The sequence below is a fragment of the Nostoc sp. PCC 7524 genome, from assembly GCF_000316645.1.
Classification (GTDB): domain Bacteria; phylum Cyanobacteriota; class Cyanobacteriia; order Cyanobacteriales; family Nostocaceae; genus Trichormus.
Map to the genome: position 1 here is coordinate 1960829 of NC_019684.1, position 57671 is coordinate 2018499.

Here is a 57671-nt window from a genome sequence, read left to right on the forward strand (position 1 = left end):
TTATTAATAGGGAATTGACAAAACCAAATCCACCTAACAAAGCACTACCAACAAAAAAACCAACTCCCTTGAGGGCATTTTTAGAACCAGTCAGCACCGCCACCCATTTAAACAAAGCAGACTGAGCATCTTGGGGAACTACCAACCGAATTGCACTTTTAGAACTCATCTTAGTTAAGTCTTTGGCAATTCCAGAAAATGCCTGAGCCGTCATCACAAACAAGACTGCAAACCACTGCGCCCAACTGGGATTCAGGTATGCCAGCATCACCAAAGAGAAAATCTGTAGCCCAATGCCAGTATAAAGAGTAACTTTTAATCCTAATTGCGAGCCAATCCAACCGCCTAAAAAGTTAGTGACAATGCCAAATATTTCGTAAAACAGGAATAGAGAAGCGATTTGTAATGGCGTATAGCCAATTTTATTGAAGTAGAGCAACACTAGCATTCTCAGCGCACCATCAGTAATGGTGAAACCCCAATAAGCCAATGTTACGAGAATATAGTTTTTGAAATTTGCTTTAGATGCTGTAGTAGTCATGGTAGTTGGGGAATAGGGAATGGGGAATAGGGAATGGGGAATAGAAGAACAAGCAATGCCCCATGCCCCATGCCCAAATCTATTTGAGATTCAATGCAACTTTACGAGCGAGTTCAACCATGCGGTTGACATAACCCCATTCGTTGTCATACCAAGCCAGAATTTTTACTTGTGTCTCGTCAACAACCATTGTGGAAAGGGCATCAATAATGGAAGAACGAGGATCATCTTTATAGTCAATAGACACTAAAGGACGCTCCTCATAGCCGAGGATGTCTTTGAGGGGTGCTTGTTCAGAAGCAGCTTTTAATAAGCTGTTAATTTCTTCTACTGTGGTAGGTCTTACCACCTCAAACACGCAGTCTGTCAATGAAGCGTTGAGTAGTGGGACTCTGACTGCAACACCGTTGAGTTTACCGTTGAGTTCGGGATAAATTAACCCAATGGCTGTCGCTGATCCAGTAGTGGTAGGAATTAAAGAAAGACTGCTAGCACGCGCCCGACGCAAATCTTTGTGAGGTGCATCGACTAGGGTTTGAGTATTGGTGTTGTCATGGATTGTGGTAATAATGCCATGTTTAATACCCAACCCTTCGTGAATGACTTTTACTACTGGTGCTAAACAGTTGGTTGTACAAGAAGCCGCAGTTAACAGATGATGCTTATCCGGCTCATAGAGGTAATCATTCACCCCCATGACTATATTTAAGGCTTCTTCCTTCACTGGAGCAGCCACAATTACTTTCTGCACCCCACGCTTAAAATAGGGTTCAAGAGTAGCAGGTGTGCGAAACTTACCGGAACATTCCAGCACTATATCCACACCAAAATCTTCCCAAGGTACATCGCCCGGTTTGGCATACTCACTAAAGCTGAGGGGTGTACCATCAATGAGAACACGTTCACCTTCTGCTTCTACTTCAGGTGTCCAGCGTCCATGTACAGAATCAAACTTGAGTAAATGAGCTGCTGTTACAGCCCCACCTTTGATTTCATTAATATGAACAAATTCTAGTTCTGGCCAACCCCAGGCGGCTCGCAGTGCTAGCCGTCCCATCCTACCAAAGCCGTTAATGCCAACACGAATTTTCATCAGCTTAGATCAATAAATTTCTCAAACTAAAATTGCTTTTGTTTGCGTAACAATTCGCTAATTGTTAGGTCTAATTGCGCTTTGCCACCAAAAACTGTGCCGGCTTTACCTTGATTTAAATGTACATAATTGATGTGATAAGTTTCATTTGGTAAAGGTACATAACCCACAGCAGCAGCAGTTTTCGGTGCTTGTTTCACGTAGAAATCTACAAATTGGTAAACTGCACTTTTATGTTGGGATGACCAAGGATTGACGTAGATAAATAACGGTCGAGAAAGTGGTTGATACTTGGATTTTTCAACAGTTTCTCGTGATGGTAGAATTGCACCTTTACCACTATCCACTGGTAGCACTTTTAGCTTATTCTTATGCTCTTCATAGTAGGCATAGCCAAAGTAACCCAAAGCATTTGGATCTTTGATAATTCCATCTACTAAAACTTCATCGTCTTCACTGGCTGTATAGTCATTGCGACTGGCTTTGGCTTTACCTGTGACGGCTTCTGTAAAATAGTCAAATGTACCAGAATCTTTACCGGGTCCATGTAAATTTAATGGCCGATCTGGCCAAGTTGCACGGACTTGATTCCAACGGGTGATTTTTCCCTCAGCCCCAGGTTCCCAAATCTTTTTCAATTCGTCAATTGTAATATCTTTCGCCCAATCGTTCTGAGGATTGACAATAATAGTTAAGGCATCAAAAGCAATAGGTAATTCTATATACCTCACACCGTTTTGATTACAAAGTTCCATCTCTGACTTAGAAATGGGTCTAGAGGCATTATTGATATCTGTTTTCCCTGTACAGAATTTCTCAAATCCTCCACCTGTACCGGAAAAACTCACTTTAATTTGAACATTTTTAGAGTTGGCTTGAAATTCTTTAGCGATCGCTTGGGTAATCGGATACACCGTACTCGAACCATCAACGATAACTTTCGCTACCTGTTCAGAATTAGTAACTTCGGTGACTGCTGATGACTGTTGCGTTTGAGTCGATGAGTTGGGTGTTGCTGTACAACTGGTTGATACAGCTAATATTCCAAATGCGAGAGCCAATTTTGTTGCTACTGCGTTCATTGACCTCACCTGTATGGGTGATATGAAATGTATACCTATATCATTTCAAAAAAAATTGATATGTCAATTAGGCAGGAGGCTATATACACAAAAATTCATCAAAAAAAGTTGATGTATCAGGAGATGTTATCACAGCAACGTGCAGGTAATATTTGCCCCAAGCGGTGTAAATCTGCTAAATACTGCTCTAAGACGGCAAATTGAGGTAAATTTAGGCTATAATAAATCCAACGTCCTTGCTGGCGAGAGTTAACTAAACCAGCTTCTTTCAAAGTCTTCAAATGAAAAGATAATTTCGACTGACTCACCCCCAAGGTTTCACACAAGTCACAGACGCAAAGTTCACGCTGACGTAGCAATTCTAGGACATTAATCCTAATGGGGTCAGAAAGTGCGTGAAAACCAGTAACAATCAAGTGAGGGGTGGAAGCAGTAGGGGTTTGCATTAAATTAACCTGCGTTCAGCAATGGTGTAAATCTTGCTATATTCAAGCATTTCTAGTCTTGCTCATTTCTCCGCCTCAAATAGCGGACTTCTTCCAGTAATATATTAAATCTTAAATTTTCTGCCTTTGCCTGGATGTTTATTAGTAGGTTGAAGAATTTATATCGTAGTAATTAATTCTTCCGTACCTACTTCTTTAACTTGTAAATATCCCTCTTTAATAGTGAGAGGTATTAGCACTCTGACTTTGATGGGTTTAGGTGTTGGTGCGGCAACAGCTACACTTGTATTGTTGGCATCATTGATGTCTTGGTAAGTTTTCACCATTACATCAGGAACACCAACAATTACGGAACTATCATCTGTAGTTTCGTACATCCGCACTTCAACGGCGACACGATATTTAGGACGCAGTTGAGGAGATAAAAACTAATTAACAGGTGATGTAATCCAGGAAACAAATCCGGGTGTTCTAAATAGGGGTTCATTCCTGGAAATACCGAAGGCATGATTTATACTCCTAGTTCTGAGCCAGCCACAACAGCTTCGGGTTGATAGCGAATTCCAGCTTTTTCAATGCGGCGTAGGGCTTCACCCAGGCGATCGCAATCTGCAATCAAGCTAATACGCACATAGCCTTCACCAGCCACCCCAAAAGCATTACCAGGGGTGACAACAACGCCTGTCTGCTGCAACAAGTTCAAAGCAAAATCCGTTGAACCTATACCCACAGGACATTTCACCCACAAGTACATTGTAGCTTTGGTTTTGGGGATATCCCAACCCAGCTTTCCGAAGCCTTCAATCAAGAAATCCCGGCGGGTGCGGTAGCGTTGCTGTACTTCGTGTAGGTAAATATCAGGCAATTGTAAGGCGGTTTCGGCGGCTGTTTGCAAGGCGGCAAAAATCCCATAATCCAGATTGGTTTTTAATGTCCGCAAACCTTGAATTACATGGCGATTCCCTACCACAAAACCCACACGCCAACCAGCCATATTATAGGTTTTAGATAACGTGTGAAATTCTACGCCAATATCTTTTGCCCCAGGAATTTCTAATAAGCTAGTGGGTTGATAACCATCAAAAGCTAACTCGGCATAACACAAATCATGGACTAAGAGAATTTCGTATTTTCTGGCAAACGCCACGATTTCCTCGAAAAATTCGCGGGGTGCGGTGGCGGCTGTGGGGTTGCTGGGATAGTTAAAATAAAGTATTTTGGCTTGTCTTGCCACTTCGTCGGGAATGGCAGTTAAATCAATTAACCAATCATTCTCAGGCTTTAAAATCAAGCTGTGGACTTTCCCACCGGCAATCACAGGCCCCCTAAAATGGGCGGGATAGGCGGGGGAGGGAACTAACACCACATCCCCAGGATTAATATAGGCGATCGCTAAATGAGATAATCCTTCCTTAGAACCCAACAATGGCAAAGCTTCACTATCAGGATCTAGCATCACCCCATAGCGACGCTTATACCAAGTCGTAATGGCACGGCGAAAGTTAGCAGTCCCTTCAAAGGGAGGATAACCGTGATTGGCGGGATCTTGTAAAGCCTTCATCGCTGCTTCTACCACTGGCTGTGGTGTCGCGCCATCGGGATTTCCCATCCCCAAATCAATTAAATCAATGCCTTGTTCTCTAGCCTTAGCTTTTAACTCATCAAGACGGGCAAATACATAAGGTGGTAGTTGCTTTATCCGATCTGCTGGCGTAATCCAATCGAAACTCATTCCTCAACCTCGTCAACCCCTGCGGGTAATTCAAAATTCAAAATAGCCTGCGGCAAGGCTTGCGCCTACAAAATTCAAAATTATTTGCACTAGCTTTCAGCAGTCAAAGTAATTTGTTGTTCTGCTTGTTACTTAGCAGAAGAGAGTATTACGAATTAGTCATTATTTCATCACTGGTTTCCCTGGTGGAGACACGATTAACTAAGTCTCTACTATCTGTTGGTGCAGTGGTAGAAACCATCGCCGCCATTAACTGTTCCAATGCAACCTTAAATGGGAGTCGATGAATATCAGATTCAGGTGCTAACGCAACTTCGGCGGCGGTTTGCAATTCACCGAGGGTAATATTTCCTAAACCTAAATCTGCTAATTTTTGTGGCAGTCCAATCTCTGCGTAAAACTTCAATAGTTGTTGTCTGGATGAGGCTGCTAGTTGATTGCCTTGTACCATTTCTTCTAAACGCAGCTGCACTAAAATTCCGAAGGCGACTTTTTCACCGTGGATGCTGCTGTGTCCGGCAATGTGCGTTAAACCATTATGCACAGCATGGGCGGCGACGGTGCGACATTGCGCCCCACCCAAGCCACCAATTACCCCAGCTAGTAAGACGGTAGCGTCAACCACTTCTTGCCATACCTGACTCCCTGGATTTTCCAAGGCGGCGGCTGACTTTTGAAATAAAATGTCTCGTAAGACTCGCGCCTGTTGGACTGCGGCAATAATTAAAGTCTGTTCTAAATGCCCACTGCTAACGGATGCTTCATACCATTTAGCGATCGCATCCCCAATTCCTGCGACTAAAGTATGTGCTGGGGCAGTTTTCACTAAATCGTAATCAAGGATAACTAAATCAGGACAGCGAGACAAGGCTACATCATACAAAAATGCCCCCGACTCAGAATAGACATTTGATAAAGCTGTCCAAGCTGCACAGGTAGCCGCCGAGGTGGGGATAGTGGCGATAGGTAACTGTAATTGATGGGCAACTAATTTGGCTGTATCTAAAGCTTTACCGCCACCAACACCGATAATCACATCAGCTTTATGTTCTTTGGCTGTTTTTATCAGTGATTTTAAGCCAGTTTCGGCACAATCTGCACCATAGGCAGCAGAGGTGACATAGAGATTGTGCTGTTCTAAAATTGGCAGTAAATTGGCGTTAGCGATCTCGATCGTGCTATTGCCTGCCACAATCAACGGACGACTACCTAACTTGGCAATTTCTAAGGCGGCGGTTGACAATATATTTGACCCACGCATTACTTTGGCTGGGGCTACTGCTAGCGTGAGTAGAGAAGTAGAACTGGAAGTAGACAAGGCTGGAGTAGATAGATTAGACATATACTCTAGTTTGCCAAAATCTTGATGTTTATTCATAAAATTTCCTGTATAGCCATTGCTCATAGCCCTAGGAGTCATTTGAGGCTACTACCCATTGACCATAAATCCCGAACTATCAAAGTTTTGAATAACTATATAGTTCATTAAACATACCACTGTCAGAATACTCAGCGAAAGTCAATATGAGACTACCTAACGGAAGTGATACAGTGTTACCCGTATTTATCGCTCGTAGATGAAGTTATTCAATTTAGGTAGATCATATCTTAATCTAAAATTAACAAATATTGTATAGCTAAATACAAAAAATATAATATGTTCCTTCGTTAGTAGGGTGCGTCAGTATGAATATTTTCTCGGTATATTTCGGGTTTATAGCACTGACGCACCCTACTGGCTTCTGAAATAAGTGCGATCGCTTCTGTTGTATTGTATAGATGTTCAGTAGCTATATGAGACGAAAAAGAAAGTTAATGATTTTTCCTAAAAAGGAATCCAATCTAACTTATCAATCCATTCTTCGCTGTCGCTAGTCTCCCAAAGCAGAAAAAGAGATTCTGCCCAACTTCCTAAAGTTGTACCTGGACGTAACCAAAGAACTCCCCAAATATGTCCTCCTGCTGTCCAGTGAGCTTCTAAATGCCCAGGCATACTTTTACGGTTATCTGTCACTAATAACCGTTGAGATAATTCTAGATAACACAACAATTCTGGATCAAGCGTTCCCAATACAGGCGCGTCTGCATCTCCTACACGCACAATATCAATTGCTGGATTAAGACGCAAAACAGCAACTTTGAGCTTGGGTGACAAATTTTCATCGAGCAAGAAACGGATCTTCATACACGATTAAGCTTTTCTTGCTCTCTTTGCAGTTTGATTGCTCTTAAACGCTGTGTCATCAAAGATGGATTAGTAGCAGCTTCTTGATAACGTTGTTCCCGCCACTTAGCCAAGCGCAACATATAAGCATCTACCTCAGCACGATTATGAAGATAGTAAGTAATAGTAGCGTGAATCTTTTCTAAATTCAGGGATGGTAACTCCTCTAGAATTTGCTCTGGTGTAAAACCTTGTAGGTAATAATCAATTACATCGTCGATACCAATACGATGTCCTTTAATCCGAATATCATCTGGATCTAAAAATTCAAAATAATCTTCTAATTGCATACATCTCCCTCTATACAATTTGAAATTGATTTTTTTAAGTCCAATAAAAGTAGAGCCTAAGCCTAGCATAGATCCTTTTGCTCACCTGGTAGAAGTTTCAATGGAATAATGTAATAGCTACGGCGAGGGAAGCGATAAGCTACACCTCATACCAATTATTAGGTTGATCAAAAATTCCCCAGAAATATGGAAAATCAAACCGACTACATTACCGCCTTGATCAATTTACATCGTGGACTTGAACGCCAAGGGCCGGGTGATGCAGATTTTTCACGTCAAATATTACGTAATCTTCCTGCTTTACCAGCAAAACCACGCATTGCTGATCTTGGGTGCGGAAGCGGTGCAGGTGCATTGCTGCTGGCGCAATACTATCAATGTAACGTCATGGCGGTTGATTTCTCCTCTGATTTTATCGAGGAACTCAAAATCCGCGCCCAACAGGCTGGAATCGAGCATCTCATTACCCCAATTCATGGTGATATGAGTCAACTTGATTGGGCAGATGCTTCAGTGGATTTACTTTGGTCTGAAGGTGCTGCATATAACTTGGGATTTGAACAAGCTTTGAAAATCTGGCGACAATTGCTGGCAAATGACGGTATCGCCGTAGTCTCAGAACTGAGTTGGTTTAGTGATCAAGTACCTGAGAGTGCGATCGCATATTGGCAAAAAGCCTATCCGATGATTGGTAGCGAAGCTGAAAATATTCATCGGGCTACAAGAGCAGGTTTCAGCGTCTTTTCCACTCACAGATTGCCTAGTAGTGCTTGGTGGATTAATTACTACGAACCACTGCGCGAAAACATGAAGCAGAGTGAAACTACCCCAGTTACTCAAGCAGTGATTCGTGAAATTCAAGAGGAGATGGCACTATTCGAGCAATTCAGCGATTTTTATGGCTATACTTTCTATGTAATGCGGCCAATGCCGAACGATCAAAATTAGCTTAAAAAGTACGCGATCGCTCCAGCCAATTTTAATTCAGCATCAGACTGGGGCAATTAGGCAAACTTTTCTGGATATATCTTTAAAAATTACCGAAAAGAAATGATTTATCGTGGTAGATATGAGGTAATAAAAGTATCTACCATCAACCACCCATGAAGCAGATACAGATATGTTGTCTCAATCCAGAGTGTCATAACCCGCCAGTTCCCGAACACATCAAATTCTGTCCCAACTGCAATGTCACTCTAGTCACGTTGAGAAACCGCTATCGTCCCATTCAATCATTAGGTGGTGGAGGATTTGGTAAAACCTACTTAGCAGAAGACATTGACAAACTTAACGCCCAGTGCGTAATTAAACAATTTGCACCGCAGATTACCGGCACAAACGCCTTCCAAAAAGCCAAGGAATTATTTTTACAAGAAGCGCAGCAACTACAAAAACTCGGTGAACATTCACAAATTCCCACCCTGTTAGCTTATTTTGAACAAGATCACCGTTTGTATTTAGTACAACAATTCATTGACGGCGAAAACTTATTGCAAGAATTAGCACAACAGGGAATATTCTCAGAATCAAAAATCTGCGCCTTATTACAAGATTTATTACCCATCTTGAAATTAGTTCACGAGTATGACGTAATTCACCGAGATATTAAACCAGAAAACATTATGCGTCGTCGTAGTGATGGCAAATTAATATTAATTGATTTTGGGGCATCAAAACAACTCCAGGGAACAGTTAAAACAGGAACATCAATTGGTACTTTTGGTTATGCTTCCCTAGAACAAATGCAAGATGGGAAAGTATATCCTGCTAGTGATTTATATAGTTTGGGTGCAAGTTGTTTTCACTTATTAACAGGAGTTCACCCTTGGCAACTGTGGCAAGAAGATGGCTATGGATGGGTAAAAAATTGGCGTAATCATTTACAAAAATCTGTAAACCCTGACTTGGGGAGAATTTTAGATAAATTATTACAAAAAGATTATCAACAGCGTTATCAATCTGCCCAAGAAGTCTTACAAGATTTAAATCGTCCTCAAATACCGCCTACAGTACCTTATCAGCATCCGCAAGTATCACCATCGCAACCGTTAAACATAAAATCTTCCCGACGTGGTTTTTTGCAAGTTGCGGGTTTATTTTTTGGTGGTGTTGCTGTGACAGTGGTTGGACAAAATTTATTTATAAAATATACCAAGAAAACACTACAATTACAGCAAACCATCACTGCTCACTTTCTCTCGGTTAATTCCCTAGCATACAGCCCCGATGGACAAACCCTAGCCAGTGGGGGTCAGGACAGGACTATCAAACTGTGGAACCCGCGTACAGGAAAGCTACTCCAAACCCTCACAGGTCATTCTGACTCGGTTAAGTCCCTAGCATACAGCCCCGATGGTCAAACCCTGGCCAGTGTGAGTAGGGACAGCAGTATCAAACTGTGGAATCCGCGCATAGGAGAGCTACTCCAAACCCTCACAGGTCATTCTGACTCGGTTGATTCCCTAGCATACAGCCCCGATGGTCAAACCCTGGCCAGTGGGAGTGAGGACAAGACTATCAAACTGTGGAATCCGCGCACAGGTCAGTTACTCCAAACCCTCTCTGGTCATTCTGACTCGGTTGGTTCCCTAGCATACAGCCCCGATAGTCAAACCCTGGCTAGTGGGAGTAGCGATGACACTATCAAACTGTGGAATTCGCGCACAGGTCAGCTACTCCAAACCCTCACTGGTCATTCTAACGGGGTTTATTCCCTAGCATACAGCCCCGATGGTCAAACCCTAGCCAGTGGGAGTTGGGACAAGACTATCAAACTGTGGAATCCGCGCACAGGTCAGTTACTCCAAACCCTCAGTAATCATTCTGACTCGGTTTGGTCTTTAGCATACAGCCCCGATGGTCAAACCCTGGCTAGTGGGAGTAATGACAAGACTATCAAACTGTGGAATCCGCGCACAGGAGAGCTGCTCCAAACTCTCTCTGGTCATTCTGACTTGGTTTGGTCCCTAACATACAGCCCCGATGGTCAAACCTTGGCCAGTGGGAGTTGGGACAAGACTATCAAACTGTGGGGTTACGGTGAAGGATGAAATGTATTTAATTTAACTGAATATACCTGATAGTCATCACTTGTATCGGTAATGTACAGACTTTTAATTTTCCTGAAAAAACCGTAAAATTACTGAAATAAAATGATTTGTTGTGGTAATTATTGAAGAATAAAGGTATCTACCACCAACCACCCATGAAGCAGATATGTTGTCTCAACCCGGAATGTGATAATCCTTCAGTTCCCCAACATACAAAATTCTGCCCTAGCTGTGGAGTTGCTTTAGTCATATTGAGAAACCGCTATCAACCATTTAAACCCTTGGGTGGTGGAGGATTTGCTAAAACTTATTTAGCGGTAGATATTGATAAATTAAACGAAAAATGCGTCATTAAACAATTTGCACCCCAAACCCAGGGAACAGCAGGGTTGCAAAAAGCCACAGAATTATTTTTACAAGAAGCGCAGCAATTACAACAACTCGGTGAACATCCACAAATTCCCACCCTGTTAGCTTATTTTGAAGATAATAGCCGTCTGTATTTGGTACAACAATTCATTGACGGCGAAAATTTATTGAAAGAATTAGCACAACAGGGAATATTTAAAGAATCCAAAATTCGCGACTTATTACAGGATTTATTACCAGTTTTGACAGTAATTCACAATCAAGGAATTATACACCGAGATATCAAACCAGAAAATATCATGCGTCGTCGTAGTGATGGCAAATTAATATTAATTGATTTTGGGGCATCTAAGCAATTACAAGGAACAGTGAAAACAGGGACATCTATTGGCACTTTTGGCTATTCTCCCTTAGAACAAATGCAGGATGGAAAAGTATATCCTGCTAGTGATTTATATAGTCTGGGTGCAACTTGTTTTCATTTGCTAACAGGAGTTCACCCTTGGCAACTGTGGCAAGAAGATGGTTATAGATGGGTAAAAGAATGGCGTAACCATTTAAAACAAGCAGTGAATCCAGAATTGGCGGATATTTTGGATAAGCTATTACAAAAAGATTATCAACAACGTTATCAATCAGCCCAAGAAGTTTTGCTAGATTTAAATCCCCCTCAAATACCCCCTACAGTACCTTATCAGCATCCACAAGTATCGTCATCCAAAAAGCAAACACCACCGCTAACATCAACACCAAAATCTTCACGAAGGGGTTTTTTACAAGTTGCAGGCTTATTCGGTGGAGGGTTTGTTTTAGCTGTGGTGGGGCAAAGTATATTTAGGGATAATTCAACCCCAAAACTAGAAACTATCCCAACATCACAACCTACCCCAAGTCAAATCTCAGAATTCACGTCACAACCTACTCCAACGCCAACATCAGAATCTACATCACAACCTACTCCAACAACAGACAGCGAACTAAGATCATCTGTAGGAATGGACTACAGCGAACTACAAAATTTACTGGCTGCGGGAAATTGGAAAGAAGCAGATGAGGAAACGAGGCGATTAATGTTAGCTGTGGCGAACCGGGAATACGAAGGTTGGTTGGATACTGACAGCATTAAAAACTTTCCCTGTACAGACTTCCGTACAATTGATGGGATATGGGTAAAGTATAGCAATGGTCGCTTCGGTGTTTCTGTACAGAAGCGAATTTACCAAAGTTTGGGGGGAACGGATGAGTATAATAGCAAAATATGGGCAGCTTTTGAGGAAAAGGTAGGATGGCTAAAAGGGGGAGATATTACATTTGATAAGTCAGCACCAGAAGGCCATCTTCCTTGGTGGGGAAATAGAGGGAGTTATGATTGGTTGGGTTGGTTATTCTCTTTTGATTTTACTTGTAAACTGTAACGTATAAATACTTAGCTTATAAAAATTATTAAAATTTATAAACAAATGATTTTCCGCGAAGACCTGCGGGTTGTGGTTTTCAATTCTTATACTTAATGAATCGGCATTCTCAATAGAAGCGATCGCCTGTTGAGCAAAAACTTAGCTAGACTAAAGACAACCCCTCATGCCAGCGAGAGCTTATTTAGCTTTGACCCCAATCATGAGGTAATTGTTAGATGGATTCCTTAACTAATCAATATCGTCAAATCATCAACAAAATTTTGCAAGATTACGCTGATTTTCTTGATAATGAACAACAAGTGCAGGTTGAATTAGTGTTAGATGAAAAACGCGATCGCTATTTACTAGTCGAAACAGGCTGGCAAAACGGTTATCGTATCTATGGCACATTATTACACATTGATATAATTGACCATAAACTCTGGATTCAACATGATGGCACGGAAGATGGAATTGCTAATGAATTAGTGGCTGCGGGAATACCAAAATCACAGATTGTTCTAGCATTCAAATCACCAGAAATTAGACAATATACAGAATTCGCAGTTTTTTAATTTTATTTTGTGTTACGGCGATCGCAGTCTCGGTAATGTAGAATGTTTTTTCATAAGGAATTTACAACTTCTGAAGTAAGCGCGATCGCTCTACTCTAATCTATTAACCTGAACTACAAACAAGTATCAAAACTCCATTTGCAGTTCAGTAGATGAAAATAGGCTAATTAAGCGTCAGACTTAGGCAATTGGGCAAACTTGTCTGGATATATTTCCACTGTCAAATTTTGGTCTTCACGACTAGCGAGCGATCGCTTCACTTCACCCAGGTATAGTGGTATGGAAAGTCCTGGTTCTGGATGGATGATGGTACGCGCCCGAACTGTTAGCTGCGTATCTCCATTTCTACCACCACGACCAAAAGAATAGAGATTGCTAGCGGCTTGAAGTAACGTAGCTTCTACTTCATCCGGTGAAATCTGCGGTGATGTGGTAATTACTGCTTGATTTGAACCATTATCGTAAACTAGGGTGTACTTAACTGCACCCGGAATCACGGTACGGCTCAAAGGAACTATTGACAGGGCAAACAAACCACCAGTTAGCACCAACATAAAGCCCGTTGTACCTACTAGCCGAAAGCGGATGCCCCATTTAAACAGAAAAGCCAGTATTGCTAAGGCAGCAAATACCAGTGTGGCAATACCTGACCATTGAGTGTATTGCAGAAAGTCAGCTGTTGTAAGCATACAGATTAGCTACTTAGGTGTCTTTTCATGGATGATTTATGCACCTATTTTACCTAGATATGTTGCATTCAACGTTTCTACTATTTCTGTCGGTGTATAAATTTGATTTCTCAGTGTTACTAATATCGCCGACAAGTAATAGATAAACTCCCATCATTGCCAATAGCAACATTTACCCAAAATTCAGCCGGACATTTTTCGATTGAGTTACCTGTTTTAATCTGTATATCTTCTGATAGTTGGCACTTTTGAAATTGTCCTTTCTCATCAAAGTATATATAATTTTGAAATTTACAAGGAAAAGTAGATATTCCTGAAGCAGCACTGACTTGCAATGTTGTATTCTGTCCAAGAACACAACTTGCTAAAAAACCGTTTGCATAACGATTAATATTACCTGGTTCACAACTAATAGAGGCTTGAGCAGGTAGACAAATAGAAAAATTTAGACTAATTACACCTAGGGAAGTTAATAAAAAAGCAGATTTTAGAGATGAAAATTTCATGGGAATAGATAGAATTAAGCAGCAAAAACAAGACAAAAAAAATGGCATCTTAAAAAAGATGCCCGTTATGCAGGAAAACCCTAAAAGGGTCGTCCCTACACCTTCCCAACAATCAGCAACAGTGGCTAATTAAGGTTAGCCACACTCACAGTCACAAACGTGAATATATTCATACTATTAACTACAATCGATGAATAACCGCAGTGTAACCACTGAAAATTAAATTTTGCCTAATAATTTAGTAAGTAGTTGAATTTACTACTAAACTAATCAGCATTATTTACCAATTTTTTATGTGGATTGTAGTGATATGTACTGCCACAAATAGCTGCAATCATTAACCAAGAGAGTGTATTCAATCTAAAGTCAAATAGGGTGACATCAACTGTGTTAAATAGTAACCATGCCACAAACACCACAAGATAACTGAAAAATATTAACTTATCCTCTGGAACTATATATTTCGATTCTTGTAGAAGTTGGATACCTGCAAACAATATCCAGCCTAGTAAACCGCAAAATAACATAGCACTTGGCAATCCAGTTTCGGCAGATAGCATTAAAAACAAGTTATGAGGATGTCCCAAATCAATATTCATCTGGGCTTTATAGAGGGCTGTAAAATTACGCAAACCCCATCCTGTCCAGGGATGTTTCTGAGTTAAAGACCAAGCAAACTGCCACTGAGTTGTTCGCATTAAAGCAACTGGCCTATCTGGATACAGCTCATCGTTTAACCTAGCCCAAAAGAAAGCCGGAACAATGCGGCGAAAGATTTGGGCAATAGGTGAGGGTGCAAAAGCTGCAAATAATATACTAGCAACGACAGCCGCAACTCCAGCTACCAGCCAACGCCAACCGAGATAAAGGGCAAACGCTAGACAAGTAATAATAGCGATCGCCCATCCATTCCGCGAGTTAGTTAAAATCAGTGCAGCCAAGTCGGCAACTAAAATGATCGGGAGTAGGGAGTAGGGAATAGGGAGTAGGGATTGATTTGTTTTCCCAGTCCCCAGTCCCCGCTCCAACAATAAACCTAATCCTAGAGTGAAAACTATTGCCAGATAAGCAGCAAAAATGTTGGCGTGCATGAAAATGGCGGACATTCGTCCTGGAGGATTGCCGCCGGGTGCGATCGCTACATCTAGCAACACAACCTGTAACTGCAATGTCCAGCCAAAAAACAACTGTCCAAAGCCTAAAATTACTACTGGGATTGAACTAAGCACAAAAATCCCAGCGATGCGCCTTAATTGAGCAGTAGTTTGAATTAAGGCACTTAGTCCAGCAAACACCAAGAAAAACGGCAGTAGATTGAATAAGCCAAGGAAAGCTGCTGCTTTGTCTAGAGCAAAGCCAGCAGAAATCAACAATAAGACACTAAATAGTGCAAATCCCCAGTTAATGGGACGGTGAATAATTGTCCTGAATTGACGCAACCAAGTGAATAATGTCGCAAATCCCAGGCTAACAGCTCCCAACAAGGGACTTAATGGGAATATTAGTAAACCGATTTGCAAACAATTCCAAGGCAATTGCAAATTAGGATTGGGATGGTAAAAAGCTGTCTTCAAGCTAACTCCCAACATTCAGCACGAGTGAGACGAATTTGCGCCAAGGTAAAAACAGTCGGAATGATCCGACCATAATTAGTAGTGATCATTCTCCACCCTAAATCTGCAAAAAACCAAGCCCACATCATCGGCCCGACAAAGGCAAATAGACTGCGAACTGCTGTATATCGAGCAGCACTCAAAGTCATACCTCGACGAGCCATTTGCAATGCTACATAGCCTTGAAATTGTGATGTTGCCGCTTGTGAACCTTTAATAACTGCTTGTGTGGCTACTTGATAAGTAGCAAAGTGGATAGCAAATTGGCGAGCAATTTGTTGCAGCACAAATGGTTGAACTACGGAGGTAACAGCTAAGGCGCTACCACCTTTTAACAATAAGCTCAAGGGATCACTCTGCAATAAAGGCGGTAAAGGTTGTTTAATTTCTGATTTCACCAGTTGATTTTGTAATTGCAAAGCCAATTTTTGCTGTTCGTGTTTTGGTAATTTTTTCCAAACTTGCCCCAGCAGATACAAAAATACTTCTGCTTCTAAATCAATGGTTGTTAAATCTTGAGAATAAGGAATTTTTAAATACTTACAGACTTGCATGAGTGCTTGACGGTAAGTTACTTGTTCTGTGCGTCCCCGTAAGACTGTCATCCCGTCTGCGGCTAAAAACCGAAAGCGATCTTCTAGTGAGTCTAGCCAAGCTTGGCGACTTTGACTTTGGATTTCAATAGGTTCAGGTGTTTGAACATAATCTAGGGGATTAAACTTCCGACTAAACAGAATTGCTGTTAAGTCCTTTAATTCATCTTCGGTAGCCAACTCTAACGCTGCCCTTAGCTCATCCAATTTCCCTTCCTCCCTTCCTGAGAGCGTATCTGTACCCTATTCTACTAGGGGATTGGGGATTAGGGACTGGGGCAAGACTACTTTCATCGCTTGGTAGTGTACGAGGTTCTTACTACAAGCAGACAGACTTTTTAATCTTGTGCATAAATCAAAAATTTCAAACTGATTAATCAATATAGGTCACAGTAGATTCAAAAATAAATTGAAAAACTGTGATGAAACACACTTTTATTCTGATCTAAGTTTAATCTAAATAGAGGTCAATTCATGCTAGTTTCTACTTTTGAGTTGCTCGTTAAACCTCAGTTTCCGAAAGCCGCAAACCTACCAGTACAAATACCACCAGCGTTAAAAGGGAATATTGAAAAACTCAGTCGTAATGTGATTCAGGGTTATTTTTTAACTTTGAGTAATCTCAATGCTTTTGAAGTTACTTTGTCTCTTGTATTTACAGTAGTTTCTAATCCTCCTGTCAATATTAAGGAAATTGTGGCCTTCCTGGATGTAGATGAAACTAATATGCTAGCTGAACTAGAACCTGATTTTGCTCCCAACAAAATCAGATTTACCAGAACTATCAAAGCTGGTGAAACTGGTTTATTTCTGCTACAGCCAAACATTCTGAAAGAAGGATTATTAGCAAAAGCAAATTTTGAAGTGCGGGGATATGTAGAAGTATTTATTTCTTCGCTTTCTACTGGATACAATTCGGCTAAACTGCTCCTAACCCCTGAGCATAGAGGCACTTTCTACAAGAATTTAGACGCAGAAGGTACTAAAGTTCAGTTAGATCAAATAGCATATTCCCTACCTACTGCTCATGGTGGTTCTCTATTTGAGCTTTCTTTTCACTAGAAATGGAATAATTACACCAATTCCACGCAAGCCTACACAGCAACATGAAATACAGCAGATTCGATGTTTATGAGGTACAGCAAATAATTGAAAAGTAATGAGTGATAAGTAGTGAGTAATAAGTAAATTGTTTACTCATTACTCATTACTCATTACTCATTACTCAGCCAAAGATTGAGGGTTATGAGGAATACAAGGTAGATTAACTATCGACTACTAACTATTGACTATTGACTGATGAATGATGTTGTAGTGATTGGTGCGGGTATGGCAGGTTTAATCTGCGCCCAGCAATTAAATCAAGCTGGTTATTCGGTGCTAGTTGTGGATAAATCCCGTGGCTTAGGAGGAAGACTAGCTACACGTCGGTTATATGAAACTAGGGCTGATCATGGTGCTTGTTATCTGAAACCCAAAGGTGAATTATTCACCGATTTGGTAAATTTGTTGTGCGATCGCCAAATTTTAGAAGTCTGGACAGATACTGTTTACGAGTTCACAGCAGATACGGGTTTATCTGCACCGCAAAATCGCACTCCTCGCTATGTTGCACCTGCGGGGATGAGTGCGATCGCTAAATTTCTTGCCCAAGGTTTAAATATATTGCTGAATCAGCGAGTCACAGCGATTAATCTCACCTCTGAAAACAGTTGGCGGCTTACCCTAGAATCTGGTGATGAGGAATTAACTGCAAAAGCTTTAGTGATTGCGATTCCAGCACCGCAAGCTTTGATGCTATTGCAACCATTGGGTGCAGGTGTCTTGGGCAAACAGTTTCTCGAACATTTGCGTTCTGTAGAATTTTATCCATGTATTAGCGTCATGAGTGGCTATCCTGCTACATCATCACCGTTACCAGACTGGAAAGCTATTAGCTTTACCGATGATGCTGTTTTAGGATGGATTGGTTTAGACAGCAGCAAGCGTCATCAATCTCCACAACCTGTATTTGTGGTGCAAAGTAGTGCTAATTTTGCCCAAATCCATCTAGATTCATCGGATTTGCAGCCTCTAGGACAGCAAATTGTCCAATATGCCGCCCAAATTTTAGAATTGCCTTGGTTGGATCAGCCTGAGTGGTTGCAAGTACATCGTTGGCGCTACGCTTTTCCCCGTCATCCTTGGCAACACACTGTACTATCTGCTCCAGCCATACTTCCCCTAGTTTGCTGTGGAGATTGGTGTGGAGGCAATCTTGTAGAAGGGGCGATGCTGTCTGGACTAGCTGCATCTATAGAAATTAACCATCAATTAGACCAGTTACTTCTACCAGATGTGAACTTTTTCAAAGTTTTTACACAATAATTGCATCTATCGTTAGACTGGTTGTTCCATATAGTAAGTCTCACCTTTGTGACTTACTAATTTTTATTACATAATTTAAGTTTCGTCAAAAAAATAAATACCAAATCAAAGATTAATTTAGTCTGTGTTTATCTGCTTTTAAATAAGCAATGTTAACAATTAAAGGAGCTTTACTTTCTTTATTCATTTACATTGATTAATAAGCTTTATCTGATTTTGCATCGATCCCTCACTATATATAATGAGTTTTGTGTAGATTTTACGCAAAAGTCCTGAAATTTGAAAAAATTAAAATATAAATATAAAACATCAGTTATCCACTAGCCTATTCAGCGTTTTTTCAGTACCTATATTGTCAAACAGTCTCAAATACAAGGAAAATCCGTAGAGCCAGATATGTGGTATTCTACCCAAATAAAAAGTTCGTTTACGGTCGGAGCATATAGGTTGAGATAGCTTCTAAGTGGCTACTAATAAAAGTTTGCTGTTTAGCGAGTTTATTCTCTGAATTAATTTAATTAATCAGCAAATAAAACAGGAGTTAAAAATTTATGAAAACCGTAGTTAATTTAACACAGCAATCAGTCCTAGGGGAGATTGAAAACGTTTTAGATACATATCCATATCATCCTTATCAACAGGCTTTTGCTATTTCTGATTTACGCCAAGAGTTAATTGCTTTTGTCCTCAACCGGATTCCCTGCTTTTACAGCGCAGTATCTGAGGAACAATTATTACTACAAAACTGTGATCGAGAAAGCCAATTGAATCAAAAGTTACCTCGTAGTCCATTAGAGCAGCAACTACACTTGCAAAGGTTGATTCATCAAGGTATTGATTCTATCTTTCAAGCCAAGTCAGACTGGATTAGTCATCACCTTTGCGAATCAGTTGAAGCAAGTTGTGAGCCATCACACTGGTTTGGTTAATACACCTAAACAATTTTAGATAGGATGCAAAATTTAACTTTCTGTTGAAGGGAGATAGCATCCACAAGATTTTGAGATAAGCTCTTGCCAAGAATCAGCTAGAAATGCAATTCATGGCAAGGGCTTAAGAAGTAAGTATGAGATGATAGCTGATTTAGGTAGATGCGATCGCTCATTAAATTCCTGATGTACATAATAATTATCGCCAGATTCTGTATGTGATCTATTTGAAGTTACGAAATAGGCGATGTTTGATCACAAGCTACTCTCTACACTCTCCGAAGTGGAAGATGAAACTATTTACCTTAGCTGTTGACGTTCTTCTTCTACCGAGAATGGTTCAAAGTTGTCAGGTTGAGAACGGTTTTGTTCTTCATACTCTGGTTGAACCATCTCAAAAACGTAGACAAGTTCCCCACGAGCTTGATCCGGTGTTCTTCCCCAAGCATGACAACTTGATATCGATGGTAGATGGGTAACAGATGTGCCATAGTCGCCGGGGCGGTTCAAAGTGGTGTAGTCTTGCTGCGGCTTCATAGAGATTGTGTGAGGTTGAAATTACATATTCAGTGTATAAGCAAAATCCCACAAATAGGAAAATTCAGGCGTGATTTATGCTGTGGGAAATCGCCCTGGGGCAATTGATCTTAAGGCCATATCATGACAAAACATATACCCTGCCAAAATTCTGCATTCACAACGATGAAACTGGCTGACGGAGATATCCTAAATTCGTGGGTAATTGCGCGTCTCCTTCCGGATATGCGACGAGTAACTATTGCTAGCTTCCGCCATCGTTCTCATGCAGAAAGGTATTTGCGAAATTTGCGCCAATTAATTCCTGATGCTCGCTTTGTGGTGGTTTTTGATGCTCAACATGACGAAGCTGTAATTTAAGTTATGTGAAGCGATCGCTCTTAAAAATCCAGAAAGCGATCGCTTCGTAGAAAATTATTCCTTAAGATAGATGACAACCATTTTATACAGCAACCCTAGCTACTTTTAGCTATCTGCTACAGATGACAACTTTATCCGCAACTAAGCAAAGATTTTCTACTTTATACTTCTTAAAAACTGAAGTTCGTTCAGCACTACAAGAACTCTTCAGTTCTACAGTTTTTGTTGAATCTTTGACAAGTTTAGCTTGGTACGTAAACAGAGAACCAGAGCTTTTTTCCACAGTTAGTTCTCCTAGAATTGTATTATTGTCTAAACTTTGCTCCAAAATTCTCCCTGCAACTTTGTAGTTAAACCAATCCCATCCGTGACGAAGTATTAAATCTCTTTCTAAAACTTGAATCGCAGATGGCAAAATTCCCCAACCTCGATAAACTTGATTTAGGCAATCAATGTCACCACTGCGTTGCAGAATTGCTCGGAATGAATCTTGATCAAGTAGCCCATAATATCTTGCTTCGGGCAAATCTATAGCTGTGGGTGCAAAGCGATGTCCTCCAAAATGACTAGATTTCCAAATGCGAATATTTTCTAAGTTTAAATTATCTATAGTAGCAGCAGCATTGAAATAGAAAGGATTACCATATCTGGCGCAACACTTGTCATGGCTACCGTGGGTACATACTAAAATATCTCTGCTCACACTGGTTTCTATTTCATAACCAGGCATTTTTCCCCATAACCATTTTTTAACAACCCCTGCTACCTGTTCGATATGGGGTAGCTGAAACTCGTATTTATTATATCCATGACTTAAACCCTCTTGCTTTTGATAAATCAAAAGGGTTGTATGCTCAACTTTATGAGTTAATTCATTAGCAATTAAAAGAAATCTGATTGGTAGTTTTGATTGAGTTACTTCTTCTACCAAAATCTGTAAATTCTTGGGTACCCACTTAGAATCAAAAGCATTAGATACCCAAGGAAGAGGACATTCAACAAGAATATAAGTCTGGTAATCAGTGGCGCTACCAATAACATCTTCACCTAGTTGACGTGTATAGTCAGAACAAAAAAAGTTACTCATTTTTGATGCTAATTGACTGTTCTTATAAACAATATTTTTGAAAACTAAATTGTATTCCGAGTTACAATACCTCCTCATCAAAACGAAAAAAAAGAATAATTTGCATTTACTGGTTAAACCCAAGTAGCCACTTTATAGCATTATTTCCAATAAACGTCTTCCCTATTAAGAAAAATTCCAGAATAGGATGATGAGGGACTTGTTTGAGGCATTGTCGCGGATAGCATGGAATATTTAGCTGAAATGCAGGTTTCAGGCAAAAATACTTAAATAATTGTTTCGTTAAACTCTGACTGCTGATAGTAGTTAATTCAGTATTTATAGCTAATGACTTGGTATGAAAATCTTGTGATTTACAAGATACTTTGCTATTTTTATGTCTTAAGAACTTCCCATCCTTATACTTAAGTAATACTAAAGATAGTTGCAGTAACCTTTTCTTAAGTAAATACCCTTGATTTTGTTCGTAACTCTTGATTAAGAATGCTCTGGTAAACCAACTCATTCCCAACTGTTCTGCCATCCCAGCTATTTGAATTTGCCTTTTAGATAAAAGTTGCCAATTTTTATCAACAAGTTGATTAAAAAACGTCATTGACTCGTATAAAGGTATGTTTTTAAACACCTTATACGCAGTTAATAGATATTTCATCAGCCAAATTTTTGTTCAAACTTTGATTGATTATTCATACTTTCAGTGTCTAAATTACAGGTTCTAGTGAAGTAGACAAACTAAGCAAATTGCATATAGTCTTTGCTAGATCATTTCCACTTGTGCCATTTAGATGATTTTGAGACACCTAGTTTTAAAATAACTGAAGTTGAACATTAATGCAACTATTTTTTAATATATCTACTACTTACAAAAATATCATTCATGTTATAAGCCTTGTAAAATAAGGTTTACAGCCTTTTGTATTGATAAAAGTCTATGATATTTATTATGTATAACATTAAACTAATTAAGAATTATTCTCAAATACTAGATACAGTATTTATTCATTTCTGCTGCTGATGCACAAAAGAATCGAAAATCAATGCCGTAAGCTTTATGGTAATTTTTTAGACTAATTTAATTCAAATTCTTCGGAAAATAAATTTATGACAGCCATCTTAGCCCTAGATTTTGGTGGAACTAAACTAGCAGCAGCAGTAGTAAACCGTGGTTCTAGAGAATGGTTGCGTTATCAGCGTCGTTTTTCCCCAGCCGATGGAGATGTGAACACCGACTTAGAAATCATGCGATCGCTCATTCATTCCCTACTGCAAGATGTCACTCCCTCAGCCATTGGTGTCAGTTTTGGCGGGCCTGTAGATGCTACAACTGGCACAGTACGATTATCTCATCACGTTCCTGGTTGGGAAAATATTCCCCTCAAAGACTTACTAGAACAAGAGTTTGGCATACCTACCAGTCTAGACAACGATGCTAATGTTGCCGCTTTGGGCGAATACAGTTTTGGTGCTGGTCAGGGATACGATAGCCTGTTTTACATTACTATTAGCACTGGCGTAGGTGGTGGTTGGATACTTAATGGTAAACCCTGGCGGGGTGCAGCAGGGATGGCTGGCGAACTTGGACACATGGTTGTAGATCCGAGTAGCCCTGTATGTTTGTGCGGTAAAAGAGGATGTGTGGAACGTTTAGCATCAGGCCCTTACATGGGGCAGAATGCCAAGGAGATTTTAGCAACCCTAGAACCTCAAGGCGGTGAAATATTGAGAAATTTGGTAGATCATAATCTCAATTCATTAACAGGTCAGCTGATTAGTGAAGCTGCCACCAAGGGAGATAATGTAGCTCAAGCAGTTTTGCAAAAGTCTGCTTGGGCATTGGGTACAGGTATTGGTAATGTCGCTAATCTGATGAATCCGCAGCGTTTTATCTTGGGCGGTAGTGTCACCAAAGCAGGTGAAAACTGGTGGAATGTAGTACAGAAAACTGCCAGAGAAACAGCTTTACCAGAAGTGATGTTTGAAATTGTGCCAGCAGCATTAGGGGATGATGCGCCATTATGGGGTGCTGTAGCCTTGGCCGAAGAATAGCCCTCTGGCATTAATTCTTAAAACCCCCGTAAACGAAGCTACGGGGTACACACAAGTTGAGAGAATCTTAACTTGTCTCTTACACCCTCTCAGACTCAGGCGATCGCAGACAGCAGAGTGTAGTTCATCACACGCTTTATTACAACAATAATATTAAGGGTATGTAACTGTGTATTAGCTATGGGTTTATGCCGCATTGCCAAATTTGCTTCCCTAATAATTGCTTCTGTCTTGTTGATTTGGATATTATTTCCCGCAACTATCGTACCTCCTACTGACCCTGGTGAGGCGATCGCAATTTATGTTACAGACTACGGTTGGCATTCCAGACTGGTATTACCCAGTGGTAACGGTGAATTAATTCAATATGCTTACGGTGATTGGAATTATTTTGCCCTCAACCAGCAGGACTGGAGAAATGGAGTAGCAGCACTTTTATTACCAACTCAAGGTACTCTCGGCCGGCGCAAGTTTAGTAATATAGCTGAATTTCAGCAAATCATGCAACAGCAAAATGTCAGCATATTAAGTTTACAAGTCGCACAAACCAATGTCACACGGCTACTGCAATTATTAGATGAACGTTTTAACCACAATATTGCAACGCGCATCAAAAATCTACAAACAGGTTTAAGTTTAGTCCAAGATGACCAAGACTATACCATGTTACATAATAGCAATCATGAAATAGCTGCATGGCTAGAAGATTTAGGCTGCCGTATTCATGGCTTTATCATGTGGGCAAATTTCCGAGTAAAAAGTCAATAACAGGGTGTAGGGGGTAGGGAAGACGGTGATGTCAGGTTCTTGTATCCCCTACCAACACAATTGCCTTTAAGGGCAGGGCTTGTACCCAAGAGGTTGTTGAGGCTTTTTCTTTCCCCACACCCCACACCCGCCCCAACGGGGCTGGTCAATCCCTTCGGGGAATTCAAAACATGGTCAATAGTCATTAGTTAATAGCAATTAGTATTCAGTATTAACAACAAGATTTTTCTCTAACAGAAAATAGGTATTCCCAAAAATAATTAGGTTTGATGATGCGTTATAGTATTATGCTGCAATTAGTCGCCACTATTACATTGATTTTCCTTGGTACTGCTGCTTTATTTGCTTGGTTGCAGTATAGTCCTACTCCACAAGAAATGAATACGCAGGGCAGTATTAAGACTGTTTTCAGAAGAGATTGGGACTAATAGTCCCCAGTCCCCAGTCCCCAGTCCCCAGTCCCCAATCCCCAATCCCCAGTCACCTATCACCTTTCTTCCTAGTCAATTCAATACTAATTTTGCCGCCGAAATCGGGAATAGGCGCAGCTGGTTTAGTCACAATAACTTGAACTTGTGTGATTTGATGGCATTGTTCGAGAATAGAGTCAGCGATCGCACCTGCTAACCTTTCAATTAAAGCAAACTTAGAAGTCTTGACCAAATGTTGAATCAAGCTAATAACACTGCGGTAATCTAGAGTATCGGCGATCGCATCAGTTTTAGCAGCTTGAGCCAGATCTAACCATAACCTCACATCCACCTCAAACCATTGTCCTAGCACCTGTTCCTCTGCCAAATACCCAGTGTAGCCATAGCAGCGAATGCCTGTTAAGTGAATAGAGTCCATAGTCATTAGTCATTAGTCAACAGCAAAGGAATGATACATTGAATTTCGCTAGATAAAATCTCCACTTTGCTGTTATGTCTGATGCGATTCGGCTGGCCTATACAAATATTAATCAACTTTGGGCTTATATCTTCACTGAAACCCTCAAACGTCTAGGATTAAGCTGTGCAGTGATTTGTCCTGGTTCTCGTTCCACACCCCTAGCCGTCGCCTTCGCCCAGCAAGTTCCTGAGATTGAAGCAATCTCCATTCTAGATGAACGTTCCGCCGCCTTTTTTGCTTTAGGAGTTGCCAAAGCCACCGGTCGTCCTGTAGCTATCGTTTGTACTTCCGGTACTGCGGGGGCTAACTTTTATCCGGCAGTCATTGAAGCTAAAGAAAGCCGTGTACCATTATTGATATTAACCACTGATAGACCGCCAGAATTGCGAGATTGTCACTCTGGACAAACCATAGATCAAGTAAAACTCTATGGTAGTTATCCCAACTGGCAAACAGAGTTAGCCATACCTTCCCCAGAAATAGGAATGCTAGCGTATCTGCGGCAAACTCTAATTCATAGCTGGGAGAGAACCCAAACCCCAACACCGGGGCCTGTACATCTAAATATTCCCTTTCGTGATCCCCTTGCGCCCATCCCCCACACAGAGGCGTTGCAGGACAAGCTTCTACAATCATTACTATCAAAATTCGACCCCGAAGAATTCTTTGCCGACATCACCAATCCCCAATCCCCAATCCCCACTCCCTACTCCCCATTCCCCATTCCCCACTCCCACCGAGGAATCATCATTGCCGGAGTTGCCCAACCACAGCAACCACAGGAGTATTGTAGAGCGATCGCTCACCTTTCTCGCACTCTCCAATGGCCTGTACTAGCAGAGGGACTTTCCCCTGTCAGAAATTATGCTCAACTCAACCCCTATCTAGTTTCTACCTATGACCTCATTTTGCGAAACCAGCAACTAGCCAAACAGCTAGCACCGGATATAGTGATTCAGATAGGGGATATGCCAACCAGTAAAGAACTACGCACTTGGCTAAACACTCACCAACCCAGACGTTGGGTAATTGACTCCAGTCACCAAAATCTTGACCCCCTGCATGGGAGGACGACGCATTTGAGAATGAAGGTTGAGCAGTTTTTGGAAGGAGTGGGGGAAGTGGGGGGAGATGGGGGAGTGGGGGAAGCTAAAACTACATCCCCCTCATCCCCCTCATCCCCCTCATCCTCCTCATCCTCCTCATCTTCCTCATCCCCCTCATCCCCCGACTATCTGCAAATGTGGTGTCAAGCTGAAGCCAAAGTTAGGGCAAATGTAGACGCAACTTTGGCGAATATCGAAGAATTAATTGAATGTAAAGCAGCTTGGCTAATTTCTCAGGTACTACCGCCGGGAACGCCATTATTTATCGCTAACAGTATGCCTGTGCGGGATGTGGAATATTTCTGGCAACTGAATAATTTAGGAGTGCGATCGCATTTTAACCGGGGTGCTAATGGTATTGATGGCACATTATCCACTGCTTTAGGAATTGCCCACCGTCAGCAAAGTAGTGTGATGTTAACAGGAGATTTGGCTTTACTACATGACACCAATGGTTTTTTAATCCGCAATAAATTTATTGGACACCTAACAATTGTCTTAATTAATAACAATGGTGGGGGAATTTTTGAAATGTTACCCATCGCCAAATTCGACCCACCATTTGAGGAGTTTTTCGGTACTCCCCAAGATATTGATTTTGCTCAATTATCTACTACGTATGGTGTACAGCATGAATTAATTACTTCTTGGCAGCAATTACAGCAAAAATTGAATCCACTACCAACACAAGGAATTCGAGTTTTAGAGTTGCGGACAAATCGCAAAATTGATGCTCAATGGCGACGGGATAATTTGGGTAAATTTGCAATGGATATTGTAACTTAAAGAAACTCAGCCATTCTTTCTACGGCGGTTTCTAATACAGATGGTTCATGCACCAAAGCAAAGCGGACATATCCTTCCCCAGATTTGCCAAAACCAGCACCGGGAGAAGCCGCTACACCCGTTTGTTTAACTAATTGGGTACAGAAGTCTACAGAATTTTGACTCCAGGGTGAGGGTAATTTTGCCCAGATGTACATGGTGGCTTGAGGAGTGGGAACATACCAGCCGATGTGGTGTAAGGCTGTAATAAACGCATCACGACGCTGACGGAATTTAGCTACAGCCGCTTGTACTCCAATTTGGGAACCAGAAAGAGCTGCGATCGCCCCATTTAAAATTCCCCGATACTGATTAAAATCTACGGCTGCTTTGACTTGCCGTAAAGCCTGAATTAACTCGGCATTCCCGATGGCGTAACCAATGCGGAAACCACCCATATTGTAAGACTTAGACAGCGTGAAAAACTCAATTGACACACTCTTATCTGGATCAGCTTGCAGAATAGAAGGCACAAGGGATTGAGCATGGGATAAATTCTTCTCCCAATCCCCAGTCCCCAATCCCCAGTCCCCAATCCCCAGTCCCCAATCCCCAACCCCATCAAATACCAAATCTACGTAAGGGAAATCATGAACCAGGGCGATATTATGCTGCTGACAGAAAGCTACTGCTTCCTTAAAGAATGATAAAGGCGCGATCGCGGCTGTGGGATTATGAGGATAACTTAAAACCATCATCCGCGATTGGGCTAACACAGAGGCAGGAATGTCACTCAGTACAGGCAAAAAATCATTCTCTGCTTTCAATGGCATGGGGTAGATTTGCCCACTAGCTAGGTAGACTCCGCCCGCATGGGAAGGATAGCCTGGATCGAGCAGTAAAGCAAAATCTCCAGGATTGAGCAAAGCCAAGGGTAAATGGGCTGTACCTTCCTGGGAACCAATTAAAGGCAGTACCTCAGTTTCAGGATCAACTTTTATCCCAAACTTTTGTTCATACCAATTCGCCGCCGCTTGCCGAAATCCTCGCGTACCGTGAAACAGTAAATAACCGTGGGTACTAGGATCATCAAGCGATTGCGCGATCGCCTCAATGACGTGGGGTTCAGCCGGTAAATCAGAAGAACCCAGCGATAAATCAATCAACTCTTTACCTGCTGATAGAGCCAATGCTTTGGCTCTATCCATATCAGCAAAGACGTTAGATTGCAGGGGTTGTAACCGTTGTGCAAATTGCATAGTAGTCAATGATTATTAGTCATGAGTGAGATAGTGCGTTCCTGTCGCCTTGCGTCGGAAAGCAACTATCGAACCCGTAAGGGTCGATAGTCAATAGTCAATGGTCATACTATGGACTATTAACTATTGGCTATTGACTAATTATTATTTAAGTGCGTATCTAGGAGATTGAGTAATTTATCTTTACCGATTACTCCTTCAGTGGATGCTAGGAGTTTGTCTCCTTGAACCAGTCTCAGAGCTGGTACACCTTCTACTTGGTACTGTTTCACCGTCACAGGGTTAGGATCTACTTCTAGTTTGACAACTTTCAGGCGATCGCTGTACGTATTAGCAGCTAGATTAATTAGTGGCGACATCAATTGACACGGCCCACACCAGGAAGCCCAAAAGTAAACTAATACAGGCTGCTCGGCTTGCAACACTTCAGTTTCAAACTCAGCATCAGTGATGGTGATTACACCCTTACTCATTGCAGTCTCCATTAGTTGGCATCGATCAAAGTTGACACACAAAATACTGTATCCCAAAGTTGTCAACAGTCCATAGTCTATAATTCAGAGATATTGTCTTAGGTCACGATACCTTCACCAAAGTCATCACCCCTAATAGGGTGATCTATCGGCATTGATTAAAAAGATAAATATTGCTCAATGGATGGTTGTTGACGACGCAAAGCCGTCATTGCCTGTTGCTGGATTTGACGCACTCGCTCTCGACTGACATTTAACTTCTCCCCAATCTGAGCCAAACTTCGTTCTTGATTATCCAAAAGTCCAAAGCGCAAAATTAATACTTCACGCTGCACGGGTTTGAGTGATGCTAACAAATCACTTAAGTCTTGGCGTAGTAGTTCTTGGGTGATCTGTTCATTTGGTGATATACCTTCATCCGGTAAAAGTTCACTTAGTTCTGTATCTTGGTTATCCCCCACTTTTAAATCTAGAGAAATTGTCCCACTAGCGACACTCAGATATTCTCGAATTTGGCTTGGTTCTAAGTTCAATTTTTGAGCAATTTCTGTGACAGTGGCACGACGATTCAGTGTTTGAAATAATTCTCGCTGTGCCTTCTTAATTTGATTGAGCTTTTCGTTGACGTGAACTGGTAGCCTCACTGTACGGGATTTTTCTGCGATCGCCCTGGTGATAGCCTGACTAATCCACCAGTATGCGTAAGTGGATAACTTATAGCCCCGGTTGGGATCAAACTTTTCTATCCCTCTTTGTAAACCTATTGCCCCTTCTTGAACCAAATCCAGAAACTCCAGATTGCGATGCTGGTATTTTTTAGCAACCGAAACCACTAGCCGCAGATTTGCTGTGATCATCTTTTGCTTGGCTCGTTGCCCTTGCTGAAGTATTTGATTGACTTCAGTTTCGCTTTTGTTTACAAAATCTGCTAATTCTGCTAGCGTTGGTTCCCGATGCAATTGTTGACTAAGCTGTTGTTTATGCTCCTCAATGGCAATCATTTGTTGTACTTGTCTGCCATAAGTTATTTCTTGGTCTGATGTTAATAAAGGGAACTGACCAATTTCTTGCAAATAAACACGCACCATGTCAGAACTCAGGCTGGACATACAACTTTACCACTTCTCCACAATTAGACGAACTTAAAAGTATAAATCAAATAGCCCCATAAGTTTCTCCCCTCCTCGATAGTTAAAAAGGGAGTTTTTGCAGGAGTAGGTAAAACTTACTATCTTACCTATTCTTGCCCACAAATCTCAGACAGGGCAATCCCTTGTAAATTTAGCAGCCCGCACTCACTGCTTGTGGGAATGTGGGTAGTTGACAGTAGTATTAGAGAGCAGATGGAGGAATTAACAGAGGATTCACCTGTAGTTTCAGAACGACATTGGCAAAAAGCAAGAGCCGTACTTTCTGCACATGAAGCTAGTAAAAAGAAATTAGACGGTGCCAGTTAATACCAATGAGAAAGTTTTTAATAATTCGTTGAGCGTATAAGGTTTTGAGAGAAATGCTTTCACCCCAAGGCTAGAAAATTCAGCTATTGTTTCATTTGATGGCAGCCCACTAGAGGCAATAACTTTGAGATGGGGGTTGATTCTATGTAATGTGCGGATGGTTGTGAGTCCATCCATATCTGGCATTGTCATATCTATGAACACCAGACTAATTTCAGCTTTATGTTCGACGTATAGAGCGATCGCTTCAATGCCATTATTAGCTGTTAGCACTTTGTAGTTATAGTTGGACAACAATACTTTTGCCGTTTCTCGAATCGACTTTTCGTCATCTACCAAAAGTATTAATTCTCCCTGCCCTTTGGGTAATTCTATTTCTCTTACGGGTTGCTGTTGTCCGTCTGTGACTGCTGGCAAATACACCTGGAACTGACTGCCTTTTCCTAATGTGCTTTCCACATTCACGAATCCGCCATGATGTTTGATGATACCCATAACAGTTGAAAGTCCCAGCCCTGTACCCTGACCAACTTCTTTAGTGGTGAAAAATGGCTCAAAAATTCTCTCCAAAATTTCGGGAGCTATGCCACTGCCGGTATCTGCAACACTGACCATAACATATTCACCAACTTGGGCATCCAGATACCTACGGGCAGATGTTTCATCAATAAACAAATTGGTTGCATAGATACTTAAAGAACCGCCATGAGGCATAGCATCGCGGGCATTGATACACAGGTTCATCAGCACTTGGTGTAACTGATTACCATCAGCGCAAATATTCCAAAGGTCTGGGGCTAGATTCGTAGAAAGTTTAATTGATTTGGGAAATGTTTCTTGGATAATATATTGAATTTCGCTAACTATATGTTTGATGTTAATAATCGTGTGTTTTCCGGATACGCCTCTGGAAAACGACAGCACTTGTTTGACTAAAGCAGATCCGCGTTTAACGTTACTTTCCAGCATCTTCAGCAATTGCTGACTTTTTTGATCAGGTAATTTCCTTTCTAATAATTCCAACGACAGTAATATAGGTGACAAAATATTATTTAAATTGTGGGCGATACCACTAGCTAATGTCCCAACACTTTCTAGTCGTTGGGCGCGGAGAAATTGAGCTTCAATTTGTTTTTTTTCGGTGATATCTTCAGCTATACCACCATAACGATAGATTTCTCCTTGGGCATTGCGAATAGGAAAGCTGCGATCGCGTAGCCAGCGAATTTCTCCATCAGGACGTACAATGCGATACTCCACATCATAATGAGGATTTGTGACCGGTACTATAGACCTCACTTTTTCTAAATCTTCTGGATAGATGGCATCAAAAAATGAATGAGGATTATCGTATACATCTTGAACATTTCTTCCCCAGATGCGAGTATAGGCATGGCTGACATAGATGATCTGAAAATGTCCTTTGGCGGCAATCCACAAGACGGCATCAATATTTTCTGCTAGCTGGCGGAAGCGTTCTTCACTTTCCTTCAGTGCGATTTCAGCTTGTTTACGCTCAGTAATATCTTGCACTGTCACATTTACCCCAACAACCTGCCCATCACTTCCTTTTAAGGGGTAGTAACTACTGAGCCAATCTTTTTCTACTCCTGGCTGGGCTGGTGTTGTACCGTGAGTTTCAACATCTAAAACAGGTAAGCCAGATTTAATCACTTGGAGATAGATTGGTTCTAGTTCATCAGCCAGTTCTGGTAAAACTTCCCGAATCCTACGCCCAATCTGTGCTTTTACTGGTAAGCCGTTGATTTCAGCCAAGCGTTCGTTTATACGCACATACCGCAGATTTGTATCAACTACACACATTCCAATCGGAGTTGTGGCGTAGATAGCTTCAATCTCTGTGAGTTGTTGTTGAGCAATTTCCTGACTTTGGCGTAGAGCTACTTCCGCTAATTTGCGTTCAGTGACATCTAATCCTGAACCAATGAGTTTAATAACTTGCCCTTGTGAATTGCAAATAGTCTCTCCTCTACCTTCAACAAACCGAATTGTTTGATCAGGGTGGATAATCCGATAATCGAAGTCAACGCTGATTCCTGTTTGAATCATGCGCTCGGTCATATCGATCATTAATGCTCGATCATCAGGATGAACTAACTGGAGCATTTCTTCATAAGTTGGTTCTGGCTGGGTGGGATCTAGCCCAAAAATGCGAAAGAGTTCTTCTGACCAAGTGATTTTGCGACTGAGTACATCAAATTCCCAACTACCTAACCGAGCAACTCGTTGGGCAAATCGTAAACTAGCTTCGCTTCTTTTTAAAGCTACTTCTGCTTGTTTACGTTGCGTAATATCTTGTACAGCACAGAGTGCATATACTATCTGCCCTTGTTCATTATAAATTGGTGTGCTGACAACTTCTAAGGAGATCACGCGATCGCCTTGATACAATTCCATATCATCAATTGTTAATGTTTCGCCTGCCAAAGCACGTACAACTGGCAGTTGGCTAGTGGGATAGGGTGCTTGAGTTCCGGCTCGATAAAGTTTATAAGCTTGGGAAATTTCCTCAGAAGTCGCTTCCCGTACACTTTCATCCCCAGCTATTTGCATTGCTACTGAATTGGCGTAGATCATTTTTCCAGTGGTATCGTGCATGGCTACACCCACAGGGAGTCCATCTAGTAATTGCGCTAGTTGGCTTTCCCGTTCCTTCACTTGGGTGTAGACTTGGGCATTGGTGATGGCGATTGCTGCTTGTCCAGATAAAATTTCGATCAGTGCCAAGTGGTATGCACTAAAGTGTCCACTCTGCTGATTCTCTAGATACACTATGCCTTTTAGTTGCCTGTCATACACAAGTGGTACACATAAAATCGATTGCGACTGATGGGCTTGAATGTAAGGATCAGTGGTAAATTCACCTGTTTGTGTGGCGTGGTTTAAATTTACACTGGTTTGTTTTACACCTACATAGTTAATAATGCTATGGGGTAGGTGATGCACAATGGGGATTGATTGTAATAAGCTTGTGGTGCGAATTTCTGTGGAGTGCAACTCACCAGCCGCTTCTATCACCCATTCACCAGCTTTATCCATCACCAGAAAGCCGATATGCGCTCCTGTGTTCTCCATAAATATCTGGATTAAGGCAGGAAGTAACCGAGAAAGTACAATTTCCGCCGCTATTGCTTGGGATAGTTGTACTAGGGTAGTTAAATCTAATGTCAACTCTTGGTTACTACTGGTTAAATTCATAGCTTTACTTGGGGGCATATCTGCTCTAAGAGTTGCTCTCAACTATTATGAATTGTTTGTTTGTCAGATTTGCATAAGCTAGCCAAATTTTATTAGTGACGGATTTAGCAGGTTGCAAACAATGCTCACATAAAGAATCAGGCAATATCCTCAAATTTCTTGACTATGCTAAATATATAGTGTTAGTCTTAATCAGACCAATTGGTCTTAAATACTTTTAATGTCTAAAGGCGAAGAAACAAAAGCTCGTATTATCCAACAAGCAGCAGAACTGTTTAACCAACAGGGGTATGCTGGTTCGTCTATTTCTGACATCATGCGGGTAACGGGATTAAAGAAAGGAGGAATTTATAATCACTTTCAAAGTAAAGATGAGTTAGCATTACAAGCTTTTGATTATGCGATCGCTTGTGTAAGTAAAAATTACAGATTAGCATTACGTAATGAACGTCATGCAATTGCCAGGTTAAAGGCGATAATTAATGTATTTAGCAGTTCTGTAGACAATCCACCCGTCCCTGGAGGATGTCCGTTACTAAATACGGCTGTAGAAAGTGATGATACTCACCCTGTTTTAAAAGCACGCACACAGCAAGCTATGACTGCTTGGCTCAATCTCATTCGTCGGATTATTGAAAGTGGAATTGCCAAAGGTGAAATCAAGGCTGGAGTCAATGCAGATGAAATCGCTAGTATCATAACTGCAACTTTAGAAGGTGCGATTATGATGACCAAGTTATATGAAGATAAGATTTATATGCAAAGAGCAGTTAATCATCTTTATCAATACATAGACACTCATCTGTAAATTCATGGCACACAGGCTAATACCAATTCAAAATACAAAAGAATAGATATCACAAGGGTTTAATTCCTTGACTCTCTCCTAAACGTGGCTACCACCTTTCCTATACTATTTAGGTGGAATTTTTTTACGTCAAAACAAACCTATCGGTCTTTTTATCTAGGAGTTTTCTATGCTGAAATTTTACTATGCTCCCCTTTCACCTAATGCTCGGCGTGTGTGGATAACTTTATTAGAAAAGGAAATTGATTTTGAACCAATTCTATTCAAATTAAATGGTGATCAATTACAACCAGACTTTTTAGAAATCAACCCATTTCATCACATTCCAGTGATAGTAGATCAAGGTTTTAGAGTCATAGAATCATTGGCGATTTTAGATTATTTAGAAAGTAAATATCCCACACCAACATTGTTACCAAGTGAGCCTCAAACATTGGCAAAAGTCAGAATGGTGCAAACGGTGACAGCTAATGAACTATTCCCAAAAACAATTTCACTCATTTGTGATAGTCCTGATTCACCGCAGTTTCTCCAAGCAGTGCAGCATATAAAGATAGTGCTGCAATTTTTAACAGACATCATAGGCGATCGCACTTTCTTTGCAGGGGAACAATTAACCCTAGCAGATATTGTTGCAGGAACAGTTGTACCTTTTTTACCTAATTTGGGCGTGAGTCTGAATGATTACCCCCAACTACAAAACTGGTGCGAACAAATCAACCAGCGTCCAGCATGGCAGAAAACCAAACTCAGCGAAGCAGACTTTGAGGAATTCAAACGGCGGGTGAGATTTTTGGTGAGACTTCGTAGGCGTGAGATTAATCGAGACAATCAAGCTGATGAAAATAAATAAACTATAGAAACATCTGGTAGGGTGGGTATCTTGCGCGAAAAGACAAGATACAGGATATGTTCTGGATACTACAGTATGAGGCGATCGCACTGACCAACAGTATCATCTATTATTGGTGATATGCACTCCCAGCAAATTTAACCTGGGTCAAATTGAGTATTGATATTTATGGACAAACAACCGATACAAGTAATTGGAGGTGGACTAGCTGGGACAGAGGCAGCATGGCAAATAGCCCAGGCTGGAATACCAGTAATCTTACATGAGATGCGTCCCCAACGCTTCAGCCCCGCCCATCATACAGAACATTTGGCAGAGTTAGTATGTAGTAATTCCTTTGGGGCGATGGCAAGCGATCGCGCGGCGGGTTTGCTGCATGAAGAATTACGCCAACTCGGTTCTATCGTCATATCTAAAGCTGATGAACACGCAGTTCCGGCTGGGGGTGCGCTGGCTGTAGATAGAGGACAATTTGGGCAAGATTTAACCGCAACTTTAGCAAATCATCCTTTAATTGAGTTCCGGCGCGGGGAAGTTCCAGCTATTCCCGACGGAATTGTGGTTTTAGCCAGTGGCCCCTTAACCAGTCCCGATTTAGCGGCAGACTTGCACCGCTTCACCGGGATGGAATATATGAGTTTCTTTGATGCAGCTAGCCCCATCATTGTGGGAGATTCCATTAATCGGGATATTGCCTTTATGGCATCACGCTATGACAAAGGTGAAGCCGCCTATCTCAACTGTCCCATGAATAAGGAGCAATATCTGCGTTTCTGGTCAGCACTTTGTCAAGCTGAACAAACAGAACTCAAGGACTTTGAGAGAGAAACCGCCAAATTTTTTGAAGCCTGTCTCCCCATTGAAGAACTCGCACAACGGGGGGAAGACACCATGCGCTATGGCCCCTTAAAACCAGTAGGGTTGTCTGATAGCCGGACTGGGGAACGTCCCTATGCCGTAGTGCAGTTACGCCAAGAAGATAAAGCCGGTCAGTTGTGGAATATGGTTGGCTTCCAAACAAATCTGCGTTGGGGTGAACAAAAGCGCGTCTTCCAAATGATTCCCGGTTTGGAAAAGGCTGAATTTGTGCGGTTGGGAGTCATGCACCGCAACACCTTTATTAATGCACCTCAATTAATGCTACCGACTCTGCAATTTAAACAGCGTCCTACATTGTTAGCGGCTGGACAGTTGATTGGCACTGAAGGTTACACAGCCGCCGCCGCCGGTGGTTGCTTGGCGGGAATTAATGCGGCGCGGTTGGCTTTAGGAAAAGAACCATTGACGCTACCCAATACAACCATGATGGGGGCATTGTTTGATTTTATCAGTTCCGCCTCACCTAAACACTTTCAACCAATGCCGCCGAATTTTGGGATTTTTCCCGATTTAGGGATGAAAATCAAAAATAAACAGGAACGCTACGGACGTTACCGCGATCGCTCCTTAGCTGATTTGGCTAGTTGGAAAGGAAATCTCTAGGGGTATAGGGGTGTAGGGAGAAGAACAAAATAAATTCTTTCTTCCCTTACACCCTTACACTAATCCAACAAATCAGGTTCTTGACGCACAATCATGTCATATAGAGGTTGAAAACTAAACCAACCCATTTGTGCAGAACCTACTTGGCTGTGTGCCACACTAGCAAATTCTGGTTGGATTAATTTGGGTTTACCAGCAGCTTCCGCTAATAATTGGGCTTGACAAGAACGTTCCATAGCAATGAACCACCAAGCAGCCTCATCAACGGTTTTTCCAACTGTTAACAAACCATGATTTTGTAGAATAATGGCTTTATGATTACCTAAAGTTTGGGCAATGCGTTGACCTTCTTGGGGGTCGAGAACTACGCCGGTATAATCTGCAAAAATACTATGGTCTTGATAAAAAGAACAAGCATCTTGGGTGAGGGGATCAAGCAGACGACCAAGACTAGACCAGCTTTTACCGTAAAGTGAATGAGCATGAGCCGCCGCTACTACATCGGGACGGGCTGCATGGATTTGGGAATGAATAGCAAAAGCAGCTTGATTGACAGGGCGATTGCCAAAAATTACGTCCCCTTCATGATTAACTAAAATTAAATCACTAACTTTAATTAAGCCAAAGTGCATTCCGAAAGGATTTACCCAAAAATGATTGGGGTTTTCTGGGTCACGGGCGGTAATATGGCCTGCGACACCTTCATCAAACCCAAACCGAGAAAATAGGCGAAAAGCTGCTGCTAGTCGTTGTTGGCGATGTAACCTAGCTTCAGCAATAGAATTAAAAGTTGGTGGTTGAGGCGCATTTGGTTTTTCCCTAGTTGTAACTTGCATTTTGCCCCCAATTTATGTCAACGTAAATTGATACTTTAATCAAAAATAACGTTAATGTGCAATTCACAGCAGTTATTGACGATTATTTAGTAAATTAATTGAAATTAATTCCAAACTGGTCTAAGTAAGTCGGTGGGAAAAAACAAAACTGAGTTAAGAAAGGTAAACAAAGCTATAACCCTCTTCCCTTCTGCCTTCTGCCTCCTGCCTCCTGCCTTGCCATAGCGATAATTTTTAACACTGAACTACTTATGAAACGTCGAGATATTTTAAATACTACTGCGATCGCTACAGCCACTACCGCTTTAGTTTCCTGCACCCGCACAGCCACATCTCCTAGTAGCTAAAAGCTGTAGAACCAGAGAGAATAAAGCACACGCAGCTCATCGCCCCGCTACCGCCAACACAACTCAGCACTCAACTGTTAGATATGCTCGTGTTTTGGGAACAATGCTATTTATGCTGGCAATCCCTTGGCTGAATATAACAGCATGAAAGCGCGATTTCTTCAACACGTAAAATTTTGGTGGTGTTTGCTGATACTTTGCTGGCTTCTGGTTTGGCTACCGGTATCTGCAACACCTGCACCCACAGTTAACAACCTCCGACAACAACAGCAACAAATTAATCAAGAACGCCAGAACGTGATTCAGGAACGCGATCGCCTGACTAATTTACAACAGGCGGCGCAAAATCGCTTAACTGGGATAGCTAATAACCTACAAACTACCAACAGCCAGATTCAAGACAGTGAAGCGCGATTACAAGCTGCTACCCAACGCCTCCAGCAATTAGAAGCTGATTTAGCCTTAGCAGAACAAGCCTATCAACAACGACAATTAGCCACAATGGCTAGATTAAGGTATCTCCAGCGATCGCCAATCAGCCAAGGATGGGCAGTGTTATTACAAAGCCGAAATATCAGTGACTTTATCAGTCGGCGCTATCAATTAAAGTTAGTGTATCAAGCAGACCAGAAAATGTTGGCAAAACTTGCAACTCAAGCCAACCTGATTAATCAGCAGAAAACACAAGTAGAAGAACAAAAGAATGAAGTTGCTTTGATTAGGGAGCAATTATTAGCGCAAAAAGCCGATTATCAAGCTCAAGCGCAGTCTCAATCAGAATTAATTCAACGGCTAAATAGCGATCGCCTAGCCTTAGAAGCCGCACAAAACCAACTAGAGAGAGATTCCCAAAATTTAGAAGTCTTGATTCAACAAAAGATAGCCGAAGCTAGAGCCAGAGAAGCAGCCCAAGCAAAAGCCAATAACCGTAAAAACGACTTTATTGGCGGTACTGGATTATTTGCCATTCCTAGTAATGCACCTACCAGTAGTCCCTTTGGCTGGCGTGTACATCCCATTTTAGGTTATCGTCGCTTTCATGCTGGCTTAGATTTTGCCGCTAGCTACGGGAGTACAATCCGCGCCGCCGATTCCGGGACAGTGATTTTTGCTGGTTGGTATGGCGGTTATGGCAAAGCTGTAATTATTGATCATGGTAGAGGGATAACTACACTCTATGCACACAGCAGCGAATTATATGTAACAGAAGGGCAAACAGTACAAAGAGGACAGGCGATCGCGGCTGTTGGTTCTACAGGTTTATCTACCGGGCCACACCTGCATTTTGAAGTCCGCCGTAACGGTACACCAGTCAACCCAGCCGATTATCTGTAACACCAAATGTCTGATATCGTGATATAATCACAAAGTACGAGGGCGCGTAGCTCAGTGGATAGAGCAACAGATTCCGGTTCTGTTGGCCGGGGGTTCAAATCCCTCCGCGCTCGTTTTTCGTCGATTAACTAATTATTTGTCACTGTTAACACATTAGTGTCACTTTTAAGCAATTTAGAAGTGTGTTGGAGTGTCTCTCAACAAGATATATACTGACAAAGCATTAGTCTCCCAATCTCAGTATCTACTATGGGCAAACTCACGCTGCCACAACTAGAACGTCATCTTTTTTCTGCTGCGGATATTCTGCGGGGAAAGATGGACGCTTCAGAGTTTAAAGAATACATCTTCGGGATGCTTTTTTTAAAACGCGCCTCGGATGTGTTTGAGCAGCAGTATGAGCAGGTTTTGCAGCAGAATTTGCAAAGGGGACGCACAGAAGAAGAGGCAAAAATGAGGGCAGAAAGCCCCATCAGTTATCAAGAAACTTTTTTTGTCCCAGAAAAAGCGCGGTGGGTATATATTCGGGATGAGCTACATAAAAACGTAGGGCAAGGGCTAACTGATGCTTTGACGGTATTAGAGGAAAGTAACAAATCCCTGGCAGGTGTATTTAAACATATTGATTTTAATCGTCAAGTCGGTAAAAGTCGGATTCCTGATGTCAAGTTGCGGGAATTAATTAAACACTTCAATAAATATCGTTTGCGAAATGAAGATTTTGTATTTCCTGATTTGTTGGGTGCTGCTTACGAATACCTGATTAAAGAATTTGCAGATTCGGCTGGTAAAAAAGGCGGTGAGTTTTATACCCCGCGTGAAGTCGTGCAACTGATGGTGCGGTTGCTAAAACCCCAAGCTGGGATGTCAGTTTACGATCCCTGTTGTGGTTCTGGGGGGATGTTAATTCAGGCGAAGCAATATGTAGAAGAATGCGGTAGTGATGCCAGAAATTTAGCATTATCCGGTCAGGATAATAATGGCGGTGTATGGGCAATTTGCAAGATTAATATGCTGCTGCACGGGATTCGAGATGCAGATATCCACAATGACGACACCCTATTTAATCCCTTGCATACTGCTGACGGTGAACTGATACGCTTTGATAGAGTCATCAGTAATCCGCCTTTTTCGCAAAACTATACCCGTGAGGGAATTGCATTCCCTGGACGCTTTACGCATGGTTATTGTCCTGAGACGGGTAAAAAAGCAGATTTGATGTTTGCCCAACATATGTTAGCCGTTCTCAAAACTGATGGGATGATGGCGACAGTAATGCCGCATGGGGTGCTGTTTCGCGGTGGAGAAGAAAATAACATTCGGGAGAGTTTTATTAAAAATGATCAATTAGAGGCTGTGATAGGCTTACCACCCAATTTGTTTTATGGTACAGGTATCCCCGCCTGTATTTTGGTGATGTGTCCCCCAGACGCGAAACCTGTAGAACGTCAGGGAAAAGTTTTGTTTATTAATGCTGATGCTGAATATTATGCAGGTCGCGCGCAAAATTATTTGCGTCCTGAGCATATCGAAAAGATTTGCTGGGTGTTTGAAAATTTTGTGGCTTTACCTGGATATTCTGCTGTAGTCACTCAAGAACAATTAAAAGACAACGATTACAACTGTAATATCCGCCGCTATGCTGATAATGCGCCACTACCAGAACCGCATGATGTACGGGCGCATTTGTTGGGGGGTATTCCTAAAGTAGAGGTAGAGGCTAAATCTTCTCTATTAGCTGCACATGGTTTTGATGCAACTAGGATTTTTGTGGGAAGAAAGACCTAACCCCCTACCCCCTTCCCTTGTAGGGAAGGGGGAATATGTAGAGACGTTGCCTGCAACGTCTCTACAATTGTAAGAGAGAGGTAAATATTTAGTTTTGACGGTGTTTAATTATGACTGCTTTAACCTTACAATTACCTCCTAATCTGCAATTTACTGATGAGGAATTTGCCCAAATTGTCGCCGTGAATAAAGAATTACGGCTAGAGTTAACTGCTGAAGGGGAATTAATTATTATGTCACCTACTGGGGGAGAAACGGGAAACCGTAATTTTGAACTGTATCTTGATTTAGGAGTTTGGAACAGACAATATAAACTCGGAAAAGCTTTTGATTCTTCTACTGGGTTTAAACTACCAAATGGGGCAACTCGTTCGCCTGATGCTTCTTGGATCAGGATAGAAAAATGGGAAGCACTGACACCACAACAAAGAAAGAAGTTTCTCCCTTTGTGTCCTGATTTCGCAGTGGAATTAGTTTCTGAAACTGATGATGTGGAAGATACTAAAGCTAAGATGCAAGAATATTTAGCCAATGGTTTACAACTTGGTTGGTTAATTAATCCTAAAGATAAACAAGTAATAATCTATCGCCCCAATCAAGCACCAGAATTTTTACAATCTCCCACAAGTTTATCGGGTGAAGATGTTCTCCCTGATTTTGTTTTAAATTTACAGCAGATTTTTGCATAGATGACTGATTATCTTGATTTTATTCCTACTATTACTGAGCGTTCTCAAATTAAAAGTTTTATCGAATCTGATGCTGGTGTGCAGCAGCAAGAAAGCAAACTTTATAGTGTGTTTGCTGCATGGTGGCAAGTACACGCGCCTAGTTTGAGTGAGTTGCCTAAAACTAAAAAGGTGATGGAACTCCGGGCTGAGTTTTTGAGTTCTTTTGTGGATAGTTTACAACCTGTGGGGTTACTTGACCGCTTTAAAGTGGTGGGTGTGGTTGCTAGTTGGTGGAATGAACAGAGGTATGAACTGAGAACTTTATCAGAGTCAGATTTTGGTGGTTTAGTTGATAGTTGGGTAGATACGATTAAAGATGCTTTAGAGCAAGATGAGGATGAGAAGAAAAAGCAAGCAAAATTTGACCCTCTAAATCATAAATTGGTTGGGCGATTGATGCCGGATTATTTGCAAGATATTGCTGAGGCTGAAGCGAAAATTGCGGAATTAGAACAGCAAAAGGAAGCTTTTGAGCAGGGTGAGGAAGCTGAGGCGGATGCAGGGGAAGAAGGGGAAGAATCAGAAGCTGTTAATATTGTCAAGGATTTAGAGATAAAACTTAAGTATTTGAAAAATTTGATTAAAGAGCCGAAGAAGGAACTCAAAATTTTAAAGAAGTCACCTTTATTGAATGCTGATAAAATTGCTGAACTTGAGGTTTTTATTCAAGAGCATGAAGTAGAAATTGCCGAGATAGAAACTCAATTAGAACCCTATAAGGAAATTGTGAAGCAGTTGCGGGAAGCGAAGGCAGAATTAAAGACATTAAAGGATGAATTGGTGAAGCGTTTGGAAGCTGCGCGGGCTGCTTTGAGTGATGAAGATTGTCGAGATTTGGTATTAGCAATTTTCAAGGATGGGTTAATTGCTGAATTGGAGCGATATGTTACCACACACCGTCAGCAGGTGATCGCGGCGGTAGAAAATTGGTGGGATAAGTATCGGGTGACGTTGCAGGATATTGAGACGGAACGGGATGCAGCAGCGCAGAAGTTAAATGAGTTTTTGCAGGGGTTGGGGTATGTTTAAATCGTGTCACCATAGAGGTAAATTTGAAAATTGGGCAATTTATTGTGTATGGACAACCTAATTATTCTTGATGATGTAGCAATACCATCCGAATTATTAGCCGCGACTGATAAAGCTATCCAACAAGGAAAAGCTAAAAGTCGTAATGATTTTATTGCTAAAGCCTTGCGTCGGGAATTAGAAGCAATCAAACGGACAGAAATTGATGCTCAATTATCAGAAATGGTTAATGATGAGGATTATCAAAGGGATGTGTTGCAAATGGAAGCTGAATTTGCAACTGCTGAATGGGAAGCTTTTAAGTTAGCGGAATCTCAAGAATGAAACGCGGCGAAGTATATGATGCACCACTAACAATTAAAGGTGCATTATTAAGACAGCGATAATGAACCCTACAGTTTAATTTTATTAACTGGGATATGCTTGATATAGAGTATTGATGAGGATTAATAGCTGATGAAAGTCAAAGTTACAGAACAAGGTGTAGTGATTCCTAAAGAATTTTTAGAGGGAGTTCAAGAGGTAGAAATTCGCAAGGAAAATAATTTAATTGTAGTAATCACAACTATTAAAGACGATCCGATTTTTCAAATGGGGATAAACCCTGTATCTTGTGGTGTTACTGATGCTTCTGAAGAAACTGATGTTTATATTTACGGTTCTGGTGAATGACTAATGTTTTTTTAGATACGAGCTATATCATTTCCTTGGAAACATCTGATGATATTAATCATGATGTGACATTAAAACATTGGCAAAGTTTTATTCAGAAATTACCTCGACTGGTAACTACATCTTATGTTTTTGATGAGATAGTTACCTTTTTTAATAGTCGAAATCGTCATGCTAAAGCTGTTGAAATTGGTAATCGTTTGCTAAGTAGCCCATCAGTGCAGTTTATTCATGTTGATGAAGTGTTGTTTTTTGAGGGTTGGCGATTATTCCAGCAGTATGATGATAAATCTTATTCACTAACTGATTGTGTTTCGTTTGTGGTAATGAAACAGTTGGGAATTTCTACAGCTTTAAGTTTTGACAAGCATTTTGTTCAGGCTGGTTTTGAAAAGCTACCCTGAAAGCTGGTTGAGTGAGTTTTTGCAAGGGTTTGGGTTATGCGTGAGGTTTTGGTTAAGAATGAGGAGTTTAAGGATTCGCCTGTTGGGAAGATTCCGCAGGATTGGGACGTTGAGCTTTTATCAACAGTCTCTAAAAAAATCCAAGATGGAACACATTTCTCGCCAAAAAGTAAAGAAGGGAACTTTAGATATATCACTTCAAAAAATATTCGTTTTGGATATTTAGATTTAACAGATTGTGGATGGATTTCCAAGGAAGAACACGAAAAAATCTATTCTAGATGTGATGTTCATTATGAGGATGTTTTATTAACCAAAGATGGTGTGAACACTGGTAATGCAGCAATTAATACCTTAAGTGAACCATTTAGTTTGTTATCAAGTGTTGCTTTTATTCGACCTGATAAAAATCAATTAAATGCAAAGTATCTTTTACAATATATTCTTTCTCCAATTGGGCAACGTCGGCTAACTGATATGATGTCGGGGCTAGCTATTACAAGGCTAACTCTTCAAAAAATCCAATCTTTTGAAATTCCCATTCCTTCACTATCTGAACAACAGCGTATTGCTGAGATTTTGGATACGGTGGATGAAGCGATCGCCCGCACATCTTCCCTTATTATAAAACTTAAACAAACCAAAGCCGGACTACTGCAAGACTTACTCACACGCGGCTTGGATGAAGATGGCAAATTGAGAGATCCAGAAGCACATCCTGAACAGTTCAAAGACTCGCCACTGGGTAAAATTCCGCAAGATTGGGAAGTAGTAAGCTTAGTATCTTTATGTCATAGAATTACTGATGGTTCACATCAATCAGTTAAAACATCAGATAACGGTGTTCCATTTCTGTATGTTTCTTGTGTGAGAGATGGAAAAATATTATGGGAACAAGCAGCGAAAATACCTGAAAACACTTATGCAGAGATTTCAAAAGGACGTGAACCTGTACCTGGATTAATTTTGTATACTGCTGTTGGCTCTTATGGACACGCTGCTCTAGTTCGAGAGAATTATAAGTTTAGTTTTCAGCGACATATTGCTTATGTTCTTCCTAATAAAGAAACTATAGCTCCTGAATATTTAGTTACATTTTTAAATAGTCCACAGTGCAGAAAATACTCTGATCAAGTGGCTTTAGGTAATGCTCAAAAAACAGTTACACTCACCGCTCTATGTGGTTTTCCTATTGCATTACCAGAATTAACAGAGCAACTACGCATTGCTGAAATTTTAGATATTCATGACACCCGCATTCGCACAGAAGAAGCCTACCTTAACAAGCTCAAACTCCAAAAACAGGGGCTAATGCAAGACTTATTAACAGGCAAAGTGCGAGTTAGGAAAATCAAATAATCCAACAGTATGAGCCAGAAGCTAACAGCAGCAAGAGTACCAACACCAGGAAAAATTCTAAGTAGAGAACTAGAAGCGCGTGGCTGGACACAGAAAGATTTAGCCGAAATTATGAGTCGTCCAGTTCAAACCATCAACGAAATTATCAGGGGAACTAAGCAAATTACCCCAGAAACAGCTATCGAACTCTCCCAAGCCTTGGGAACTTCCCCTGAGTTCTGGACAAACCTAGAAGCAAAATATCGTCTTCACTTAGCGGGAAAAGACTCATAACTAACAGTAACCTGCTGCTGATGTTCTAAACTTTTATCTCGATTTTGAAACTCATCTAACAACCGATAGAAAGCATTAAAACCCTCTTGCTCACTTCCACAGTGCAGCATAATAATCTTTGCCCAAGAGTTAGAAGTTGACACATGATATTTTTTCTGCACCCAAGGCTGAAACTCTCGATAAAAATCCATTTCCTCCTCAGTTGCTTTAACTTCTAATTCTCTTAAAGCAGTTTTAAAACCAACTAAAAAATGAAACAAATCACTAACAGAAGCACGCCCAATGTACATACCTGGCTTAGATTTAATCTTATGCAATATTTCAAATAATTTACTCATTTTAATTTTTGATTAACAGGATGTTTGAAAAGTCGCAAAGTATACTAGAAACCTCTCTCCAAACCTCTCCCCTTGTAGGGGAGAGGCTTTGAAACCCCCATTCCCTTGTAGGGAAGGGGGGTAGGGGGGTTAGGTTTCCGAGGTTTTGGTGTTAGCTATAATACTTTTAAAACATCCTCTAAAATGCTTTAGGTAGTCCTGCTTGTTTCAAAACAGCATTAGCAGTATGACGCGACTTGATAGAACCATCTACCACAAACCTATGCTCTGAAATTGGACTATACCAAATTTCATGATCTCCCTTGCCTTGTCGTTCAAAATAACAACCAGCCTCAGTCAGAATCTTTTTCAATTCAGGAGTAAAAGACGCACCCATTGATCAAGCCACCTGAATTAACTCTTGTCGATGGCTGATTAACTCAAAAGTAATTGAGCCTACATAGTCAGAAGCTATTATTCCATTCAAAACAATAAGTTCAGGAATCATGACTCGAAGCTTTTGCGTGAGAATTTCCATACTAGAGGCTTCTGTTGCTAAACCTGGCACATCTTCGCTAGTTGCAACCCAAACTTCAGCATCTTTATCCCAAAAGGCTTGAACTTTTAAGGTGATTTGTGACATTATCAAGCGTTTTGTTGAATTTGCAACGGGATAGTTATATTTTACAGCAGCTTTTACTTGGATAGACCACAGGCATAACATAGAATAAAACTGATTTAAAGGTAAGTTCTATTACAGTAATCTCCTCAAACTTATGATTGTGGGTTTACTCTTAATTTGGATATATTGCCCTTAATTATCGTAATTAACCCAAAATATTGCCTCTATGCCCCAACAAACTCCTGAGTATATTCATGTAGAAAAACCCACCATTGAACAACTCACGGGCATGGGATGGCAATATATAGAAGGCAATTGGGACAACCCCGCAATTACCGAACGCGACAACTTTAAGCAAGTTCTACTGACACAACGCCTTAAAGCCGCCATTAAACGCATCAACTTAGATGACAACGGCAACCCTTGGCTAGATGATATCCAAGTTCAAACCGCAGTCAGTCAGTTAGAACGCCTGGGTGCAAACAAATTAATGGAAGCCAACCAAGCCGCCACAGAATTGCTACTTAAAGGCACTACTGTTTTAGGGCAAGACGGCAAACAGCACACCGTGCATTTTATTGAATTTAATCCTGAATATTGGCAGCATAACGATTTTCTCGTCATCAATCAATACAGATTAGATCCGCCTTGGGCAACAGGTAATCGGGGGTTCATCGTCCCAGACATCGTACTACTTGTTAACGGCATCCCATTAGTAGTAATTGAATGCAAAAGCCCCAATTTAGATAACCCCATAACCGAAGCAATTCAAGACTTATTAAAATACTCCAATCAACGGGGTAGCAGTCAACCAGAAGGCGCAGAAAAATTATTCCACTACAATTTGCTGATGATAGCAGCCTCTAGAGGACGGGCAGCAGCCGGAACTATTGGCGCAAATTATGAACATTATGTTGAGTGGAAAGATACCATTCCTAGCCCGCAAGGGGAAATTGCTGCACAATTAGGCGTTTCTGAATTAAATTCTCGCCAAACCCTCATCGCCGGAATGTTGAACCCAGCTAATCTTATCGACATCCTGCATAATTTTACTCTGTTTAAAACCAGTGGCGGACGCACTATCAAAATTGTCCCCCGTTACCAACAATATCGGGCAGTTCATAAAGCCTTACACCGACTGCAACACAATCAAACCCGCGCCCAACATGGCACAGATGACCAACGCGGTGGGATTATCTGGCATACTCAAGGTTCAGGTAAAAGCCTGACAATGGTTTATCTAATTCGGAAAATTCGCACTATTCCAGAATTACGCCGCTTTAAAATTGTAGTCGTTACTGACCGCCGAGACTTAGAAAGACAACTTGCAGATACCGCCGTCCTCACAGGAGAACCATTACAAAAAGCGAAAAAAGTTAGAACATTAGAAAATTACTTGCAACAACCAGGTGCTGGCTTAGTCTTCGGAATGATTCAGAAATTTAAAGGCGGAGAAGATTCTGAAGAAGAAGCAGAAATTGAACCAATTCCCAAAAACCTCAATCCTTCCGAAAATATCTTAGTGCTAATTGACGAAGCACACCGTTCTCACGCCAAAACTCTCCACACCAATTTATTAGAAGCCTTACCTAACTGTGTGCGTATTGGCTTTACTGGTACACCCATCGTCAAAGCTGCCAAAAAAACCACGCTGCAAATTTTTGGTTCATTTATCGACGAATACAATATCCGCAAATCCCAAGAAGATAAAGTCACTTTACCTATTATCTACGAAGGATTAGAAGCTAGAGGGACTGTAACCCAAGGTGATGACCTCGACCAACTTTTTGAAATTATCTTTGCTGATAAAACCCCGGAAGAACGGGCGTTAATTAAAGCCAAATACGCAACTAAAACCCAAGTTGGCGAAGCACGGGAACTAATTAAAGCCAAAGCTAAAAGTATGTTGTTTCATTATATTGAGCGCATTTTAGCAGGAGGCTTTAAGGCGCAAGTCGTCGCCTCTACCCGTCTCGCCGCAGTCCGTTACCAAGAAGCATTTGTGGAAGCGCAACGGGAAATTGTGCAGCAGTTAGAACACCGCGCCCCCATTCTGCAAAGTCTTGACGCGGAGGCTTTAGAATTGCGTGATGCCGAAACTCGTTTTTTTGCTCAAGCACTACCACATCTTGAAATCATCCGCAAATTAGAATTTGCTACTGTCATTTCTGGTGATAAGGGCGATGATCCTAGTTGGAAAAAGTGGACAGATAAAAGTCAACAAGAAATTAATATTGAGAAATTTAAAAAGTCTTTAGACCAAGATTGTTTAGCAATTTTAATCGTCAAAAATATGCTGTTGACGGGTTTTGATGCACCGTTAGAACAAGTTTTATATTTAGACAGGTCACTGAAAGAATACGAATTGCTGCAAGCGATCGCTCGCGTTAACCGAGTATATAATGACAAAAAAACAGAGGGGTTAGTAGTAGATTATTACGGTGTTGATATCGCTGCTGCACTCTCGGTTTACGAGAACGTAGATACAGAATTAGCTTTGTTTGATATTCGTGCAGAATTACCAAAATTGCGCGACAGACACCAGCAAGTTATGGCTCTATTCACTGAAAAAGGCTGCACAATCGATGATGTAGACGCTTGCGTAGACTTGCTCAGAGATGAACGGCTGAGAGTCGAATTTAATGATTGTTTCAAAGATTTTCTCAACACTCTCGATACAATACTGCCACGACCAGAAGCACGTCAGCCCTATAATTTTGTGCGAGATGCCAAAAAAATTGGCTTTATTAAAAAAGCTGTTGCTGACCTTTACAGAGATGAAAAACTTAACATTGTTAGTGCAAAGGAGAAAGTTAGGGCATTAATAGACCAATATATTGAATCTCAAGGGATTGACCCCAAAGTGCCACCAATTGATATCATGTCCCTGGATTTTAAAACCCATGTCCAGCGTCATAGCTCAATTAAAGCACAAGCCGCAGAAATGGAATTTGCTGCCCGTCACCATATCAACGTAAACTATGAAGAAGACCCAGTTTACTATAGAAATTTAAGTGAAAGACTGACAGAAATTCTGGAATCTTTAGCTGATAATTGGGAAGCAAAAGTTGAAGCTTTGCGGAAGTATATAGAACAAATCCAAGCTGGTAGGACTACAAATGAGACTGGATTAGATCCTAAAACTCAAATGCCATTTCTTAACATTTTAGGTGAACATTCACAAAAACCACTCCCCGAACTTGCTCAAGCGACTGTGGAAATTGTGGAACATATCCGCCAAGAAGTAAAACGGATAAATTGGAGTAACCAAATTATCCAAGAAGATTTAAGAAAGTGGATAGCAGGTTATTTAGATGAGCATGATTTAGTAAGTTACGAACAACTAGAAGAAGTGGCGGATAAATTAGTCCAGTTAGCTACGAGAAATCGTGATAATTTAATGGTATGACAACTATCACCTTTGGCGACCTGAGTTTTGAAATTCGCCACAGTTCCAAACGCCGCACCGTAGGCATTACCGTTGAACGTGACGGCAAATTAGTCTTGGCTTCTCCCCCAGAAGTACCAATAGAAACATTAGAAAAAATTGTTAGTGATAAACGTTATTGGATTTATAGTAAACTTCTAAAAAAAGAGTTATTTAACCACCCAGTTAACCTTAAAGAATACGTTTCAGGTGAAGGTTTCTATTATTTAGGACGTAGTTATCGTCTCAAAATAGTCGATGAGGTTCAAAAACAACCAATCTTAAGACTATACCAAAGCCGCTTTGAATTACAGAGACACGCACAATCTCAAGGTCGAGAAAACTTTATTCAGTGGTATCGCCAACATCTTCAGGCAATACTAGAACAACAAATCGCCACACTAATTAAACGAGTTAGTGCTTCACCTCGTTCTATCCAAGTACGTGAGTTAGGTAATCATTGGGGTTCTTGCGGACACAAAGGAGATTTATATTTTCACTGGCGAGTGGCGATGCTACCGCGAACGATGATTGAGTATTTGGCAGTTCATGAGTTAGTGCATCTAATTGAACCGCATCACAGCAGTGCATTTTGGGAGAGAGTTGAACGGATTGTGCCAAATTATCAAGAACGTAAACAGTGGTTAGCAGAGAATGGAGCAATTTATAATCTATAGAAATCGTGGAATAATGGGAGCGATCGCATTTAGACGAAATTAAAATTACACCTCATACCCGGATTGCTGCTTCTCTCAGTATCATGTCCAGCAAACCAATATAACCCTTACCGAGTAAAGGTTTTAAGGTAAATATTTTCAAAGACATCAATTTGTCAAGTGGTCACATAATTTGGCGATCGACAGAATCAAATCGATAGGCATCTGCATTTATAGCAGTCGCCATATAGATTAGGACATCAAGCAATCATAAAACCGTTACACGAAGAAGCTTTGGAGTCTGTCACCTGTCACCTGTCCCCTGCTATATTGGCGGATTTGTCAATAGTTTCAATAACAGATTGGGATATTGTTGAAATAGTTTGTAAAAAATTGAGTCTCGCCGCATAAATAATTCAGATTTTACTTAAGAGCAAGTACCACTAGATACAGACAAACCACGAGGAGTAGTATTCGGTACTTGAGCTACTAGAGATACATTACCGTTTTTATCGACAATCCAGCCTTGCACCTCCACTATTTTTGGTGGGGAAGATGGCAGAATTTCATTCATGACATGACGATTTTGATCAGCATCGACTGTATCTAATGTTATCCATCGTGCTGTAGATACATCACCTTGAAACGGTTCTATGGGACTGCGGGAAATTCCTCCCCGTCCTGTGACGGTGAAAGAACTACGCCTAGCAGCACTACCGGGGTTACAACTAGAAACAATTTGTTGTGACGCATCCGTGAAATTACTAGGTAGCTCTACCAAACCGCGACTAGGATCTATATCAGGTGTATTAATTGTGACTGTACCTGTTAAGCCAAACTGTGAACTAGCATCAATATCGTTAGTATTATTAGGCGGAGTTGATGGGCGTTGTTCTAGATTAAAAATACTCCGAGCATTGATATTGATATTGCCACCTTGCCCTTGAAAAGCATTGGCAGTGATATCACTATTTTCATTAGGGACGGCAACAATAAAGCCACTATCAATCAAGATGTTACCACCATCTCCACCAGCCTGATCGATGCCTGCGGTAGTCGAGATTTGACTGTTGCGGCGTAATAGCAAGATATCGGCAATTTGGAGCGTCATATTGCCGCCCTGACCTGATGTAGTTGTGGCTGAGAGAACCGCTTGGTTGTCTAACAACAGGTTACGAGCTGCCACTTCTAAATTACCCGCATCTCCTAATCCCTGATTGTTCACACCAATTGTGGCACCATCTCGCAGCGTTAACTTATCGCTTTCAATCCTCAACTTTCCCGCCGTGCCTGTACCTTGAGAGCCAGTAAACAAACCGCTAGGAAACTGCTGACCTGATTGATTTCGAAAAAATCTTAGATTGGGAACCTGTGGAACTGTGCCAATTAGTTCAATTGAATCAGAAGCTTTGATCAAAACATTTCCACCTTGACCGCTACTAAAAGTCCCAACCCCTATTTGCGCTCCGTTTTGAACGATTAATCGAGCAGTGTCAATCTTGATTTCGCCTGCGTCGCCCTTACCGCCAGTAGTAGCAAACACAATGGTAGGATTGCCATTATCAGAGGTGCCAGTTAATTGGATCTCAGAAGCATGGATGTTAATGTTTCCCCCCTTGCCTGTACCGCTTGGAAAAACAGCAGCTAAAATTTGTGCGCCTTTGCTAGCGAGAAACCTGCTCGTCTTTACTGTCACAGTACCAGCGTTGCCAGAACCTTGGGTCTGCGCTCTCAAACCGCTATCAGAGCCAGCTATCACTACCTCTGAAGCATCTATGAATATATTGCCGCCGCTACCCACATTAGTAGTTCTGACATTTACCCTTGCCCCATCCTGGATAATTAGCCTTCCTGTGTTAACTGTGATATTACCACCGTTGCCAGTCCCTAAAGTCTGTGCGTCTAAGCTACTGATAAACCGGCCATTTTGAGCAAGAATTTCTACTGACTCTGCCGCATTTACAAGCACATCGCCGCCGCTACCCGCATTGATAGTTCTATTGATAGTTCTGGAGCTTACCTGTCCGCCATTCTGGAGTATTAACTTCCCCGTAGTGATCTCTACTGTACCGCCTTTTCCACTCCCCTCTGTCTGTGCTGTCAAGCTACTGGCAAAATTGCCATTTTGAGCAATGCCCATCACTTCCACTAATTCCCTAGCATTGACGAGTATATCGCCTCCATTACCTTGACTAGAAGCTGTGACACTTACCAGCCCACCATCCTTAAGTATCAGCTTTCCTGTAGTGATCTCTACTGTACCGCCTTTCCCATTCCCCTCTGTCTGTGCTGTCAAACTACTGGCAAAATTGCCATTTTGAGCAATGCCAATTACTTCTACTGATTCCCTGGCATTGATAATTATATTGTCTCCACTACCCTGATTAAATGTGGCGGCACTTACCTGTCCACCATTCTGGAGTATCAACTTTCCTGTATGAATCTCTACTCTGCCACTGTTTCCGGTACCTTGAGTCTGTGATAACAAAGAACTGGCAACAAAGTTGCCATTTTGAGGAATGCCGCCAATCACTTCCACTAATTTCCTGGCATTAACAAATACATCACCCCCATTACCTTGACTAAAAGCTAGGGTACTTACCTGTGCGCCATCCTGGAGTATCAGTTTTCCTGTATCTATCTCTACTGTGCCACCCTCACCTGTACTTTGACTGGCAGCAAATAAGCCACTAGAACCAATTGGCGCAATACCAATAGCCTCCACTGACTCTGAAGCGTTTACCAGTACATTTCCTCCTCGCCCCTGACTAAAAGTTGTAGCACTTACCTGCGCCCCATCTCTGAGTACCAGTCGCTTAGTTGTTACCTCCACTGTGCCGCCCTCACCAGTACCGTTACGGGCTACAGAAAATAAGCCACTGGCAAAATTGCCAGTGGCAGTGATTCCTGTTGCTTCGACTAAATCTGAGGCGTTAACAATAATCTTGCCACCATTACCTTGATTAAAAGTGCTAGATGATACTTGCGCCCCATTTTGGAGAATCAATTTTTTGGTATTAAGTTCTACATCACCAGCTTTTCCAAGACCTATTGTTTCTGTGAAAAAGGAACTAGCCTCGCCATTGGGGGCATTGCCACGGGCTTCAATAGACTCAGACGCTCTGATGCTTAAAGTTCCTCCAGTTCCGTTACCTCGCGTCAGAGACAAAATAAATGAACCATCTTGTAGTGCTACTCGCCGTCCCTGCATTTGAATATTGCCACCTCCAACACCACTGGTGTCAATAGCAGCAGTTTGGGAGAGGAGGATGTCTTGGAAGTTCTGCACGCTTTTATTGGTCAATTCCCAGCCTGGGTTGGTTGGGGTAAGACCTACTAATCCCTCTCCCTGAACACTCCAAACGGCAACTCGCCCTGATTCCGCACTCAAACTTCCGCCTTTCAGCACGACTTCACCACCAGCCAGAGCCAAGGTTTGACCGGGGTCAACCTCCAGACCACCAGTACGATTGACCTCAAGTACCTCACCAGTTTCCTGATTAACTCTCAATTCATTACCCTGCCCCTGGACGAGAATTCTGCCTGCATTTTGTCCATATTGCAAGCCAATGGGAACATTGAGCGTTAGGAAAGGAGGTGCAGAGGGGTTAGTAGTGCTAAATTCTATACCATCATTAAACTTGATGCTCTGGGCTGTACTGGCCAAAAAAGAACCACGCAGGTCAAGCCTCGCATTAGGGCCAAAAATAATGCCATTAGGATTTAGTAAAAATAGATTGGCTCCACCGTTGACACCAAGTGTCCCCAAAATTGTTGATGGGTTAGTTCCAGTGACTCGACTGAAAATGTTTTCAATTCCCCCAGGATTAGTAAACAGAACTCGTTGTCCATCCCCAACATTGAATTCTTGAAAACTATGAAATAGGCTTGTACCTCTTATGGCTCCGCCATCAACTTGAACAGCAGGAAGACCGCCTATACTAACATTTGGAGTCAGCATAGAACGGTCAACACCTAAGAAGGAATCAGGGGTAATCTGAGCTTGGGCAAAATCTCCGGATGCAGTGTATGCTGCACACACTGCTAACAAACTGGCTACCTTAAATTGCCAGATGCAATTTGACCAGCTTAGACCCATGATTGCGATCCTCAACAATATTAAGACTTCATTTTCACATAATTCTGCATTTCTCAAAGAAAAACTGATGGTGGCAATTGAAATCAAGAGATTCTCTTAATATAAGTAACCTGATGTTCGTGTTGGTGAGCCGTCTCTCCAACCATCATCATCTTCGGGTGGTGGTGGTGGTGGCGGTGTAGCAGTACCTGATGGCGTAGAGGAACCACCACCAGTACCCCTAGATACAGTAGTAAGATCCCCCCCATTGATTTTTCCTTGCTCACTAAGAGTAAGTTTAGTGAGAAAATCGATATCTTTCAGTTTTTTTAGTTTGTTTTTCATCTTTACCTTTTTTGTTTCTTTAGTTGCTTACTAGCAGATGCAGTTTCCGAAGCAATTAGCTTCTAGTAAAGCTTTCACTCGACTTCATTTATCTAATAAAATTAAGAACTTGGGGATCTTCCTGCCTGACATTTCCGAATCCATGTGATGCTTCACAATGTTGGCTTTAATATTTATAGAGGTTTCAGCTCTGACTGCCTATGTATAAAAGTTAAGTATTTTTCTGACTTAACTTTTATTGATAGCGTGGACGCTTTTGAGCGGTTTGCCGCAGGCATCGCATTGTCAACAATGTTGAGCAATTTTTATCGCCTAAGTTCTTCGATAGTTTTAATTTACTTCTAAGCAACCTTAGTAAACATCTAATAAATGTCATGACTCAGCCATGACATTTGTCATGATTCAGTAAGACGGCAAGAAAAACACAACTATGTTAAGAAAAATCAGCTAGGCTCAAATTCTGATGTTTATGTCAACTTACCCAAGTTTTCGGTCTAGAGAAGATAGAAAAGAATTGGCAAAAATAGCAGCTTGAGTGCGATCGCGTAAGTTCAATCGTGTCAAAATATTAGTAATATGGTTTCTCACAGTTCCTTCTGAAAGGTGGAGATGTTGAGCAATTTCTCGATTACTGTAGCCACTTGCAATCAGCTGTAAAACTTCCAGTTCCCTGGATGTGAGTTCTGCAAGTTCAGGTGGTTGCTCTTTTGGTGCTTCTGTCCCAGGAGTGGGTACAACACTCAGCATCTTTTCCAAAATTCCGGGGCCAAAGTGAGTATAGCCTTTGTAAATTGAACGAATTGCTTCTGCAAGTTCTTGTGCTGGCGTATCCTTGAGTAAGTAGCCCTTAGCTCCAAAACGTAATGCCTCAGAGATGTATTGCACATCATCAAATGTTGTTAAAATCAGGATTTTCGTGTCTGGAAACTGCTGACATAACTTTTGGGTAGCTACTACTCCATCCATGACAGGCATACGGATATCCATTAATACAATATTCGGTGCAGCATTCCCTACATACAGGCTTTCCATCTGATCAATTGCTTGTTGACCGTTTTCTGCTTCTGCCACTACTTGCAAATCGGGTTGAATCTCTAGTAAAGTTTTCAACCCACGACGCACAATTTCTTGGTCTTCAACAAGTAACACCCGAATCATAAATGACATCATTCATTAGGTTAAATATTTATAAGAATCAGGTTTGATTACTGAGATTAATCCTAAAGGCACGAAATAGGGAAAGGAGGAACTGCTTATGTACCGAGTTTTTCTAAAAATCAAATGATGATATGAGTCTTCTATTCAATTTAGCCATTACAAAAACATCATATCAGTTACCAGAGCCGCCGTAAAATTACTAAGGATAATTTTAGATTCTGGAATATAATTTATCAACAAAATAAAAGGCTGGTAATTGTTAGCAATTGTTCGTATTTTTATATCGGAACATAGCAGTAATTCTACAACCTGCATTTGGTTTACTGGTAATTTCTAAGTCACCACCTAATGCTGTAACCCGTTCTTGCATTCCCCTCAGACCAAATCCTTTAGTATTTTCCGTTACTTGGAAACCTTTACCATTATCTTGCAGTGTGAGTATTGTATGAGAATCTGTACTCTGAATCTGAATTGTAACTATCGTAGCTTCAGCATACTTGCAGATATTAGTCAAGCCCTCTTGTAAAATCCGATAAATAGTTGTGTTGACTGCATGGGGTAAGTTGGGTGGGATATGAATGTTACATTCTGGTAAGATACCAGTCAGGCGATAAAATTCTTCTGTCAGGTTAGCGATCGCAGTTGCTAAAAGTTGACTTTGTAGGGGTTGTGATCTGATTAACCCCACAGATTCACGTACAGCTTTTAAAGCTTCTGAACCCAAATGTTTCGCTTCTAACAAACATTCATAAGCTTTGGTAGAGTTATCTGGCCACAAAGCCATAGCAGCTTCTAGTTGAATGTTCAATGCTACCAATGAATGACCTAGAGAATCGTGAATATCACGGGCAATGCGATGGCGTTCTTCTATAGTTGCCATTTCTTGAAGTCGTAGATTGAGTTCTCGTTCTTGTTCTAAAGCTTTGAGTAACTCTGCTTCCGCTTGCTGCAACCGGGTATTTTGCACCTGAAGTTGCGCTTGTAATCTCCGATTTGTCAGATGTGTTTCAATCCGAACAAACACTTCCTGCAACTGAAAAGGCTTACTAATGTAATCTACACCTCCAACTGAGAAGGCTTTGACTTTATCAAATGTTTCATTTAAAGCACTGATAAAAATTACCGGAATTTCACAGGTGCGAGAGTCTGTTTTTAACTGCTGACAAACTTCATAGCCATTTAATCCTGGCATGGTGATATCTAATAAAATTAAATCTGGTGGTTGAGCCTGAGATCCTATCAATGCTGTTGCTCCATTGGTTACACACCGTACCTCATACCCTTGATTAGTCAGCATTTTTGATAAAAGGCGCAGGTTATCGAGGGTATCATCAACAATGAGAATATCTCCCTTGTGTAATTGACTGCCATCCATAAAATCTTAGCTTCCTGAACTTCTGTATTCTTGTTTAAGAAATTTGCATAAATTGAGACAGAAAGACTGTATATCATTTAAAGTTATGTTTGTTTCTTAACCAATACTATTTAAACATCAAAGCATAGTTATGAAAAGTTTCCAGCAAATGCAGTTAGAAACTGAACTGCCAGTGATTATTACTGACCAAGAAGGATTTATTACTGATATCAACGAGGCTTTCAAAACTATTTATGGTTGGACTTCTGAGGAAATCATTGGGTTGCCTTTAGAAGTCATTATTCCCCAGAGCCTACATGATTCTCATCGGCT

Annotated in this window: 55 protein-coding genes, 1 tRNA gene and 2 pseudogenes (2 of these 58 running past the window's edge); 28 read left to right on the forward strand and 30 right to left on the reverse strand. The window is 41.2% G+C overall.

The annotated features are described in order from the left end of the window. From arsJ to NOS7524_RS07810, 9 genes and pseudogenes are all read right to left on the reverse strand, one after another. Nucleotides 1–541: the beginning of an organoarsenical effux MFS transporter ArsJ gene (gene arsJ, locus NOS7524_RS07770; protein ID WP_015137935.1), read on the reverse strand. It extends 719 nt beyond the left edge of the window; only the first 541 of its 1260 coding nucleotides appear in the window; it begins with the start codon at nt 539–541; its stop codon lies beyond the left edge, outside the window. 79 nt (nt 542–620) lie between these two features. Then, entirely contained in the window at nt 621–1634 is a 1014-nt protein-coding gene (locus NOS7524_RS07775; protein ID WP_015137936.1) for an ArsJ-associated glyceraldehyde-3-phosphate dehydrogenase, read from the reverse strand. A 26-nt stretch (nt 1635–1660) separates the two neighbouring features. Beyond that, complete coding sequence (locus NOS7524_RS07780) at nt 1661–2716, reverse strand: PstS family phosphate ABC transporter substrate-binding protein (RefSeq protein WP_015137937.1); 1056 nt, start codon at nt 2714–2716, stop codon at nt 1661–1663. 116 nt (nt 2717–2832) lie between these two features. Beyond that, a complete protein-coding gene (locus NOS7524_RS07785; RefSeq protein WP_015137938.1) occupies nt 2833–3162 on the reverse strand; it encodes an ArsR/SmtB family transcription factor in 330 nt (109 codons plus the stop codon). Nucleotides 3163–3320: 158 nt separating this feature from the next. Further along, a pseudogene (locus NOS7524_RS28355) lies at nt 3321–3670 on the reverse strand (DUF4058 family protein). A gap of 3 nt (nt 3671–3673) precedes the next feature. Beyond that, on the reverse strand, nt 3674–4894 hold the full coding sequence (locus NOS7524_RS07795; RefSeq protein ID WP_015137939.1) for an aspartate aminotransferase: 1221 nt from the start codon (nt 4892–4894) through the stop codon (nt 3674–3676). Between the two features lie 148 nt (nt 4895–5042). Beyond that, on the reverse strand, nt 5043–6236 hold the full coding sequence (locus NOS7524_RS07800) for an iron-containing alcohol dehydrogenase family protein (RefSeq protein ID WP_041555622.1): 1194 nt from the start codon (nt 6234–6236) through the stop codon (nt 5043–5045). A gap of 483 nt (nt 6237–6719) precedes the next feature. Next, nucleotides 6720–7079 (reverse strand): DUF5615 family PIN-like protein, encoded by a 360-nt coding sequence (locus tag NOS7524_RS30565; RefSeq protein ID WP_015137941.1) that lies wholly within the window; start codon nt 7077–7079, stop codon nt 6720–6722. Continuing rightward, the gene (locus tag NOS7524_RS07810; RefSeq protein ID WP_015137942.1) at nt 7076–7408 is read right to left on the reverse strand and encodes a DUF433 domain-containing protein; all 333 of its coding nucleotides are present in this window, start codon (nt 7406–7408) and stop codon (nt 7076–7078) included. The genes NOS7524_RS30565 and NOS7524_RS07810 overlap by 4 nt, the downstream gene beginning before the upstream one ends. A gap of 186 nt (nt 7409–7594) precedes the next feature. Between NOS7524_RS07810 and NOS7524_RS07815 the strand changes: the two genes are divergently transcribed. The 4 genes from NOS7524_RS07815 to NOS7524_RS07830 all read left to right on the forward strand — a co-directional run bounded on the left by NOS7524_RS07815 (nt 7595) and on the right by NOS7524_RS07830 (nt 12799). Further along, nucleotides 7595–8356 carry a class I SAM-dependent methyltransferase gene (locus NOS7524_RS07815; RefSeq protein WP_015137943.1) on the forward strand — a complete coding sequence of 254 codons (762 nt, stop codon included), beginning with the start codon at nt 7595–7597 and terminating at the stop codon, nt 8354–8356. Between the two features lie 155 nt (nt 8357–8511). After that, the gene (locus NOS7524_RS07820; protein WP_015137944.1) at nt 8512–10458 is read left to right on the forward strand and encodes a serine/threonine-protein kinase; all 1947 of its coding nucleotides are present in this window, start codon (nt 8512–8514) and stop codon (nt 10456–10458) included. A 155-nt stretch (nt 10459–10613) separates the two neighbouring features. Next, the gene (locus NOS7524_RS07825; RefSeq protein ID WP_015137945.1) at nt 10614–12242 is read left to right on the forward strand and encodes a protein kinase domain-containing protein; all 1629 of its coding nucleotides are present in this window, start codon (nt 10614–10616) and stop codon (nt 12240–12242) included. Nucleotides 12243–12460: 218 nt separating this feature from the next. After that, the gene (locus NOS7524_RS07830; RefSeq protein WP_015137946.1) at nt 12461–12799 is read left to right on the forward strand and encodes a XisI protein; all 339 of its coding nucleotides are present in this window, start codon (nt 12461–12463) and stop codon (nt 12797–12799) included. Between the two features lie 167 nt (nt 12800–12966). On the opposite strand, the gene NOS7524_RS07835 is transcribed toward NOS7524_RS07830, so the two are convergent. The 4 genes from NOS7524_RS07835 to NOS7524_RS07850 form a co-directional block, all read right to left on the reverse strand. Continuing rightward, entirely contained in the window at nt 12967–13488 is a 522-nt protein-coding gene (locus NOS7524_RS07835; RefSeq protein ID WP_015137947.1) for a Ycf51 family protein, read from the reverse strand. A gap of 119 nt (nt 13489–13607) precedes the next feature. Continuing rightward, on the reverse strand, nt 13608–13994 hold the full coding sequence (locus tag NOS7524_RS07840; protein ID WP_015137948.1) for a hypothetical protein: 387 nt from the start codon (nt 13992–13994) through the stop codon (nt 13608–13610). A gap of 266 nt (nt 13995–14260) precedes the next feature. Next, nucleotides 14261–15583 (reverse strand): O-antigen ligase family protein, encoded by a 1323-nt coding sequence (locus tag NOS7524_RS07845; protein WP_015137949.1) that lies wholly within the window; start codon nt 15581–15583, stop codon nt 14261–14263. After that, nucleotides 15565–16407: a YaaW family protein gene (locus NOS7524_RS07850; RefSeq protein WP_015137950.1), complete on the reverse strand. Its 843-nt coding sequence runs from the start codon at nt 16405–16407 to the stop codon at nt 15565–15567. The genes NOS7524_RS07845 and NOS7524_RS07850 overlap by 19 nt, the downstream gene beginning before the upstream one ends. 267 nt (nt 16408–16674) lie before the next feature. Between NOS7524_RS07850 and NOS7524_RS07855 the strand changes: the two genes are divergently transcribed. From NOS7524_RS07855 to NOS7524_RS07865, 3 genes are all read left to right on the forward strand, one after another. Next, nucleotides 16675–17262, forward strand: coding sequence for a hypothetical protein (locus NOS7524_RS07855; RefSeq protein WP_015137951.1), 588 nt, complete (start codon nt 16675–16677; stop codon nt 17260–17262). Nucleotides 17263–17499: 237 nt separating this feature from the next. Then, nucleotides 17500–18567, forward strand: a complete 1068-nt coding sequence (locus NOS7524_RS07860; RefSeq protein ID WP_015137952.1) for an NAD(P)/FAD-dependent oxidoreductase — start codon at nt 17500–17502, stop codon at nt 18565–18567. Nucleotides 18568–19118: 551 nt separating this feature from the next. Further along, a complete protein-coding gene (locus NOS7524_RS07865) occupies nt 19119–19496 on the forward strand; it encodes a hypothetical protein (protein ID WP_015137953.1) in 378 nt (125 codons plus the stop codon). Between the two features lie 300 nt (nt 19497–19796). On the opposite strand, the gene NOS7524_RS07870 is transcribed toward NOS7524_RS07865, so the two are convergent. Continuing rightward, on the reverse strand, nt 19797–20033 hold the full coding sequence (locus tag NOS7524_RS07870; RefSeq protein WP_015137954.1) for a hypothetical protein: 237 nt from the start codon (nt 20031–20033) through the stop codon (nt 19797–19799). Between the two features lie 123 nt (nt 20034–20156). Between NOS7524_RS07870 and NOS7524_RS07875 the strand changes: the two genes are divergently transcribed. Continuing rightward, the gene (locus tag NOS7524_RS07875; protein ID WP_041555230.1) at nt 20157–20393 is read left to right on the forward strand and encodes a hypothetical protein; all 237 of its coding nucleotides are present in this window, start codon (nt 20157–20159) and stop codon (nt 20391–20393) included. Between the two features lie 109 nt (nt 20394–20502). Here the strand turns inward: NOS7524_RS07875 and NOS7524_RS07880 are convergent, their stop codons facing one another. Together NOS7524_RS07880 and NOS7524_RS07885 are read right to left on the reverse strand one after the other, a co-directional pair. After that, the gene (locus tag NOS7524_RS07880; protein WP_041555231.1) at nt 20503–21480 is read right to left on the reverse strand and encodes a sucrase ferredoxin; all 978 of its coding nucleotides are present in this window, start codon (nt 21478–21480) and stop codon (nt 20503–20505) included. Between the two features lie 106 nt (nt 21481–21586). Then, on the reverse strand, nt 21587–22075 hold the full coding sequence (locus NOS7524_RS07885) for a hypothetical protein (RefSeq protein WP_144050851.1): 489 nt from the start codon (nt 22073–22075) through the stop codon (nt 21587–21589). A 506-nt stretch (nt 22076–22581) separates the two neighbouring features. Here NOS7524_RS07885 and NOS7524_RS07890 point away from each other — a divergent pair. Beyond that, the gene (locus tag NOS7524_RS07890) at nt 22582–23526 is read left to right on the forward strand and encodes an ROK family protein (protein WP_015137958.1); all 945 of its coding nucleotides are present in this window, start codon (nt 22582–22584) and stop codon (nt 23524–23526) included. Nucleotides 23527–23706: 180 nt separating this feature from the next. Then, nucleotides 23707–24294, forward strand: a complete 588-nt coding sequence (locus NOS7524_RS07895) for a DUF2459 domain-containing protein (RefSeq protein ID WP_015137959.1) — start codon at nt 23707–23709, stop codon at nt 24292–24294. A 480-nt stretch (nt 24295–24774) separates the two neighbouring features. Here the strand turns inward: NOS7524_RS07895 and folB are convergent, their stop codons facing one another. Continuing rightward, nucleotides 24775–25143, reverse strand: coding sequence for a dihydroneopterin aldolase (folB, locus tag NOS7524_RS07900; protein WP_041555232.1), 369 nt, complete (start codon nt 25141–25143; stop codon nt 24775–24777). A 74-nt stretch (nt 25144–25217) separates the two neighbouring features. Between folB and menD the strand changes: the two genes are divergently transcribed. Further along, complete coding sequence (menD, locus tag NOS7524_RS07905; RefSeq protein ID WP_015137962.1) at nt 25218–27077, forward strand: 2-succinyl-5-enolpyruvyl-6-hydroxy-3-cyclohexene-1-carboxylic-acid synthase; 1860 nt, start codon at nt 25218–25220, stop codon at nt 27075–27077. Here the strand turns inward: menD and NOS7524_RS07910 are convergent. The 3 genes from NOS7524_RS07910 to NOS7524_RS07920 form a co-directional block, all read right to left on the reverse strand. Continuing rightward, complete coding sequence (locus NOS7524_RS07910) at nt 27074–28315, reverse strand: LL-diaminopimelate aminotransferase (protein ID WP_015137963.1); 1242 nt, start codon at nt 28313–28315, stop codon at nt 27074–27076. The two genes, menD and NOS7524_RS07910, sit on opposite strands and share 4 nt — an antisense overlap. A 137-nt stretch (nt 28316–28452) precedes the next feature. Next, nucleotides 28453–28788, reverse strand: coding sequence for a thioredoxin family protein (locus NOS7524_RS07915; protein WP_015137964.1), 336 nt, complete (start codon nt 28786–28788; stop codon nt 28453–28455). Between the two features lie 158 nt (nt 28789–28946). Next, nucleotides 28947–29897, reverse strand: coding sequence for an RpoD/SigA family RNA polymerase sigma factor (locus NOS7524_RS07920; protein WP_041555233.1), 951 nt, complete (start codon nt 29895–29897; stop codon nt 28947–28949). A 201-nt stretch (nt 29898–30098) separates the two neighbouring features. On the opposite strand from NOS7524_RS07920, the gene NOS7524_RS29890 reads away from it, so the two are divergent. After that, nucleotides 30099–30245 carry a hypothetical protein gene (locus NOS7524_RS29890; protein ID WP_015137966.1) on the forward strand — a complete coding sequence of 49 codons (147 nt, stop codon included), beginning with the start codon at nt 30099–30101 and terminating at the stop codon, nt 30243–30245. Here the strand turns inward: NOS7524_RS29890 and NOS7524_RS27765 are convergent. After that, the gene (locus tag NOS7524_RS27765; RefSeq protein ID WP_171815357.1) at nt 30228–33464 is read right to left on the reverse strand and encodes a hybrid sensor histidine kinase/response regulator; all 3237 of its coding nucleotides are present in this window, start codon (nt 33462–33464) and stop codon (nt 30228–30230) included. The genes NOS7524_RS29890 and NOS7524_RS27765 overlap by 18 nt on opposite strands. A 220-nt stretch (nt 33465–33684) precedes the next feature. Here NOS7524_RS27765 and NOS7524_RS07930 point away from each other — a divergent pair, with 220 nt between their 5' ends. From NOS7524_RS07930 to trmFO, 3 genes are all read left to right on the forward strand, one after another. Next, nucleotides 33685–34272, forward strand: coding sequence for a TetR/AcrR family transcriptional regulator (locus NOS7524_RS07930; RefSeq protein ID WP_015137968.1), 588 nt, complete (start codon nt 33685–33687; stop codon nt 34270–34272). A 169-nt stretch (nt 34273–34441) separates the two neighbouring features. Continuing rightward, entirely contained in the window at nt 34442–35125 is a 684-nt protein-coding gene (locus tag NOS7524_RS07935; RefSeq protein WP_015137969.1) for a glutathione S-transferase family protein, read from the forward strand. 168 nt (nt 35126–35293) lie between these two features. Further along, nucleotides 35294–36607 (forward strand): FADH(2)-oxidizing methylenetetrahydrofolate--tRNA-(uracil(54)-C(5))-methyltransferase TrmFO, encoded by a 1314-nt coding sequence (gene trmFO, locus NOS7524_RS07940; RefSeq protein ID WP_015137970.1) that lies wholly within the window; start codon nt 35294–35296, stop codon nt 36605–36607. 59 nt (nt 36608–36666) lie between these two features. Here the strand turns inward: trmFO and NOS7524_RS07945 are convergent, their stop codons facing one another. Beyond that, entirely contained in the window at nt 36667–37443 is a 777-nt protein-coding gene (locus tag NOS7524_RS07945; RefSeq protein WP_015137971.1) for a class II aldolase/adducin family protein, read from the reverse strand. Nucleotides 37444–37934: 491 nt separating this feature from the next. On the opposite strand from NOS7524_RS07945, the gene NOS7524_RS07950 reads away from it, so the two are divergent. From NOS7524_RS07950 to NOS7524_RS07995, 10 genes are all read left to right on the forward strand, one after another. Then, complete coding sequence (locus NOS7524_RS07950) at nt 37935–39125, forward strand: murein hydrolase activator EnvC family protein (RefSeq protein ID WP_015137973.1); 1191 nt, start codon at nt 37935–37937, stop codon at nt 39123–39125. A gap of 40 nt (nt 39126–39165) precedes the next feature. Then, a tRNA-Arg gene (locus tag NOS7524_RS07955) sits at nt 39166–39238 on the forward strand. A gap of 136 nt (nt 39239–39374) precedes the next feature. Beyond that, the gene (locus NOS7524_RS07960; RefSeq protein ID WP_015137974.1) at nt 39375–40913 is read left to right on the forward strand and encodes a type I restriction-modification system subunit M; all 1539 of its coding nucleotides are present in this window, start codon (nt 39375–39377) and stop codon (nt 40911–40913) included. A 110-nt stretch (nt 40914–41023) separates the two neighbouring features. Further along, entirely contained in the window at nt 41024–41602 is a 579-nt protein-coding gene (locus tag NOS7524_RS07965) for a Uma2 family endonuclease (RefSeq protein WP_015137975.1), read from the forward strand. Then, nucleotides 41603–42673, forward strand: coding sequence for a hypothetical protein (locus tag NOS7524_RS07970; protein WP_015137976.1), 1071 nt, complete (start codon nt 41603–41605; stop codon nt 42671–42673). It abuts the gene before it with no gap. Nucleotides 42674–42721: 48 nt separating this feature from the next. Then, nucleotides 42722–42997, forward strand: coding sequence for a ribbon-helix-helix domain-containing protein (locus NOS7524_RS07975; protein ID WP_015137977.1), 276 nt, complete (start codon nt 42722–42724; stop codon nt 42995–42997). A 132-nt stretch (nt 42998–43129) separates the two neighbouring features. Beyond that, nucleotides 43130–43345 carry a hypothetical protein gene (locus tag NOS7524_RS07980; RefSeq protein WP_015137978.1) on the forward strand — a complete coding sequence of 72 codons (216 nt, stop codon included), beginning with the start codon at nt 43130–43132 and terminating at the stop codon, nt 43343–43345. Next, the gene (locus tag NOS7524_RS07985; RefSeq protein WP_015137979.1) at nt 43342–43749 is read left to right on the forward strand and encodes a type II toxin-antitoxin system VapC family toxin; all 408 of its coding nucleotides are present in this window, start codon (nt 43342–43344) and stop codon (nt 43747–43749) included. The genes NOS7524_RS07980 and NOS7524_RS07985 overlap by 4 nt, the downstream gene beginning before the upstream one ends. A gap of 36 nt (nt 43750–43785) precedes the next feature. Next, the gene (locus NOS7524_RS07990) at nt 43786–45108 is read left to right on the forward strand and encodes a restriction endonuclease subunit S (protein WP_015137980.1); all 1323 of its coding nucleotides are present in this window, start codon (nt 43786–43788) and stop codon (nt 45106–45108) included. Nucleotides 45109–45117: 9 nt separating this feature from the next. Next, nucleotides 45118–45381, forward strand: a complete 264-nt coding sequence (locus tag NOS7524_RS07995) for a HigA family addiction module antitoxin (protein WP_015137981.1) — start codon at nt 45118–45120, stop codon at nt 45379–45381. Here the strand turns inward: NOS7524_RS07995 and NOS7524_RS08000 are convergent. The 3 genes from NOS7524_RS08000 to NOS7524_RS08010 form a co-directional block, all read right to left on the reverse strand. Beyond that, nucleotides 45357–45719 carry a hypothetical protein gene (locus NOS7524_RS08000; protein WP_015137982.1) on the reverse strand — a complete coding sequence of 121 codons (363 nt, stop codon included), beginning with the start codon at nt 45717–45719 and terminating at the stop codon, nt 45357–45359. The two genes, NOS7524_RS07995 and NOS7524_RS08000, sit on opposite strands and share 25 nt — an antisense overlap. Before the next feature lie 178 nt (nt 45720–45897). Continuing rightward, a complete protein-coding gene (locus NOS7524_RS08005; protein ID WP_015137983.1) occupies nt 45898–46095 on the reverse strand; it encodes a type II toxin-antitoxin system HicA family toxin in 198 nt (65 codons plus the stop codon). Nucleotides 46096–46098: 3 nt separating this feature from the next. Then, nucleotides 46099–46341 (reverse strand): DUF1902 domain-containing protein, encoded by a 243-nt coding sequence (locus NOS7524_RS08010; protein WP_041555625.1) that lies wholly within the window; start codon nt 46339–46341, stop codon nt 46099–46101. A gap of 205 nt (nt 46342–46546) precedes the next feature. Here NOS7524_RS08010 and NOS7524_RS08015 point away from each other — a divergent pair, with 205 nt between their 5' ends. After that, nucleotides 46547–49729, forward strand: coding sequence for a type I restriction endonuclease subunit R (locus tag NOS7524_RS08015; RefSeq protein WP_015137985.1), 3183 nt, complete (start codon nt 46547–46549; stop codon nt 49727–49729). Then, complete coding sequence (locus NOS7524_RS08020) at nt 49726–50424, forward strand: M48 family metallopeptidase (protein WP_015137986.1); 699 nt, start codon at nt 49726–49728, stop codon at nt 50422–50424. The genes NOS7524_RS08015 and NOS7524_RS08020 overlap by 4 nt, the downstream gene beginning before the upstream one ends. 310 nt (nt 50425–50734) lie before the next feature. On the opposite strand, the pseudogene NOS7524_RS29290 reads toward NOS7524_RS08020, so the two are convergent. The 5 genes and pseudogenes from NOS7524_RS29290 to NOS7524_RS08040 form a co-directional block, all read right to left on the reverse strand. After that, nucleotides 50735–50812 (reverse strand): annotated as a pseudogene (locus NOS7524_RS29290) (DUF2887 domain-containing protein); the annotation flags it as partial. Nucleotides 50813–50830: 18 nt separating this feature from the next. After that, entirely contained in the window at nt 50831–54502 is a 3672-nt protein-coding gene (locus NOS7524_RS08025; protein ID WP_015137987.1) for a two-partner secretion domain-containing protein, read from the reverse strand. Nucleotides 54503–54598: 96 nt separating this feature from the next. Beyond that, on the reverse strand, nt 54599–54826 hold the full coding sequence (locus NOS7524_RS08030) for a hypothetical protein (protein WP_015137988.1): 228 nt from the start codon (nt 54824–54826) through the stop codon (nt 54599–54601). Nucleotides 54827–55303: 477 nt separating this feature from the next. Next, complete coding sequence (locus tag NOS7524_RS08035; protein ID WP_015137989.1) at nt 55304–55984, reverse strand: response regulator transcription factor; 681 nt, start codon at nt 55982–55984, stop codon at nt 55304–55306. A 259-nt stretch (nt 55985–56243) separates the two neighbouring features. Further along, nucleotides 56244–57359: an ATP-binding response regulator gene (locus NOS7524_RS08040; protein ID WP_015137990.1), complete on the reverse strand. Its 1116-nt coding sequence runs from the start codon at nt 57357–57359 to the stop codon at nt 56244–56246. Nucleotides 57360–57489: 130 nt separating this feature from the next. Between NOS7524_RS08040 and NOS7524_RS08045 the strand changes: the two genes are divergently transcribed. Further along, nucleotides 57490–57671, forward strand: partial view of a PAS domain S-box protein gene (locus NOS7524_RS08045; protein ID WP_015137991.1) — the 5' portion only. 166 nt of this gene lie beyond the right edge of the window; 182 of the gene's 348 nt are visible here — the first part of the coding sequence; it begins with the start codon at nt 57490–57492; its stop codon lies beyond the right edge, outside the window.

Bases quoted from the DNA above. Each gene is read 5' to 3' on its own strand.
- NOS7524_RS07915 (WP_015137964.1), bottom strand. From the start codon at position 28,788: ATGAGTAAGGGTGTAATCACCATCACTGATGCTGAGTTTGAAACTGAA.
- NOS7524_RS07800 (WP_041555622.1), bottom strand. From the start codon at position 6,236: ATGTCTAATCTATCTACTCCAGCCTTGTCTACTTCCAGTTCTACTTCT.
- NOS7524_RS07795 (WP_015137939.1), bottom strand. From the start codon at position 4,894: ATGAGTTTCGATTGGATTACGCCAGCAGATCGGATAAAGCAACTACCA.
- NOS7524_RS07865 (WP_015137953.1), top strand. From the start codon at position 19,119: ATGAAAACCGTAGTTAATTTAACACAGCAATCAGTCCTAGGGGAGATT.
- NOS7524_RS07840 (WP_015137948.1), bottom strand. From the start codon at position 13,994: ATGAAATTTTCATCTCTAAAATCTGCTTTTTTATTAACTTCCCTAGGT.
- NOS7524_RS08025 (WP_015137987.1), bottom strand. From the start codon at position 54,502: ATGGGTCTAAGCTGGTCAAATTGCATCTGGCAATTTAAGGTAGCCAGT.
- NOS7524_RS08000 (WP_015137982.1), bottom strand. From the start codon at position 45,719: ATGAGTAAATTATTTGAAATATTGCATAAGATTAAATCTAAGCCAGGT.
- NOS7524_RS07890 (WP_015137958.1), top strand. From the start codon at position 22,582: ATGACAGCCATCTTAGCCCTAGATTTTGGTGGAACTAAACTAGCAGCA.
- NOS7524_RS07910 (WP_015137963.1), bottom strand. From the start codon at position 28,315: ATGCAATTTGCACAACGGTTACAACCCCTGCAATCTAACGTCTTTGCT.
- NOS7524_RS07990 (WP_015137980.1), top strand. From the start codon at position 43,786: ATGCGTGAGGTTTTGGTTAAGAATGAGGAGTTTAAGGATTCGCCTGTT.
- NOS7524_RS07885 (WP_144050851.1), bottom strand. From the start codon at position 22,075: ATGACGTTTTTTAATCAACTTGTTGATAAAAATTGGCAACTTTTATCT.
- NOS7524_RS07930 (WP_015137968.1), top strand. From the start codon at position 33,685: ATGTCTAAAGGCGAAGAAACAAAAGCTCGTATTATCCAACAAGCAGCA.
- NOS7524_RS07950 (WP_015137973.1), top strand. From the start codon at position 37,935: ATGAAAGCGCGATTTCTTCAACACGTAAAATTTTGGTGGTGTTTGCTG.
- NOS7524_RS08040 (WP_015137990.1), bottom strand. From the start codon at position 57,359: ATGGATGGCAGTCAATTACACAAGGGAGATATTCTCATTGTTGATGAT.
- NOS7524_RS08035 (WP_015137989.1), bottom strand. From the start codon at position 55,984: ATGATTCGGGTGTTACTTGTTGAAGACCAAGAAATTGTGCGTCGTGGG.
- NOS7524_RS08005 (WP_015137983.1), bottom strand. From the start codon at position 46,095: ATGGGTGCGTCTTTTACTCCTGAATTGAAAAAGATTCTGACTGAGGCT.
- NOS7524_RS07780 (WP_015137937.1), bottom strand. From the start codon at position 2,716: ATGAACGCAGTAGCAACAAAATTGGCTCTCGCATTTGGAATATTAGCT.
- NOS7524_RS07875 (WP_041555230.1), top strand. From the start codon at position 20,157: ATGACAAAACATATACCCTGCCAAAATTCTGCATTCACAACGATGAAA.
- NOS7524_RS07820 (WP_015137944.1), top strand. From the start codon at position 8,512: ATGAAGCAGATACAGATATGTTGTCTCAATCCAGAGTGTCATAACCCG.
- NOS7524_RS07855 (WP_015137951.1), top strand. From the start codon at position 16,675: ATGCTAGTTTCTACTTTTGAGTTGCTCGTTAAACCTCAGTTTCCGAAA.
- NOS7524_RS07870 (WP_015137954.1), bottom strand. From the start codon at position 20,033: ATGAAGCCGCAGCAAGACTACACCACTTTGAACCGCCCCGGCGACTAT.
- NOS7524_RS27765 (WP_171815357.1), bottom strand. From the start codon at position 33,464: ATGAATTTAACCAGTAGTAACCAAGAGTTGACATTAGATTTAACTACC.
- NOS7524_RS07980 (WP_015137978.1), top strand. From the start codon at position 43,130: ATGAAAGTCAAAGTTACAGAACAAGGTGTAGTGATTCCTAAAGAATTT.
- NOS7524_RS07815 (WP_015137943.1), top strand. From the start codon at position 7,595: ATGGAAAATCAAACCGACTACATTACCGCCTTGATCAATTTACATCGT.
- NOS7524_RS08030 (WP_015137988.1), bottom strand. From the start codon at position 54,826: ATGAAAAACAAACTAAAAAAACTGAAAGATATCGATTTTCTCACTAAA.
- NOS7524_RS07830 (WP_015137946.1), top strand. From the start codon at position 12,461: ATGGATTCCTTAACTAATCAATATCGTCAAATCATCAACAAAATTTTG.
- NOS7524_RS07965 (WP_015137975.1), top strand. From the start codon at position 41,024: ATGACTGCTTTAACCTTACAATTACCTCCTAATCTGCAATTTACTGAT.
- NOS7524_RS08015 (WP_015137985.1), top strand. From the start codon at position 46,547: ATGCCCCAACAAACTCCTGAGTATATTCATGTAGAAAAACCCACCATT.
- NOS7524_RS07860 (WP_015137952.1), top strand. From the start codon at position 17,500: ATGAATGATGTTGTAGTGATTGGTGCGGGTATGGCAGGTTTAATCTGC.
- NOS7524_RS07785 (WP_015137938.1), bottom strand. From the start codon at position 3,162: ATGCAAACCCCTACTGCTTCCACCCCTCACTTGATTGTTACTGGTTTT.
- NOS7524_RS07810 (WP_015137942.1), bottom strand. From the start codon at position 7,408: ATGCAATTAGAAGATTATTTTGAATTTTTAGATCCAGATGATATTCGG.
- folB (WP_041555232.1), bottom strand. From the start codon at position 25,143: ATGGACTCTATTCACTTAACAGGCATTCGCTGCTATGGCTACACTGGG.
- NOS7524_RS07825 (WP_015137945.1), top strand. From the start codon at position 10,614: ATGAAGCAGATATGTTGTCTCAACCCGGAATGTGATAATCCTTCAGTT.
- NOS7524_RS07935 (WP_015137969.1), top strand. From the start codon at position 34,442: ATGCTGAAATTTTACTATGCTCCCCTTTCACCTAATGCTCGGCGTGTG.
- NOS7524_RS30565 (WP_015137941.1), bottom strand. From the start codon at position 7,079: ATGAAGATCCGTTTCTTGCTCGATGAAAATTTGTCACCCAAGCTCAAA.
- menD (WP_015137962.1), top strand. From the start codon at position 25,218: ATGTCTGATGCGATTCGGCTGGCCTATACAAATATTAATCAACTTTGG.
- NOS7524_RS07895 (WP_015137959.1), top strand. From the start codon at position 23,707: ATGGGTTTATGCCGCATTGCCAAATTTGCTTCCCTAATAATTGCTTCT.
- NOS7524_RS07845 (WP_015137949.1), bottom strand. From the start codon at position 15,583: ATGTTGGGAGTTAGCTTGAAGACAGCTTTTTACCATCCCAATCCTAAT.
- trmFO (WP_015137970.1), top strand. From the start codon at position 35,294: ATGGACAAACAACCGATACAAGTAATTGGAGGTGGACTAGCTGGGACA.
- NOS7524_RS07920 (WP_041555233.1), bottom strand. From the start codon at position 29,897: ATGTCCAGCCTGAGTTCTGACATGGTGCGTGTTTATTTGCAAGAAATT.
- NOS7524_RS07995 (WP_015137981.1), top strand. From the start codon at position 45,118: ATGAGCCAGAAGCTAACAGCAGCAAGAGTACCAACACCAGGAAAAATT.
- NOS7524_RS29890 (WP_015137966.1), top strand. From the start codon at position 30,099: ATGTGGGTAGTTGACAGTAGTATTAGAGAGCAGATGGAGGAATTAACA.
- NOS7524_RS07975 (WP_015137977.1), top strand. From the start codon at position 42,722: ATGGACAACCTAATTATTCTTGATGATGTAGCAATACCATCCGAATTA.
- NOS7524_RS07945 (WP_015137971.1), bottom strand. From the start codon at position 37,443: ATGCAAGTTACAACTAGGGAAAAACCAAATGCGCCTCAACCACCAACT.
- NOS7524_RS08020 (WP_015137986.1), top strand. From the start codon at position 49,726: ATGACAACTATCACCTTTGGCGACCTGAGTTTTGAAATTCGCCACAGT.
- NOS7524_RS07960 (WP_015137974.1), top strand. From the start codon at position 39,375: ATGGGCAAACTCACGCTGCCACAACTAGAACGTCATCTTTTTTCTGCT.
- NOS7524_RS07970 (WP_015137976.1), top strand. From the start codon at position 41,603: ATGACTGATTATCTTGATTTTATTCCTACTATTACTGAGCGTTCTCAA.
- NOS7524_RS07775 (WP_015137936.1), bottom strand. From the start codon at position 1,634: ATGAAAATTCGTGTTGGCATTAACGGCTTTGGTAGGATGGGACGGCTA.
- NOS7524_RS07835 (WP_015137947.1), bottom strand. From the start codon at position 13,488: ATGCTTACAACAGCTGACTTTCTGCAATACACTCAATGGTCAGGTATT.
- NOS7524_RS07985 (WP_015137979.1), top strand. From the start codon at position 43,342: ATGACTAATGTTTTTTTAGATACGAGCTATATCATTTCCTTGGAAACA.
- NOS7524_RS07880 (WP_041555231.1), bottom strand. From the start codon at position 21,480: ATGAGTAACTTTTTTTGTTCTGACTATACACGTCAACTAGGTGAAGAT.
- NOS7524_RS08010 (WP_041555625.1), bottom strand. From the start codon at position 46,341: ATGTCACAAATCACCTTAAAAGTTCAAGCCTTTTGGGATAAAGATGCT.